Here is a 57,671-nt window from a genome sequence, read left to right on the forward strand (position 1 = left end):
GCGGCATACCTCTATCGTTATAATAAATTCCACTGGGTATGCTCAATTCCAGCGTGGTTTATTACAACAGTGTGTGCAACCTACTTAGCTTATAACAAAATTGGTTTTGGTCTTGATTACCAACTCTCAGTTTATATTGGTTTAGCGATTACCGTTGTTTGTATCGTTCTTTTCTTTACCATGCTTAAACCTTTAGGTGAGCGTGATGAAGAGGCTTATGTGAATAGCTAAACACTATTTTCTCAATGAAGCGGAGGATTCCTCCGCTTTTTTATTTCTAAAATCATGCGTAACGTGCTAATATTTACTCATTATTTTTACAGTGTTTTTTATGATTATGTTTGAAACTTATTGGCACTATATTGTCATTGCTTTACTCTTTTTGCTTTCTTTAGTGCTTTTCTTTTTTCAATCTCGAGCGCAGCGAGATGTATTGGAATTACAACAAGATTTAGAAGAGGCTAAAAATACTTCTACTCAATTAACCCAAAAACTTGAACAGCTTTTGGCAGAAAAAAGCCAGTTAGAGCAATGGGCTATTCAATATAAAGTCCAATCGGAAAATGCTCTTGAGCGAATTCGCGAAAAAGAGAGCGAAATTGACCGCTTGCAACAAAAAATAACTTTGGCAGAGCAAGCTGAAAATCAGCTGGAAAATTACATTAGTGAGCTAAAAGAGAGAATTGGATCATCACAGGCAAAAGCGGAAGGTTTAGAAGAGCAGCTTCAAACAATGCAAAATTCGCTGATGAACAAAGAGCGAGAAACTCAATCGTTATTTCTTCAGTTAAGCCAAACACAGAATGATTTAACAGAATTACGAACAACCTTGCATGAAAAACAAGCTAATTTTGAGGCTCAGCAGCGGAATTTTATTGAAGTTAAGCAGCAACTCAATAGTGAGTTTCAGCATTTGGCACAACAAATTTTGGAAGAAAAGAGCCAACTATTTGCACAGAGTAATCAAACGTCCCTTGATGCTTTATTAAAACCGTTTAGAGAGCAAATTGAAGGTTTCCAAAAACGTGTGAATGAAGTTCATAGCGAATCGGTTAAGGGCGCGGCGAATTTAGAAGCAGAGATTAAACGCGTGCTCCAAGTCGGTTTGTCAATGTCTGAAGAAGCTCAGAATTTAGCCACGGCATTAAAAGGTAACAATAAAGTGGCAGGTAACTGGGGCGAGGTTCAATTAGAAAGTGCTTTGCAAGCGGCAGGATTATTAGCAGGTGAGCATTATGTTGCACAAGAAAGTTTCCGTAATGAAGAAGGAAAACGCTTTGCACCTGATTTTGTACTGCATCTACCGGATAATAAGCATTTAATTATTGATAGCAAAGTGTCGCTTGTTGCCTACGATAAAGCAGTTCGAGCGGAAAATATGGCGGAAATCAACCAAGCCTTTGATGAGCATTGTCGTTCACTGAGAGCCCATATTGAAGGTTTATCTAAGAAAAATTATAGTGCTTTATTGGGCGTGAAAAGTCCTGATTTTGTGTTAATGTTTGTACCGATTGAGCCTGCTTATATTGAAGCAATGAAACACGATCCAACCTTGTTTAACTTTGGTTATGAACATAATGTGATTTTGGTTTCTTATACAACGTTAATGCCTATTTTACGTACAGTTGCAAATTTATGGCGAATTGAACGAGGGAATAATGAAGCCCGTGAAATTAGTGAAAAAGCCGGTGAAATTTATAATCAAGTTTGTACCATTGCCGATCGTCTTAGTAAGTTAGGCAACACGCTCAATACTGCCAATAATCAGTATAATCAAACCGTAACGGCTTTAGTTGGGCGACAAGGTTTACTTGGTAAAGTTGAACGTTTCCAACAACTTTCTAGTAAAGCAAGCCAACTTGTTCCACAAGTGGAGCTTTTGACTAGCGATTTGGATACAGCAAAATTAGAAGTATTGGTAGAAAAGGAAATGGAACATGATGACTAAACTATTAATTATCGACAATCACGATTCCTTTACTTTTAATTTAGTCGATTTATTACGCCCAATTTGCCGTACACATCAGATTGATATGCAAATTGTGAAGGCAGAAGACGTGGAATTGGATAAAGTGGCGGAGTTTAGTCATATTTTGATTTCACCGGGGCCAGATGTACCGAGAGCTTATCCAAAGACGTTTCAAATGTTGGCGGATTACCATCAATCTAAATCGATTTTAGGCGTTTGCTTAGGTCATCAGACTATCGCCGAATTTTTCGGGGGAGAACTGTATAATTTAGCGGAGGTAAGGCATGGGCAACAACGCCCGCTTTACCAAATTCAGGATAATCCACTTTTTCATTCTCTGCCGGCTTCGTTTAACATCGGGCTTTATCATTCGTGGGCAATTTCGCAAGATTCTTTAAAAAACACACCGCTTGTTGCAACAGCGGTGTGTGATCAAAATGTCTTGATGGCGTTTAAACATCAAACTTTGCCGATTTATGGTGTTCAATTTCACCCTGAGTCTTTTATTACCGAGTATGGTAGCATGATACTAACGCATTGGCTTGTGAGCTAAAAGTTTGTTGGAAAACGCTTTGGCACAATAAAGATTGCCGGTAGCGCAAAAATTGCCATAGTTAAAAACATCCATGTTGGGCTACTTTGATAAATAATGCCGGAAAGGAATGTAAAAATGGCCATCATTGCACAGCTACCTAATCCAAAATAGAGCCCTTGCAACTTCGCGATTTTGTTTGTTTCTTGGCTAGAAATATAGCGAATCATCGCAAAATGGGCTAAGGCAAAACTCAGTGAATGAAAGAGTTGTGAGAATGCGAGTAGGCTGAAGTCTGTCGTGGTGGCAAGTAATACCCAACGTAAAGCTGTTCCAAGTGTTGAAACGAGGATTAAATACGCAAGTCGAATTCGGGTGAAAAAGCGTTTTGCGACAAAGAATAAACCAATTTCAGCAATGACGGCTAATCCCCATAACAGGCTAATAGCTTGAGTTGAAATGCCTAATGAAGACCAATAAATCGTGCTATAAGTATAGTAAGCCGCATGTGAAGCAAGGATCAAAGAAACCGCCATCAACATTCTGAATGTTGTGGGTTCTTTTAGGATTTGCCAATAGCTAAACGAAGTATTTTCTTCTTGTTTTTGAGGTTGCTGCAAGCTAATCGTTGGCGTACAAAGTTGCCCTAAGCCAAGTAAAAGAAGAAAAGCACCGCAAATCAGCACAATGGATTCTGTACCCAGCCAACCGACTAAATAGCCCGTACTAATCGAGCCAACCACAAAAGCCAGTGAACCAAACAGACGAGCTTTTCCATAATCTAATCCCACTTGCTGTTGCCAAACAGAAGCAATGCTATCTGCAATGGGCATTGCTCCTGCATTGAAGATGTGAAAAAGCATGAGCATCGGGAAGAAGAGCCAAATATTTTCAACCGTGAGAATTAGGCCGACTACAACGGCTAAATTTAACCAGGTAAGCCAACGTGCTGTCGGTAAAAATTGCGAAACTTGCTTTACCCGTTGAGAGCTTAACATGCCACCAAGAAAGCGAAATAAATAGCCAAAGGAAACCAATAAGCCAATCATTTCCGTTTCGTAACCATAATGTTTTAGCCAAACGGGTAAAAAAGGTAAAATTACGCCATAAGCACAGAAGAACCCGAAAAAATTAAAGGAAGACCATTGAAATGGGGTTAATTTCATAGCGATTTCTCCATTTCCTCCGCTCGCTGAATGGCAGCTTGCATGGCTTCATCGATAATTTTAGGGAGTTGATATTGCTCAAATACGGCGAGTGCTTGCGCTGTTGTCCCTCCTTTTGAGGTAACATTTTCTCGTAAGGTGGAAAGGGGCGTTGTTGGATTTTTTACGACTAATTTTGCCGCCCCTAGCGCAGCTTGCTGAACTAAAAAACGTGCATCATCAGCGGAGAACCCCATGGTTTCGGCAGACTGTTGCATTGCTTCCATAAAGCGGAAAAAATAGGCAGGGCTTGAACCTGTAATCGCAATAATTTGATTTATTTGCGCTTCTTGTTCCACCCAGTAGCATTTTCCTACGGCAGCCATAAGCGTTTCAGCAAATTGACAAGCGGTCGGATCGACAGATTTTTCTGCAAAAAGCCCGGTTAGCCCTTCACCAATCAAGGAAGGTGTATTTGGCATGGTTCGAATAATATGTTGAGCGTGAGGGAGAAGTTGTTTTAAGCGGGCAACAGATATACCGGCTGCAATAGAAATGATCCACTTATTAGCAAGATCGATGTCCGCAAATTCCGCACAAACTTCTGCCATCATTTGGGGTTTTACCGCTAAAATAATCACATCAGCCTGTTCTACTGCTTGACGATTGGTAAAATGGGTATGAATTCCAACCGCTTGTAATGCTTCTCGGCGAGCAACATTTGACTTATTACAGGCTATGATCTCGTTAGCATGATAACCGCTTTTCAATAACCCTTGCATGATCGCCCATGCCATATTGCCAGCCCCAATAAAAGCTAATTTTTTCTGCATGATGAATTCCCCTTTATCTCTTTAGTTATAAAAAGACCGACATTGGTGTCGGTCTCTGTGTCTGCCTGCCCGATAAAAGTCATTAACTAGAACGTTTATTCTTCGGCATTGGATCTTCAATCGGTCTAATCTCTTTTTCCGGATTTTCAGGATCTGATTTTGGTTCTGGTTGTTTCTCCATTTCTAATTTAGGAGATTCAGTATTCTCTTGTATTGCGGGTTTTGGTTCTACCCCAGTTTCTGATGTTGTTGGCACTGTTTGAGAAGGTGTTTCAATAGCTTGAACTTTATTTTCTCCAACCGTATTCCCTGATTTTTGTGTAGCGGCATCTTGGGCTGGTGTTGGTTGAGTATTTTCAACAATGGCTTTAGCTGGAACGCCGATTGCAGGATGTTCTAAAACTTTTTCAGAAAATTGTGCTTGTTTTAAAGCAAATGATTGAAAAAGATCTTCAGCAGGCTGATTCTCCTCATTATTCATTTCTGGAACGGTATAAGCAGCAATGTGAACGACTTTTTCATCGTTAATTTTTTTCACAGTAATTTTTTTGCTTAAATCTACTTTTGGATCTAACCATACAGCCACAATAGCATCATTAACGGTTTTATCAAATTCTTCAGGGATAATCTGATCATTTACGATAAAATAACCTTTATCTTCTAAAGCGATATAGCTTAGTAAGTCGCCTGATTTTAAATCCGGTAAGAGCTTTCTTAAGCGCTCAATCACTTTATTTTGTTCAGGCACTTTAATATCTAAACTTGCCCATGAACGTGCAATCGAAATCGCAAAGTCTCGTCCATCAACGGGTTTGTCATATTTGAGGCTTAACATTAAAGGGCGAGTTTGAGGCTGATATTCCCCATTTTCAGTAAATAACGTAATGTTATAAATTTTGAAAGGACCCCACGTATAATCGAGATCATTAATTTTTTCCCAATTCGCGAAGGTCGATTGGCTGAGTACAGAAAATAAAAGAGTAAAGAGAACTTTGTAACGCATTATTATTGCCTCTCAAGAAATTTGTTCGCATTATACCGTGAAAATATAAAATTTCGTAGAATGATTTTTAAGATAAAAATTTTGTGATCTAGTTCAAATTTTTGAGATATTTACCGAGCGATTTATATTAGAAGTGCTACTATGATTATGCTATCCATAACCATTAGAGGAGTATTTTATGTTTCCAGAGTATCGTGATCTTATTTCAAAATTGAAGGTAGAAGATGCTCATTTTGCTCGATTATTTGAAAGACATAATGAGTTGGATCAGAAAATTAAAAATCAAGAAGCGAATATTGAATTAGCAACACATGAGGAAATTGAAAATCTGAAAAAAGAGAAGCTTCACATTAAAGATGAGCTTTATGCTATTTTAAAACAAAAAGCGTAATGAGCTCTAGGAATCCATAAGAAAAGTGCGACATTCAAGTCGCACTTTTTGCTTTAGGCTAATGGTAGATTACCAGTAAGCACGTGCACCGATAACAGTGATGTTATCACGAACACGTTTGGTTTTTTCGCCATTTTCAAAGTGTTTTGCGTGAGTTGTTTGCCACTCAACAAAAGCTTTTAAGTATTTAGGTACGATGTAGTATTCCGTCCCTAACATAAATTGATGACGTCTTACTTTGGTATCGTTACTTCTGGCAATTGCATCTAACTTATTATCTTTGTAAGCATACATTGTATAAGCTCGCCAGTCGTCCGTAATTTTATGGAATAATACTGTACGGATTTCTTTTTCAGTGCGTTTATTACCAACTAATGTTTGGTCATTTGTTTCACGGCGTTCTAAATCTACACCAATAGTTGTTTTGTCATAGGTATAAGCTGTACCAAATGAGAATGCATTGCGATCATAAGCTGGGCGATTTGATTGCTCAAAGCGATCACGAGTAAAGCCGATACCGGTTTTTACGCTTTGTAATTCATCAATTTTATGTTTATAGATTGCTGCCGCACCCCAAACATCTTTTACGTGGTTGGTTAAATCCAAACCGTTTGAACCACGTTGGCTATGGCCAGAGTAAAATGCACCTAATTTTAAGCTTTCAATACCTTGGTAAGTATATTGAACTGCATGACGAGCCGATGCTGTTAGTAAACCATCACTTAAACTTAATGTATTCGGTAAGTCGGTTTGTTTCACTTCATCGGTTACAGTTGTCATATGACCATAGGTTAATTCACCGTATTGTTTATGACCGATACCCGCATAAAGTTGGCGGTCGTAAACGTGGTCAAAGCCGTGTTGAGAACTTGATAAATCTTGGAATCGCCATTCAACACGACCTAATGCATAGAAACCCGCACCAAGTTGTTGGTTTACTTTAAAACCAAAACGTGATCCATTATCACGTACAGCCTGGTTTACGTGATTGCGTGTTGTTGCGCCATTCACATTTGACGTTTTGTTTGCCGTGCTACGCCATTGTAAACGTGCAGAACCAGTAAATTCTACTTTTGTGCCAGTGTCTTGGCTATCGAAAACAGTAATGGCTGATGCTGAGTTTGCCACGAAAGCGGATGCTAACAGGGCTAATGTTGTTTTTTTCATTATAAGATCCCTCGAAAAGAAAAATGAGGTGGCATTCTAACTTATACAATTCTTATCAAGCAATCCTATTTTGTTCGTTTATATTGCGATTAGTTATAATAACCATATAATACGGTTTTATTTTTACCCTTATTTTTACTCTTAGAACATTGAGAGGACATTGAGATGGAACAACAATCTCCGTTAATCGCACTGGTTGCCGGCGAAGTTTCGGGCGATATTTTGGGAGCTGGCTTAATTAACGCCTTAAAGCTTCATTATCCTAATGCCCGTTTTATTGGCGTTGCTGGTGAGAGAATGCAAAAAGCCGGTTGTGAAACCTTATTTGAAATGGAAGAACTCGCCGTGATGGGGTTAGCGGAAGTGGTTAAACATCTTCCTCGCTTACTTAAACGCCGCAAGCAGGTCATAGAAACGATGCTCGCAATGAAACCGGATATTTTTATTGGCATTGATGCACCTGATTTTAATCTTACGGTAGAAGAAAAGCTCAAAGCACAAGGGATTAAAACGATCCACTATGTTAGCCCTTCGGTTTGGGCTTGGCGCCAAAATCGTATTCATAAAATTGCAAGAGCGACAAACTTAGTCTTAGCCTTTTTACCTTTTGAAAAGGCTTTCTACGACCGCTTTAATGTGCCTTGCCGTTTTATTGGGCATACGATGGCAGATGCCATTCCGCTCAAACCTAACCGAACAGAAGCCTGTAATATGTTGGGGATTGATGAGCAACAGCATTATGTCGCTATTCTAGCGGGAAGCCGTGCGAGTGAAATCCACTTTTTAGCAGAGCCATTCCTAAAAACTGCACAAATTTTGCAAGAAAAGCACCCTGATTTACAGTTTTTAGTGCCAATGGTTAATGAAAAACGGCGAGCGCAATTTGAGGCAGTGAAAGCACAAGTTGCCCCAAATCTTCAGATAAACATCATTAACGGTAATGCACGTCAAGCCATGATTGCCGCAGAGTGTACGCTACTGGCTTCAGGTACGGCGGCATTTGAAGGGATGCTTTGTAAATCACCAATGGTCGTCGGGTATAAAATGAAGCCGATGACCTACTGGCTGGCAAAAAAATTGGTTAAAACTGACTATATCTCTTTGCCAAATTTATTGGCAAATGAACCGCTTGTTCCAGAGCTTATTCAAGATGAGTGTAATCCGGAAAATTTAGCGTGGTATTTAAATCGCTATTTAAGCGATGATGCCGATAGCCAAAAGCAAAAAAATGAACTGAAACAACGTTTTACGGAGTTACATAAACTTATTCAATGTGATGCCGATAGCCAAGCCGCACAAGCAGTGGTGGAATTATTAAATCATACGCCTGAAGCGAAATAATGTGCTAACAAGCAGTTAAATTATTCTTATTTTTTACAAAAGGACATTTATCAATGTGGAAAGAAATTCTCCTTAATTATGGGATATTTTTACTCGAACTTTTAACTATCTTTGGCATTATCGCCGTTGTCGTGATGTTGATTTTAGAAGCCAAAAAGCAACCTGAAGATGGCGCGATCTCAATCACCAATTTCTCTAAAAAATACCAAGAACAACAAACTTCGCTTAATCATTTCTTTTTAAGTGAGGAAGAGCTTAAACAACAAGATAAAGCGGAAAAAGAAGCAGAGAAAGCAAAGGCGAAAGCGGAGAAAAAACGCTTAAAAGAGGGGAAAGAGAAGCCCGAAGAAGAGCAAAAGTCCCGTTTATTTGTTTTAGATTTCAATGGCGATGTTCACGCAAATGCAGTAAATGCATTACGTAAAGAAATTACCGCCCTTTTATCTATTGCTAAACCGAATGATGAAGTGTTGTTAAAATTAGAAAGCCCTGGTGGTGTGGTGCACGGCTATGGTTTAGCTGCTTCGCAATTACAGCGTTTGAAAGCCAAAAACATACCGCTTACCGTGGCGGTCGATAAAGTGGCGGCAAGTGGTGGCTATATGATGGCGTGTGTTGCCGATAAAATTGTTTCAGCACCTTTTGCAGTTATTGGATCTATCGGTGTTGTGGCTCAAGTGCCGAATATCCACCGCTTATTGAAAAAGCACGATATTGACGTAGATGTCATGACGGCAGGGGAATACAAGCGTACAGTAACCTTAGTTGGCGAAAATACCGAAAAAGGTAAACAAAAATTCCAACAAGAGTTAGAAGAAACGCACGATTTGTTTAAGCAGTTTGTTACCCAACACCGTCCTCAATTAGAGATTGACAAAATTGCAACCGGCGAGCATTGGTTTGGGCAACAAGCTTTGGCATTAAATTTAGTTGATGAAATTGCAACGAGCGATGATCTGTTAGTGAAGGCGGTTGAAGATAAAGAGATTATTGAGCTGAAATACAAGGAAAAGAAAAACTTAACTCAACGTATAGGATTACAAATGGAACAATCTGTTGAAAATCTGCTTGGGAAAATTCTTAATAAGAGAACTTCAATAATGTAAATGAAAGGCTGAAACCTACGTGGTTCAGCCTTTCTTTTATTCTAATACCATCAATCTTGGTAACGTTGCAAAACTTTGTGATTTTACGGTGGAGTGGAAATCATTGAGGTAAGCAAGATGACGATCTCCCTCTCGGAACGCACCGTAGAGATTACTATATAAGCCGTTATCGGTAATTTTCTTCGCAACCACATAGCCTCTATCTAAATAAGGTTTGACTGCCCAATAAGGCAACGTTGCAATACCTCGTTTGCTGGCGACTAACTGAATAATCGCAATGGTTAATTCGCTGGTTCGGCGTGTTGGGGTAATGCCGGCTGGGCGGAGTACTTTACGCAATAAGTCCAACATATCGTCAGGCACAGGATAAGTAATCCACGTTTCATCAATAAAATCTTCGGCTTGCCAGACATCTTTATGGGCTAAGGGATGATCTTTGGCACAAATCCCAACCATTTCATAAGAAAAAAGCGGAAGGTACTCAATCCCTTCAGTGGGTTCTGCTTCTGAAACAACCGCCCAATCTGCACGATGACTGAGTAATAGCCCCACGGTATCGGTATGGAACCCCGAGACAATGTCTAACTCAACTAAAGGCCAACTCTGGCGGAACGAATCCATTGCCGGCATTAACCAATCAAAGCAAGTATGACATTCAACCGCAATTCGCAATTCACCTAATTCGCCTTGTTTCACTCGAGCTAAGTCTAGCTCTGCTTCCACCACTTTAGGCAGGATTTCATAGGCGAGTTTTACTAAACGTTCCCCAGCCGGTGTAAAGCGTAGCGGTTGGGTTTTGCGTTCAAACAGCGTTAATTCATATTGATCTTCTAGCAACTTTAATTGATGGGAAAGTGCTGACTGTGTGAGATGAACACGTTTAGCTGCAAGTGAAACACTCCCACTTTCTTTTAAAGCTAAGAGTGTTTTGAGGTGACGGAGTTCAAGGAAAACGGGTTTCATAAAGATCTCTACCTAGATAAAAAAACTGCATCTTCGTGAAGATGCAGCCGATAAGAATGTACGTTAGAGCTTATCTCGCACGGAAGATAATACGTGCTTTACTTAAATCGTATGGTGTCATTTCTACCGTTACTTTATCGCCGGTTAAAATGCGGATATAGTTTTTACGCATTTTTCCTGAAATGTGAGCCGTAACAACGTGCCCGTTTTCTAATTCCACACGAAACATTGTGTTTGGTAAGGTTTCTAAAATCGTACCTTGCATTTCAATGCAATCTTCTTTAGCCATTGATTCCTCTTTAATTAGGGGTTATTCATAAAAATGTGCGTTATTATACTCTTATACGCTTAAATTACAATCATTTAAGCCATTACTTACGGCGGAAAATCCGGCGGCGAGAATGAAAACGCTGTGTTTGTGTTTTACTCTGAATCGTTGTTGTTTTATTTGGCGTATGAATGTGAACCACTTTACGGCGTAAGTAATAGTGAATACTGCTTGCGATCAAACCACCGACTAAAACTAGAATGATCAATTCGCCATATAATTGATTAAACAGTTGATTTACTTTGCTCTGCGTGGTTTGTCCATATTGCGCATCAAAGGTGACACGTAAAAAACCTACCAAATCTTCTTTCGCAAAAATCGGTTCAACAATTTGTTGGGTGGCATTAGGCGAATTAAAGCGTGCCTTGAATGTCATCGCATTTTGACTTTGAGCAATCAATACACCTGAAGATGAGTATAAATTGGCATCCAGTACAAAATCCTCTTTCGCAAAGCGATCTAATGTTTCAACCAAGTCTTCCGTTTTGGCATTTTTAATCAACATCAAAGAGAGAAGGTTTGCTTGCTGACGAACTAAAACGTGCGACAGGTTAGACACTTGGTTAATACTTGCTAGTTGCGAGCCTACTTTAAACTGGTTGATGCCACTTAGAATGACACTTACAACAGCAACGCTGACAGCAAGAATGCCGGCAAGTACGAGGCTTTTTGTCAATTTTTCACGAGAAATATACATAAAATCGATAAAATGATGGACAATAAACAATTCTTTCGTATTATCTCCCATAAATGACTTATTAAAAAGAGAAACCTATGGCAAACACCTTTTTTATTTATTCAAAAACCTTGAACGAAAGCCAAATCGCACAATTTAGCCAACAAACTCAGGCTAAATTATTAAAACAAGCGGTCTATTTAGGCTATCAAATTGCATTTTTTTCAGCAAATACGACCGCTTGCCAATTAAGAGAGCAAGCTAAACAGCTTGAATGTGATATTGCCGATCTAAATGTGGTGCCAACCCTTGAACAGCAAGGGCTGTTAGTGATGGATATGGATTCTACGGCGATTAAAATTGAATGTATTGATGAAATTGCCAAACTTGCTGGCACGGGGGAAATGGTTTCGGCAATTACTGCCAGCGCAATGCGCGGTGAGCTGGATTTTGAACAGAGTTTGCGTAAACGTGTTGGCACACTGGCAAATGCGCCGGAAAGTATTTTGCAAAAAGTGCGAGAAAATCTACCGCTTATGGACGGCTTTGAACAGATGGTTCAAATGCTCAAATCACATGACTGGAAATTGGCGATTGCTTCCGGTGGCTTCGATTATTTTGCCGATTATCTGAAAGAAACCTACGGTTTAGATTATGCGGTATCTAACCAACTTGAGATCGTAGAAGGAAAACTGACAGGGCAAGTGCTAGGAAAAGTCGTTGATGCACAATATAAAGCGGAAACCTTAAAATCGTTAGCCGAACGTTTTGCGATCCCATCTTCTCAATGGGGTGCGGTAGGCGATGGAGCAAATGATCTGTCGATGCTAAAAACTGCTAGCCTTGGTGTTGCCTTGCACGCAAAACCAAAAGTACAAGAACAGGCAGAATTTGTGGTAAACTTTGGGGATTTAACGGCGTTGGTTCTATTACTTAATGCCAAAACAATTTTTAATGAATAAGGGGAATAAAAATGCCATCTTTTGATATTGTTTCAGAAATTACCATGCACGAAGTGCGCAATGCAGTTGAAAATGCGAACCGTGTATTAAGCACTCGCTACGACTTCCGTGGTGTAGAAGCGGTGATTGAGCTTAATGAGAAAAATGAGAGTATTAAATTAACAACCGAGTCGGATTTCCAACTTGAGCAGTTGATTGAAATTTTAATCGGTTCTTGTGTAAAACGTGGCATCGAACACAGCTCGCTAGATATTCCGACTGAAAGTGAGCATCACGGTAAACTTTACAGCAAAGAGATCAAACTTAAACAAGGAATTGAATCAGATATGGCGAAGAAAATCACGAAGCTGATTAAAGATTCCAAAATCAAAGTGCAAACCCAAATTCAAGGGGATTCTGTGCGTGTAACGGGTAAATCTCGTGATGATTTACAAGCAACCATTCAACTGGTCAAAACAGCAGAGTTAGGACAACCGTTCCAATTCAATAACTTCCGTGATTAGTGGATATTCAAGCGGTTAATTTTAACCAGTTTTTTGCAAATTTATGTAGTAGTTGCACAAAACGACTTGTAGGGGCAAATCATATTTGCCCCCAAAACATTGTGGAATGTATAAGGGCGAATATGATTCGCCCCTACAAAACCTCTTACAATTCAACTTTGGAGAAACCCATGACAGAACAAAAAAGTTGGTTTAAAAAAGCCTTAGAAAAATACGACAAATTCTGTGAGGAACTTGGTGTAAATCAAGGGGCTTGTCGAGGCTGTGTTCCTGTTGTGAAATTTGATCCTGAACCAGAGGAAAAAGAAAAACAGCCTAAAGATAAACCCGAACAAAGCTAACTTGATATATCCATTCCTTGTAAATGAGGATGGCGGAATTGAAAACCACTTTCTAATAAACGTTTAGGGATCAAAGGTTGGTTATCTAGCAACAATGCCGCACGTTCGCCTAAAACGCTTTTTAAAACGCACACAGGTGTTGCAATATTTGCAATGCGTTGAGCCAATGCTCTTTTTGCCAGCATTTTTGAGGTGGCAAAATGCATAGGGTGGAGTGTTTCTGCTAACCATTGTGTAAAAAATGCGTTAGTCACAGGATAAGGCGCCACAAGGTTATAAGCGCCTTGGCAATGGTCATTTTTAAGTAAAAACAACACGGCATTTAAATAATCTTCTAAGGAAATCCACGCCCAATGCTGTTTGCCATTTCCTAATTTTCCTGCCAATCCTTTTTCGAATAAGGGTAACATTCGCTTTAATGCGCCACCTTGAGCAGAAAGTACCATACCGGTTCGCAGCAAGCAGATTCGGGTTTTATGTACCATTTTTAATGCCTCATTTTCCCAATTTTGGCACAATAAGGACGTAAATTGGTTACCAGCAGGGGTAAGCTCATCGTACTGAGCCTGATTGTAAGGAAGATCGCCGTAATAGCCGGTCGCAGATCCTGACAGAAACGAGTGTGGTGGATTGCTACTTTTTTCAATCAGCTCAACCAATTGACGAGTGATGCTTAAACGGCTCTCTTGTAAAATTCGCTTTTGTTTTTCTGTCCAACGCTTATCAAAAATCGGTTCGCCCGCTAAATTGATAACAGCATCAAAGTCCTTTAAATCCTGAAAATGTGTAAGATTTTGGCAAAAAGAGACCGCTTGAAATGGTGAGATTGGCTTTTCTTGACGGGTAAGAATAGTCATTTGATGACCTTCTTGCGCTAAACGTGCGACAAGTGGTGTACCAATAAAGCCTGTACCACCTGTAATTAAAATGTTCATTAAAGTGAATTCTCAAAAAGTTCAGAAACGGTATGCATGAGCGTTTCAATCGGGGTAGATTTTGTCGGTGTAATGAAAATCGTATCATCGCCGGCAATCGTCCCTAAAATTCCTTCGCTTTTCCCCATGGAGTCTAAAAGACGTGCGATAAGTTGCGCCGCACCTGGGCTGGTTTTTACGACAATAAGTAAATCATTGTGATCAATATCAACCACTAAATTGCGCAAAGGGCTTGAGGTCGTAGGAACCCCTAACTCGGTAGGCAACTGATATACCATCTCCATTTTGGTATTTCGCGTTCTAACCGCACCAAATTTAGATAACATTCGCGAGACTTTAGATTGGTTGATGTTATCAAAACCTAATTCTTGTAATGCACTTACTATCTCACTTTGTGAGCTAAATTTTTCTTCTTTTAATAATGATTTAAACGCTTCAGAAAGTTTGTCCATGACATTCTCCTTTTAAAAATATTCAAGTTATATGCAGAATTTTTGCGTATTCATGCAAAAAAAGCAATCTATTAGCCATTTTATTTGCAGATATTTATTTTTGTATAGGAAAATTTTTTCCCTCTATATTAAAAAGTTTGATAAACTTTGCGCAGATATTTTTAACTCTTTATGATTAGGTGGTTCTTATGAAACTTACACTTTTAGGCGCAGCCGGCGGCATTGGTCAAACATTAGCATTATTGCTGAAACTAAGACTTCCGGTTGGCACAGAATTAGCGCTTTATGATATTTCTCCTGTCACCCCAGGGATCGCAGTAGATATTAGCCATGTTCCGACTTCGGTAAAAGCCGTGGGTTATTCTGGTGAAGATCCAACAGAAGCACTTAAAAACTCAGATATGGTGTTAATTACGGCTGGTGTAGCACGTAAACCAGGCATGACTCGTGCGGATTTATTCAATATTAACGCCGGTATTATCAAAAACTTAGTTGAGAAAGTGGCTGATGTTTGCCCGAAAGCGTGTATCGGGATTGTGACAAACCCAGTAAATACTTTAGTGCCAATCGCTGCTGAAGTTTTACGTAAAAAAGGCGTGTACGATAAACGTAAGTTATTTGGTGTAACGACATTAGACGTAGTACGTGCTAAAACCTTTATGTCTGAATTAAAAGACAAACACGTTGAAACCGTTCGTGTACCGGTTATTGGCGGTCACTCAGGCCCAACAATTTTACCTTTATTATCTCAAGCTCTTTCTGAAGGCCGTAAAGTTGAATTAACCCAAGAAGAAATTGAGAAATTAACTTACCGTATTCAAAATGCCGGTACGGAAGTGGTTGAAGCAAAAGCAGGTGGTGGTTCAGCAACTCTGTCTATGGCTGAATCTGGAGCACGTTTTGCCGTTGCAGTTTTTGAAGCATTATTAGGTGACGGCTGTGTGCGTTATGCTTACGTTGAAAGTAAAGAAGGCAGCGGTTATCCGGAATTCTTTGCTCAGCCAGTTCGCTTTGGTTTAGAAGGGGTAGAAGAAATTTTACCAATCGGCGAGTTAAGCCAATATGAAAAAGAACAATTAGCTGAAATGGTCAAAATCTTAGAAAATGATATTAAAATTGGTAAAGATTTTGTAAATCAAGCATAAAACTAAAATAGAAAGGGTTGAGTTATTCAACCCTTTTTGTATACTAAAAATACAGTTATTTATTACAAAAAGGAAGTGATTATGCATAAAAAAGGTCTATTAGCGGCTTTCTTGTTGAGTTCTCTTTTAATTGCTTGCTCAAATGGCGATAAAGTTGCCGTAGTGGATACAATTGGTGTGAATCAAGTCGGCGCAACCAATACCCATTTACAAGATCAACAGATCCATTTTAGTGAGGGAAATGTTACGGGGAAAACGACTTATCAATCATCAACACCAGTTGTAGAAACTAAAAATAGTACGCCTAGTACTATTCCTGAAAAAGCAACAGCTATTTGTAATGATGGGACTTTCTCGATGTCATTACTTAACGAAGCTTGTTTAAATAACGGTGGGGTGAAGACAGCCATTTCTCGTTATCAATCCAATTAATTGAAATTTGAGATCGCTTGTCTTGCAAGCGGTCTTTTTTATATAAGGAATGTAAAATGAAAGTGACTAGTAAAGCTATTGTGAATGGTGCGTTTGAAGATCAGTATGGTAAAAGAGGTATGCAATTTAGTCCAAATGGTATGCCAACGTACTCTATTCCTTTTGAAATTAGTGATGTTCCGGAAGGTACAAAATCTTTTGCTGTGGTGCTTGAGGATAAAGATGCTATTACGGCAAGTGGATTTGTTTGGATTCACTGGCTTATCGGCGATCTTGAGCGAACTTCTGTAAAAGAGAATGAGAGTATAACTGCGACCGATTTTACTCAGGGGGCAAACAGTTGGGCGAGTAAATTAGGTAATTTTTCTATTGAAGAAGCCTCGTATTATGGCGGTATGGCACCACCGAATTGCAAACACCGTTATGAATTGATTGTTTATGCGTTAGATTGCAAATTGAACTTAGCTTCAGGATTCCGTTTTAATGATTTACATTTTGCGATGCAAGATCATATCTTAGCAACGGCAAGTGTCATGGGAACATATGACGTATAAATTTGATGGTTATTTGAATGAACCGCTTTGTTAAGCGGTTTATTTTTTGCTTTTTTTTATAAATTTATCAAAATTCTCTTGCATACTTATGCAAAAATTCATAATATTCATTCAGTTTTCAAAAATATAGGATTTTCACGAATGGCAATTCGTATTCATCATGTCAATTTTTTTTATGGCAGTAACCAAGCCTTATTTGATATTAACTTAGAAATTGAAAAAGGCGATGTTGTTGTTTTACTTGGGCCTTCAGGCGCAGGGAAAAGTACCTTAATTCGTACATTAAACTTATTAGAAGTCCCGCAATCAGGTACGCTTGAAATTGCAAATCATCACTTTGATTTATCGGCTAAAACAGATAATAAGCAGATTGCATTACTTCGCCGTGAAGTGGGCATGGTTTTCCAACAATATCATTTATGGAATCACTTAACGGTTATTGAAAACTTGATTGAAGCGCCAATGAAAGTGCTAGGCTTATCAAAAGAAGAGGCAACAAAACAAGCACTCGCACATTTGGATCGTTTACGTTTAGCAGAATTTGCAGAGCGTTTCCCTTTACAGCTTTCAGGCGGACAACAACAACGTGTGGCGATTGCACGAGCATTAATGATGCAACCTCAAGTGCTTTTATTTGATGAACCAACCGCAGCGCTAGATCCTGAAATTACCGCACAAGTGGTGGATATCATTAAAGAACTGAAAGAAACCGGTATCACACAAGTGATTGTTACGCATGAAGTGGGCGTAGCTCGTAAAGTCGCGACAAAAGTTGTTTATATGGAAAAAGGTAAAATTATTGAACAAGGGGATTCACGCTGTTTTGAATCGCCAAAAACCGCAGAATTTGCAAATTACCTTTCTCATTCTGAGTAAATAAGCAAATTTATCTGATAATTAAACCGCTTGTTAAACAAGCAATATGATTTATTACGCAAACCACGATAAGGACTTAAAAATGAAAAAATTACTTCTTGTTTCAGCAATGGCTTTTGCAGCATGCTCTGTACAAGCGAAAGAAATTACTTTTGCAATGGAACCAAGCTATCCTCCTTTTGAAACAACAAATGAAAAAGGCGATATTATTGGTTTTGATGTGGATGTGGCAAACGCAATTTGTAAAGAAATCCAAGCAACCTGTTCATTTAAAGGGTTAGCATTTGATGGCTTAATTCAAGCGCTTAAACAAAAACGCGTTGATGCTGCAATCTCTGCAATCGATATTACAGAAAAACGTAGTAAACAAGTGCTTTTCTCTGAACCGTATTATGACAGTTCGGCAAGTTTCATTGCAGTAAAAGGCAAAGCAGATTTAACGACTGCAAAAAATGTAGGTGTACAAAACGGAACAACGTTTAAAGAGTATGTCATTGCAGAAGCAAAACAGTATGCACCTAAATCTTACGACTCATTACAAAGCTCAATCTTAGATTTAAAAAATGGACGTATTGATTTAATTTTTGGTGATACTGCCGTTTTAGCGGATATGTTGAAAAAAGAACCGGAATTAGCCTTTGTTGGCGATAAAGTAACAAACAAAACTTACTTTGGTAACGGTTTAGGTATCGCTGTAAACAAAAGCAACACTGAATTGGCAAATGACTTAAATAAAGGTCTGGCGGCAATTAAAGCTAATGGCGAATACCAAAAAATTTATGATAAATGGATGACTAATAAGTAATCTATGTTTACGGAATATCTCCCTTTAATTTACAGTGCAACCCTAATGACCTTAGGGCTTGCACTTGCTTCGCTTATTGTTGGGTTATTACTCTCTATTTTATTTGTGAGTTTAGAGACAAGTAAGTTGAGCGTGATAAGTAAACCGACCACTGTTTTTTTAGCATTATTACGAGGGCTCCCTGAAATTTTGGTAGTTCTCTTGATTTATTTTGGCTCGACAGAGTTAATTGAGAAACTCACAGGCGAGTATATTGAGTTTAGTGCTTTTAATTGTGGTGTGCTGGCATTAAGTTTAATTTTTGCCGCTTATGCTTCGCAATCATTACGAGGGGCAATTCAAGCTGTCCCTATTGGTCAATGGGAAAGTGGCATAGCATTAGGACTAAGCCGAGGCTATACTTTCATTCACATTATTATGCCGCAAGTATGGCGACATGCTTTACCGGGGCTAAGTAATCAATGGCTGGTGCTTTTAAAGGATACGGCATTGGTATCGCTTATCGGTGTTCATGACTTAATGCGTCAATCAGAGTTAATCAATACAAATGAACATCAACCTTTTACTTGGTTTGGTTTAGCCGCGTTGATTTACTTGGCGATTACGTTAGTGAGCCAAGTTATTATTCGTTATTTAGAATTACGTTTCACACGTTTTGAACGAGGGGGCAAATAATGATGGATTATCTTTCTTTTATTGCCCAAGGGATCCCAACCAGTTTAGGCTTAATGGCGACTTCGTTAGTGATTGCGTTTGTGATTGCTGTTTTCTTCACTTTCTTACTTTCTATGGAGAATAAGATCGTTAAAGGATTCGTGAACGGTTATCTCATGCTCTTTACCGGAACACCGCTTCTTGTTCAATTTTTCCTGATTTACAGTGGGCCTGGACAATTCCAATGGTTGATCGACAGCCCGCTTTGGATCTTATTTTCAGATGCGTGGTTTTGTGCTGTATTGGCGTTAGCATTAAATAGTGCGGCGTATTCAACCCAACTATTCCACGGCGCAGTGAAAGCAATTCCAAAAGGACAATGGGAGACTTGTGCCGCATTAGGATTAAGTCGTTTAGATACATTAAAGATCCTGATTCCTTATGCTTTAAAACGAGCATTACCTTCGTACAGTAATGAAATTATTTTAGTGTTTAAAGGAACCTCTTTAGCTTCTACGATTACGATCCTAGATATTATGGGCTATGCACGTCAGCTTTATGGTACAGAATATGATGCGATAGGCATTTATAGTATGGCAGGGCTTATTTATCTGGTGATCACAGGCATCATGACGATTCTCTTGCGTAAATTAGAGCATAAAGTACTTGCTTTTGAACGGGTAGACGCTAAATAATTTTAGGTAAAAAGAAAAGGCATCATTATGATGCCTTTATTATTTTTTAATTCTTATAATTAAATTTTTTTCACATTCGCAGCAGAAGCACCACGATCTGACGCTTGTACTTCAAATTCTACTTTTGCGCCTTCTTCCAAAGTGCGGTATCCACCATTGCTTTCAATCGCAGAGAAGTGTACAAAAATATCTTCGCCACCTTGATCTGGAGCGATAAAACCAAATCCTTTCGTTGCGTTAAACCATTTTACTGTGCCTGTTACTTTAGACATAAAAAATCCTTCTAAAAAATAAATACAAATTGCTTAAAGAGAGATGATGGGAATCGTAAAACACTCTCAATTATTTTAGAGAAGAACTAGATCACACATTAAGTCACAAAAGCGAAACGATTAGACCATTTATTCATCATGAAAGCAAACATTATTTTGATAAATTTGGAATAAGGGAACTTTTTAATGAAAGTATTTGCCTTATTTCTAGAAAAGTAACTCGAAATAGTGGACGAAAAAGGGTAAATAAAATATAGTTACGCTTTTAGTCTTAGGCTATTCTTTTACCAGATTTTTTAGTAAAAAAACGGAAGATACTATGTCAGAACAACAATTAGATGCACAAATTGAAACAAGTGAAGCATCAACTCAGTCCTCAGCAAATAAAGTGAATCCCCCTATTAAAGAGGTTATTGCTTATTTAGCAGAAAAATTCCCACTCTGTTTTATTACAGAAGGCGAGGTAAAACCATTAAAAATTGGTCTTTTCCAAGATTTAGCTGAAGCATTAGCTGATGATGAGAACGTCAGTAAAACGCAATTACGTCAAGTTTTACGTGCTTACACAATGAGCTGGCGCTATTTAGCAAGTTGTAAACCGAATGCTGTGCGTGTAGGGTTACAAGGTGAAGAGGCTGGTATTGTTGATGAGCAACAAGCAGAACATGCAGCGATTGCTTTAGCACAAGCAAAAGAGGCTTTTGAAGCGCGTAAAGCAGAGCAACGTAAGGCACAACGTAAAGAATTTTTCAAAAAACAACGTGAAGAAGGTAAATCGGCTCCTCAACATAAAGCGAAAAAAGCTTTTGTGAAGAGAAAAGCGGCGGATGCACCTAAAGCAACAGCAGAAAGTTTAGCGGCTTTAGCCAATAAGTTTAGTCGATAATCTTTTTATGCAAAAACAAGCGGTAGGTTTTTTTCAAGTTTTGCAAAAGTTTGAAAAATACTACCGCTTGAGTGCATTTAGTTTTTAATTTAGTTTTGAGTGAGCTGAATAAGGTAGATATGAAACTGAATAAAATAAATCGATTTGTTACATGCGTGGTAATGAGTCTTTTCGTTGGGCAGAGTTTTGCCATCGAGCCACAAATTAAAGCAGACGCTTTAGTGACACCAAAACCAACAGAGCAACATTCGCTTTCAACCAAGCGAGTCACAGCACGTTTAACGCAGTCACATTATCATAAATTCAAATTAGATGATGAGTTTGCGGGTAAAATTTTTAACCGTTATATGGATTGGTTAGATCCAGCGCATAATACTTTTTTACAATCTGATGTTGATGAGATGCGTAAAAAATATGCTTCAACTTTAGATGATGAATTATACGAAGGTAAATTAGATTCTGCGTTTGCTATGTATGATTTAATGTCTAAACGCCGCTATGAGCGCTATCAATACGCTTTATCTCTATTAGACAAAGAGCCAAATTTAAAGGCTGATGATGTTATTGAGAATGATCGCGAAAAGGCACCGTTCCCAACAACAGTAGAAAATGCCGATAAATTATGGGAACAGCGTGTCAAAAATGACATTATCAGCTTGTATTTAAAAGACAAAAAATGGCCGGAAATTAAGAAAACATTAGCTAAACGTTATAATTTAGCGATTAAACGCCTAACACAAGTAAAAGCAGATGATATTTTACAAACGTATTTAAATTCTTTTGCTCGTGAGATTGATCCGCATACAAGTTATTTATCGCCTCGTGCGGCAAAAGCATTCCAAGAGAGTATGAACCTTTCTCTTGAAGGGATTGGTGCAACACTTTCAATGGAAGATGATGTTACAACAATCAAATCGCTCGTACCTGGCGCACCAGCGGCTCGTAGCAAGAAACTAGCTGTAGGCGATAAAATTGTGGGTGTAGGGCAAGGCGACAAAGGAGAAATTGAAGACGTCATTGGCTGGCGTTTAGATGATGTTGTCGATAAGATCAAAGGGAAAAAAGGTTCTAAGGTTCGTTTAGAGATTGAACCTGAAAAAGGCGGCAAAACGAAAATTATTACCTTAATCCGCGATAAAGTCCGTATTGAAGATAGTGCTGCTAAATTGACTATCGATAAGATTGATGGGAAAAACATTGCGGTTATTAAGATCCCGACTTTCTATATTGGTTTAACAAAAGATGTTCGTAAATTATTAGACCAAATGAAAGAGAAAAAAGCAGAAGGTCTGATTATTGATTTACGTGAGAATGGCGGTGGTTCACTGACAGAAGTGATTGAACTATCAGGCTTATTTATTAAAGAAGGTCCGGTTGTTCAAGTACGAGATGCATTTAATCGCATTAAAGTACACGAAGATCCTGAAGCGGATAAGTCGGTTTATGATGGTAATTTAATGGTAATGATCAATCGCCATAGTGCTTCTGCTTCAGAAATTTTCGCAGCGGCAATGCAAGATTACAATCGTGCGATTATTGTTGGACAACAAACCTTTGGTAAAGGTACGGTTCAACAAAGCCGTTCGTTAAATTTTGTGTATGATTTAGATCAGGAGCCACTTGGCTATATTCAATATACGATTCAAAAATTCTATCGTATTAACGGCGGTAGTACCCAATTAAAAGGGGTTGAAGCGGATATTAAGTTCCCAGAAATTATCAATGCAGCAAAAACAGGAGAAAGCTTCGAAGATAATGCGCTTCCTTGGGATAAAATTCCGGCAGCTTCTTACCAATTAGCCGGTTCTGCTCGTAATGCTGTAGAAGAATTAACGAAGAAACATGAAGAGCGTATCGCAAAAGATCCTGAATTTATCGCATTAAATGAGGATATTGCACTACGTAAAGAGCGTGATGATCGTAAATTTACTTCATTAAATTTAGCTGAGCGTCAGAAAGAAAACGATGAAGATGAAGCTAGACGATTGGCAAATCTCAACGAACGTTTCAAACGTGAAGGCAAAAAAGCGTTAAAAAATATTGATGCTCTACCAAAAGACTACGAAGCACCGGACTTTTTCTTGAAAGAAACGGAGAAAATGATGGTCGATTGGTTAGAAATTGATAAAAAGTAACAAAATCGTATATAATGTAACAATCCTTAAGCCGCTTATCGAAGAATGTGTTGGACAAGCGGCTTAATTTTTTTATTTTATGCAAAATAAAGAGTAAGAACTTACGATGAATAAAATTAAATTATTACCATTGATGATGGCTCTTTCTAGCGTAGCAATTGCTGAAACATCATCACAAACAAATATGTCTGCGGAGCAAACATCCACTGCGGTTGTTAATGTACCGACTGTACCACAAACAGCGCCTGTTTCTCAGCCGATTCACGATGGTGTTTTACCTCAACTTAGTTTTGAAGCTCAACAAGCTAGAGCTGCAGAGTTATCAAAACGAGCAGACTATGCTTATGAGCAAGAGCAAATTCGTCAAGAACAAGCTCGAAAATTAGCTGCTGCGGAGCAAAAAGTAAAACAAACAGTAGGTAATAATGATTTATTATTAAGTTCAACCACATCAAAAGTTTATTTAGACAATGATTTTTCGCCAATGTGGAATGATAAGTCAGCTACTCGTCAATTTTTAAAAGAATATGCTGCGTTTGCAGCAAGTGGTGTTTCGCCTAAATCAGCAAAAGCATTACAGCAAATCTTAAATCAACCAGAAGGATTGGCGCGTGATATGTTATTAACGGATAGTTTTTTAGACTATCTTTATTACAATAAAAATGTATATCGTAATGCAAATAACTGGTTATATAACTTAGGATCATATTCTCCTAAGGCTCCATCGGGAGAGCAGATTGCGAGCTGGGTTAAATCTGTAAAAAGTGGTAGTTCAGGTCAGTTTGTTGCGAATTTAGTACCACGTAACCATATTTATCAAGAAACAGTACAACGCTTGTTTGTAATGTCTCCTGGTGCTTCAACATCTACTAAGAAAGCTACTAAAGGCAAATCTAAAAATGTAGCAGCCACACCTGTTGATGAAGTCGCGGCAACGGGATCAAGCTCTTTCTATAAATTGGCATTAAATGCTCAGCGTTTACGTATTATTCCAAGTTTTAATAATGGTATCTTTGTAAATATTCCAAGCTACCAATTATACTATTTCCGCGATGGTCAATTAGCGTTACAGTCAAAAGTAATTGTTGGACGTGAAGATCGCCGTACACCGGTAATGTATAGCAAACTTAGTAATGTAGTGGTAAATCCGCCATGGAATGTACCAACAAGTATTTTAACAAAAGATATCGTACCAAAATTGGCAAGAAATCCAGGGATTGCAGATAGTTTAAGTTACGAAATTTTGGATGGTAGCGGTAATAAAGTAAATCCTCGCAGTGTGAATTGGTCGCAGTATTTGAATGCGAAAAGTATACCTTACCGCATTCGTCAAAAAGCGGGTGATGATAGTGCTTTAGGACGTTATAAATTCAACATGCCAAGTTCAGATGCAATTTATTTACACGATACACCAAATCATGGATTATTTAGTCGTACAGATCGTGCTTTAAGTTCGGGATGTGTGCGTGTAGCAAAATCAAGTGAATTGGCAAGCATCTTATTAAAAGAAGCTGGTTGGTCTGCCGAGAAACAGCAAAGTGTCTTAGCGAGTAAAAAAACCACTTCAGCTAATATTCGTTCAGATAACCCTGTTTATCTATACTACGTGACCTCATGGGTTGAAGGTGGCAAGGTTTATACTTTACCGGATATTTATAAATTAGATAACAGTATTCCAAAAACATCAATTAGTTGGAATAAAGTAAAAAATGTGATCTAGTTCTCAAAAATGAAAAATTCCGAGAAGATTTTACCGCTTCTCGGAACTTTTTCTTTTATTATTACCCTAAAAATTGCATCATAGTAATAAAACATGATAGATAGCAAATGGCTAAAGGGCTTTAACTATTTTCTATCTGTCATACTCAGCAGCAAAGTGAGGAAAAATGAACCAAATTAATATCCAACGCCGAAAATGGCTATCTCTAGGCGGGCTTGTATTAGGAGCAAGTCTTTTGCCTAATCAAGTGATGGCAAGTTTATCAACGGTGGCACCACTTGCATTACGTTTTCGTAATGTGAATACTGGCGATACCCATGCCGTTAAATTTAGTGGTGGCGGGTTGGCTTCAGCAGATTTAAGCCAACTTAATTATTTAATGCGTGACCGCCATACCGGACAAGTAAAACGTATTGATCCGAATTTATTTGTTAAATTAAATCAGTTACAACAACGTTTAGGTTTTCGTAATGCTGAAATCTTAGTATTAAGTGGCTATCGTTCAGCGAAAACAAACGCCGCATTACGCCGTAATCATAGAGGTGTTGCGAGCAATAGTTTCCATATTCGTGGGCAAGCAATAGATTTTCAGGTTTCTGGTGTTCCATTAAGCAAAGTTAAAGCCGCAGCAGAAAGTTTACATAATGGTGGTGTTGGCTATTATCCACGTAGTAACTTTGTTCATGTGGACACAGGTCCGGTCAGAACATGGCGTGGAGTATAAATAGCTGTTATGTTTAATTTACAGATTATTCCCGTTAGTCCTTTTCAACAAAATTGTTCTGTCATTTGGGATGATAATAAAAATGCAGCGATTATTGATGCGGGCGATAATGCAGAGCGAATCATTCAATTTGTGGAACAGCAAGAACTTAACGTTGAAAAATTATTAATTACGCATGCCCATCTTGATCATATTATGGCAGTAGAAAGCGTGCGTGATCATTTTGGTGTACCGGTTTATGGCTCTCATCTTGCGGATAAACCACTTTTTGAGCAGCTTCCGCAAATGTGCGAAAAATTTGGCTTACCTCCTGTAAAAGGCTTTTTACCTGATCATTGGCTCAAGGAAGGTGATGAAGTTACGGTTGGTGCTTTAAAATTCAATATCCGCCATTTACCGGGGCATGCACCAGGACATATCGGCTTTTTTGATTTAGAGAACAAAGTTGCATTTAGTGGCGATGTATTGTTTAAAGACAGTATCGGGCGTACTGATCTCTATTTAGGGAATTTTGAGCAACTGATTGACACAATCAAAACAAAAATGTTTGATTTGGAAGATGATTTTATTATTATCCCAGGACATGGTGCTCATACTACCATAGGTAGAGAAAAGGTTCACAATCCATTTTTAAAATAAGATGTGTTTTTTAAGCGGTTGGTTTTTGTAAAAAATTTGCAAAAATCAACCGCTTTACTTTTTACTTTCATAAAAATCCAATTTAATTATAAATAATTATTGAATAATTTTGCATATTTATGCAAAATAGGCACATCATTTTTAAGTACTCTTAAATAGAAAGAAAGGAATAACATTATGGCACTTTGGGGTGGACGTTTCACACAAGAAGCAGACCAAAAATTCAAATTTTTTAATGACTCTCTACGTTTCGATTATCGTCTGGCATTACAAGATATTGATGGTTCAATCGGTTGGGCAAAAGCGATTACATCTGTTGGTATTTTAACAGAAGAAGAGCATCAGCAGCTTGTAGCGGCATTAAAAGCACTACGTGCAGAAATTGAACCTAAAATTGAAATTATTTTAAAAGACGATGCAGAAGATATCCATAGCTGGGTTGAATCGAAGCTTATTGAAAAAGTTGGGGATTTAGGTAAAAAGCTCCATACAGGACGTAGCCGTAATGATCAGGTTGCGGTAGATATGAAAATGTGGTGTAAAGCACAAGTTGTTGTGCTTCAAGAACGTATCCGTAACCTACAAGAAAAATTAGTTTTAACGGCAGAAGCAAATCAACAAGCTGTTATGCCAGGTTATACTCATTTACAACGTGCACAGCCAATCACTTTTGCACATTGGTGTATGGCATATTTTGAAATGTTAGAGCGTGATTACAGCCGTTTAGCCGATGCTTATAAGCGTATGCATACGTGCCCATTAGGCTCAGGTGCATTAGCCGGAACTGCTTATGCTATTGATCGCGACCAACTTGCTCAAGATCTCGGTTTTAGCATTGGTACGCGTAATAGCTTGGACAGCGTATCGGATCGTGATCATGTGTTAGAGCTTCTTTCAAATGCTTCCATTAGTATGGTGCATTTATCTCGTTTTGCAGAAGATCTAATTTTCTTTAATAGCGGTGAATCTGCATTCTTAGAGCTTTCTGATCGTGTTACGTCTGGTTCATCGCTTATGCCACAAAAGAAAAACCCGGATGCGTGTGAGTTAATTCGTGGAAAATCCGGACGTGTATTTGGCGCTTTAACTGGCTTACTCACAACCTTAAAAGGATTGCCATTAGCTTACAACAAAGATATGCAAGAAGATAAAGAAGGCATTTTTGATGCGATGGAAACATGGCAAGCTTGCTTAGAAATTGGTGCCTTAGTACTTGAAGATATCAATGTGAATGTTGAGCGTACACGTGAAGCCGCACAGCAAGGTTACTCTAATGCAACAGAATTGGCTGATTATTTAGTGGCGAAAGGTATTCCATTCCGTGAGGCTCATCATATTGTTGGAGAAGCGGTAGTTTATGCGATCAGTAAGCGTGAACCTTTAGAAGCATTATCTGTTTCAGAGTTCAAGCAGTTCCATAGTGTGATTGATGAGGATGTTTATCCGATTCTGTCCTTAGAGTCTTGTTTAGAGAAGCGTTGTGCGAAAGGTGGGGTAAATCCTGAGCGCGTATCAGAAGCCATTTCTGCTGCAAAAATATTATTAAGTATCTAAGAGTATTAGAATAGAAACAATTTATTTTGGATACGTATTAGAGAAAGAAAGTCGGGAATTCCCGACTTTTTCTTTTACTTTTTCCACCCTTTCAACGCATCTGCAAATGCATTATTCGTAAATTGATTACGTTGAGGTTTCGATGATTGATTTTGTAAGCGGTCTGATTTTTCAGTCATTTTGCGATTTTCGTTGTGTTCAGATTTCTTCTCTCCTGCAGAGTCATCTAAGCGCATTGTTAAAGCAATACGTTTACGAGCAACATCTACTTCAAGCACTTTAACCTTAACTACATCGCCTGCTTTTACCACGGTATGCGGATCATCAACAAAGCGATTAGAAAGCATTGAAATATGCACTAATCCGTCTTGATGTACACCAATATCAACGAAAGCACCAAAGTTAGCAACGTTGGTTACCGTACCTTCTAAGATCATTCCCACTTTAAGATCCTTGATCTCTTCAACGCCTTCCATAAAAGTAGCTGTTTTGAATTCGCCACGTGGATCTCGCCCCGGTTTTTCAAGCTCTTTGAGAATATCCGTTACGGTTGGTAAACCAAATTGTTCATCAACAAAATCTTTTGCATTGAGCTGATGAATTTTAGTCGCATTTCCCATTAAATCCGCAAGGGTTGCCGTAGTGGCTTGTAGAATTTTCTCAACTACCGGGTAAGCTTCCGGGTGAACACTTGAGGCATCAAGCGGATTTTTTCCATTTAAAATTCGCATAAAGCCGGCACATTGCTCAAAGGCTTTTGGCCCTAAGCGTGGTACTTTTTTCAAATCGGAGCGACTGTTAAATCGTCCATTTTCATCACGGAATGCCACAATATTTTGTGCAAGCGTTTTTGTCATACCGGCAACACGTGCGAGAAGTGGAGCTGAAGCGGTATTTAAATCAACACCTACCGCATTTACGCAATCTTCTACCACGGCATCTAATTTTCGGGCAAGTTGAGATTGGTTCACATCGTGTTGATATTGCCCTACGCCAATGGCTTTCGGTTCAATTTTAACTAATTCCGCAAGTGGGTCTTGTAAACGGCGGGCAATAGATACCGCACCACGTAAAGAAACATCTAAATCAGGGAATTCATTTGCCGCTAATTCTGATGCAGAGTACACCGAAGCGCCGGCTTCGCTGACCACTACGGTTTGCGGGATCAACATATCCGATTTGCTTTCTTTAATCTGTTTAAGCACATCTTTGGCAAAACGTTCTGTTTCACGAGAAGCTGTACCATTACCAATCGCAATCAATTCAACATTGTGTTGCTTGATCAATTTATAAAGTGAAACTTCTGCAGCCGCTTTACCGGTCGTATGTGGATAAATAGTCTCTGTAGCTAATAATTTTCCAGTGTTATCCACAACCGCTACTTTAACCCCTGTTCTTAAACCCGGGTCTAGCCCCATCGTATTTCTTGCCCCTGCAGGTGCAGCCATCAATAACGCAGAAAGATTACGGGCAAAAACATCAATGGCTTCTTCTTCCGCTTTTTCACGTAAGGTTGCCATCAATTCGGTTTCAAGATGAAGAAGGACTTTAATTTTCCACGTCCAAGCAATCACTTGCTCCCGCCATTTATCCGCCGGTTGTTGATTGAAAATGACACCAAGATGCTGACGAATAATCTCTTCACAAGGGCTTGTTGATTTAGTTTCCTCATTTTCCGGCTCCGGATTGAGTGAAAGCGATAATATACCTTCATTACGTCCACGGAACATCGCTAACGCACGATGAGAAGGCACGGTTTTGAATGGCTCACTGTGAGTAAAGTAATCACGGAATTTTTCGCCTTCTTCCTCTTTACCTTCAATAACTTTTGCTTCAAAAGCGGCATAAGCGGTCAAATATTGGCGAAGTTTTGCAAGTAAATCCGCATCTTCTGAAAAACGCTCCATCAGAATATATCTTGCACCGTCTAAAGCCGCTTTTGTATCTGCTACGCCTTTCTCTACACTCACAAACGCTTCTGCCGCATTTTCAGGTTGTTGCGAAGGATCTGACCATAATAATTCCGCAAGAGGCTCAAGCCCTGCTTCAATCGCAATTTGTCCACGTGTACGGCGTTTAGGTTTATAAGGTAAATAAAGATCTTCTAATTCGGTTTTACTTTCTACGCTAAGAATTTTGGTTTGAAGCTCCTCGGTTAATTTACCTTGCTCTTCAATAGATTTTAAAATTGTTTGGCGGCGATCATCTAATTCGCGTAAATAAATTAAGCGAGTTTCAAAATGACGAAGCTGAGTGTCGTCTAATCCTCCCGTTACCTCTTTACGATAACGAGCGATAAAAGGAATGGTATTACCTTCATCAAGAAGGGTCATTGCCGCTAAAATTTGGTGTGCGCCAACATTAAGTTCTGTGGCGATAATTTGGCTAATTTGTTGATTTAAATTTGACATTGAAGTTCCTAATTTAACGAAGTTGGTTCGCTCTGACCTTATCTAATTTTTCCAGTTGATTTATTGCTTCCTGTACTTTCGCAAGATTGGATTCAGATTTAGCACAAAGAATAATATTTTCGAGGCTATCTGCTTGATGATAATAAGGCTGTTCGCTACTTACTGCTTTTTCAAATTGTTGATATGCCTGCTGAAATTGACCTTGTTTACACAAAAAAGTGCCGTAATTATTGAGTACATCAGGACGATTATGGCTTAAGGTTAAAGCATCAAGGTAAGCTTTTTCAGCCTGTTGAGGTTCGCCTGTTTGTTGATAATAGTAGGCGAGAACAGAGTAAGGAAGGTAGTCTTTCGGATCGTGGCTTAACGCACGGTCAATATTCTCTTTGGCTTTAGGGAAATCGTGGTGATCAAGATAAGCTAAAGCGAGGTTGATCCTCGCTTTAACCGCTTCTGAACGGTTAAATTCAGAAATTGGCTCTACCGTAGAAGAACAGCCGACAAGAAACAAGACTAAACAAGCGGTAAAAAAATTGAATAATTTTGCAAATGGCATTGATGTTCTCCTACTGATGCATGATTAGTGGTTCTTAACCTCAATTCCTTGACCGAATTTACGTTTTTCAAGCGTACGTTTGGTACGGTCGATTACATCGCCAGCAAGCTGTCCACAAGCCGCATCAATATCATCGCCACGTGTTTTACGAATGGTTACCGTAAAACCGTACTCCATTAACGCTTTTTGGAAACGGTCAATACGAGAATTTGAACTCTTCGCATAAGGTGCTTCCGGGAACGGGTTCCAAGGAATTAAGTTAATTTTACACGGTGTATTCTTTAAGACTTTCGCTAATTGGTGTGCGTGATCAACTTCATCGTTGATATGATCTAACATCACGTACTCAATCGTGACTTTTCCGTGGTTCGCATTAGAGACTTCTAAATACTTATTCACGGAGTTAATTAACATTTCAATGTTATATTTTTTGTTAATCGGTACAATTTCATCACGGATTTCATCATTTGGTGCGTGTAATGAAATCGCCAATGCCACATCAATTTTTTCACGTAATCCATCTAATGCCGGTACAACGCCAGAGGTTGAAAGCGTCACACGGCGTTTAGATAAACCATAGGCGAAGTCATCTAACATAATTTCCATTGCCGGAACAACGTTATTCACGTTCAATAATGGCTCGCCCATCCCCATCATCACCACATTAGTAATCGGGCGAACGCCAGTAACACCAAAGTTACCGATAATTTTAGACGCACGCCAAACTTGCCCGATAATTTCTGCGACATTTAAATTGCGGTTAAAACCCTGTTGTGCGGTTGAACAGAATGTACAAGCTAAGGCACAACCTACTTGGGAAGAAACACATAGCGTAGCACGGTCTGCTTCCGGAATATAAACGGTTTCAATTTGCTGTTCGCCTACTTGCATTGCCCATTTGATCGTACCATCGGCAGAACGTTGTTCTACGGCAACTTCAGGCGCTTTGATTTCAGCAACTTGTTTGAGCTTTTCACGCAATACCTTGTTGATATTGCTCATATTATCGAAATTATCTTCTCCGAAGTGATAAATCCATTTCATTAGCTGATCGGCACGGAAAGGTTTTTCGCCTAAACTCGCTAAAAATTCACGCATTTGTGGGCGTGTCATATTCATAAGATTAACTTTTTCGGATTTCGGGTGTGCAACGGCAATGTTCGTTGCTTGAATTTGATCTGACATTAAATGAGCCTCGTTATTACACGGTGTTTCAATCGAAACAATTATGGCAAAAGGATTAGTTTTGCGGATATAAATAATAAAGAAGCGAATTGTACTGATCTCTAAGCAATAAGGCTAGTCATTTTTACAAGATTTGAAAAGTTGAAAATGTAAATTTTTCGAGCAAGATCGCAAAATTAATTGAAGGGGACTTTAATAAGGCTGTCGAAAGGAAAAGCGGTTAAATTTACCCAAAATCACACAAGAAAGATCAGGGCGAATATAATTCGCCCCTACATATTTTCAACAGGCATTTATCGAGTATAAACGAACTCTACGCCTTCTTCATCTTCTTCAGACCAATCATCATCAAAATCGTCCCAATCCTCTTCTTCAATTGGATTTTGCATAGCTTGTTGATGATAATCGTCCCATTTGAATTTCACTTCTTCCGCTTCTTTATTTTCTTCTTCAAGCTCACGAGGGTTTGCTTCAATGAAGTCCATAATATCACGGGTTAGCTGTTGGACATTTTGACCTGTTGCCGCAGAAATCAGGTAGTAATCGCCTTCCCAGCCAATCTGCTCGGCAATCTCTTTCGCACGTTCTTTCGCTTCTTCTTCGCCGATAGTATCAATTTTATTGAAAACTAACCAGGTCGGTTTTTCTGACAGTTTTTCGCTATATTGATACAACTCGCTTTCAATCACAGAAATGTTATGCGCCGGATCACTTTCATCAATCGGCATAATATCCACTAAATGGATCAACACTCGGCAACGTTCTAAGTGTTTTAAGAAACGAATACCTAAGCCCGCACCTTCTGCAGCACCTTCAATCAGCCCCGGAATATCTGCCACCACAAAGCTACGATCTGCACCAACACGAGCCACACCTAAACTTGGTACTAAGGTGGTAAACGGATAATCAGCTACTTTCGGTTTTGCCGCAGAAACACTACGGATAAAGGTTGATTTACCGGCATTTGGTAAACCTAGCATACCGACATCGGCAAGTAACATTAATTCAAGTAACAAATCACGTTTTTCGCCCGGTGTGCCGTTGGTTTTTTGACGCGGCGCACGGTTTACTGATGATTTGAAACGGGTATTACCTAAGCCGTGATACCCACCTTTTGCCACCAGCATTTTCATACCGTGTTTGGTTAAGTCGCCAATCACTTCTTGGGTGTCGTTATCAATTGCACGGGTTCCCACCGGCACACGTAAGGTAATATCGTTACCACGATGTCCGGTACACCCTGCACTGCGACCATTCTCGCCACGCCCTGCGGCATAGCGTTTCTCAAAACGGTAGTCGATTAAGGTATTTAGGTTTTCATCGGCAATTAAATAAACATCGCCACCATCGCCACCATCGCCACCGTCAGGCCCCCCTTTCGGGATATATTTTTCACGGCGGAAGCTTACACAGCCATTACCGCCATCGCCTGCTTCGACACGAATCAGGGCTTCATCAATAAATTTCATCTGTTTTTTCCTTTTTTCACTCTCCCCCTTTATGGAGGAGAGACAGGCAGACGTGCGTTTAGCACGGCTGGCAGAGAGAGGGTAAGCGGTTAAAATTTTAATTTTTTTGCAAATTAGTCTTTAACCCCTCTCTCTGATAAATGCAAAGCCGCTACTTTGCATTTATCTGTCTCTCTCCCACAAGGGGCGAGAGTTATTAAATGATTACATTTTCTCTACAGTTTTAATTCCTAAAAGATCTAAACCTTGTTTTAACGTTTTCGCTGTTAATGCTGCTAAACGTAAACGGCTATTTTTCACAGCTTCTTCTGCATTTAGAATTGGGCAAGCCTCATAGAAACTTGAGAACGTACCGGCTAACTCATATAAGTATTGGCAAAGAATATGCGGCATTCCTTCTTTTGCTACACCGTTTAACGCTTCTTCAAATTGCAGTAATTTAACCGCTAATGCACGTTCTTTATCTTCAGTTAAATGAATCTCGCCAGTGAGTTCGTTTGCATCAATACCGGCACGAGCAAAAATCGAACGGATACGTGTGTAAGCATATTGCATATAAGGTGCTGTGTTGCCCTCAAATGTGAGCATATTATCCCAATCAAACACATAATCCGTTGTACGGTTTTTGCTAAGATCCGAATACTTCACCGAACCAATTGCAACCGCCTCAACCACTGCTGCTTTTTCTTCCGCAGTTAAGTCTGTTGAACGTGCGGAAATAAGTTTGTCTGCGCGTTCTACCGCTTCATCAAGAAGATCCTTTAATTTAACCGTTCCGCCTGAACGGGTTTTAAACGGCTTGCCATCTTTACCTAACATCATACCGAAGAACGGGTGTTCAAGGCTGAAGGAATCCGGTACATAGCCTGCTTTACGGGTAATTAACCACGCTTGTTGCATATGTTGTGCTTGGCGAGAGTCGGAGAAAACTAAGGCACGGTCAGCTTTTAGTGTTTCATAACGGTATTTTGCCGCTGCAACATCGGTAGTTGTGTAAAGGAAGCCACCATCTTTCTTCTGAACAATAACCCCCATTGGGTCGCCGTCTTTATTTTTGAACTCATCTAAGAAAACAACTAATGCGCCTTCATCTTCAACGGCAAGTCCTTTCGCTTTAAGATCGGCAACAATTTCAGGCAACATCGGGTTGTAAAGGCTTTCGCCCATTACATCTTTTTCCGTTAGCGTAACATTCAAGCGGTCATAATTTTCTTGGTTGTGGTGCATTGTAATATCCACCAGTTTTTTCCACATCGTACGACAATATTCATCGCCACTTTGTAGCTTAACCACGTAGTTACGCGCTTTTTCGGCAAAAGCTTCATCACTGTCGTAATGTTCTTTTGCCGCACGGTAGAAGGCTTCTAAATCGCTTAATTCCATTTGGCTGGCGTGCTCATTTTCCATTTTTTCAAGGTAAGCAATCAGCATACCGAACTGTGTTCCCCAGTCGCCAACGTGATTTGCACGAATGACGTTATTCCCTAAGAACTCAAGTGTACGCACAACCGCATCACCGATAATGGTAGAACGCAAATGTCCTACGTGCATCTCTTTTGCCACATTTGGCGAAGAGTAATCCACCACAATCGTTTGTGGATTTGCAGTTTGAATACCAAAATTAACCGCTTGCAATGCTTGATTTGCATTCTCCGCTAACCACGCTTTATTTAAGAAAATATTGATAAAGCCCGGACCGGCAATTTCTAATTTATCTACAATCCCGTCTAAATTCGCATTATCTAAAATTTTCTGAGCAAACTCACGTGGGTTCATGCCTAATTTTTTTGCTGCCCCCATAGCACCGTTTGCTTGATAATCGCCAAATTCAGGTTTGCCTGATTGACGAACAAGCGGTTCAACATTTGAATCCGCACCCGCACTTATCATTGCTTGCTTGATTTTTTCCGATAAAATATGCTGAATATTCACTTTTAATAACCTATCAATTCTGTTTACAAAAAAATGGACAAAATTATATCAGAAACTGCAAAATTTTTCGAGGAAATGACAGCTTGTTTTGGTGATTTATCGCAATTTGAGCAAAATATTTTACAAATGGCCCAATTAGCCAAGATTGATTTAGCTAAATTGGAGATTGATCATGTTGCAGTACGAATGAATAGCATTGAAAAAGCTGAAAAATGGCGAACATTTTTGTTAAGAAATGCAAAGTTACTTAAAGAAAGTAAAGTAAACGGTCGTCCCATAGGGCTTTTTTTATTGCCTTATTCATTAAATTTATGTGGCCAGCTTGTTCCCATTTTAGAGCTTCCCTTTCCGAAAGGAAAAGCCTATCCGCAAGAAGGTTGGGAGCACGTTGAAGCGGTATTTCCAATGCTAGAAACGGAAAATACCTCCCAATGGATTGCACGAACATTAGCGACATTTAACTTAACGGAACATCCCGATTTAGCATTAAAAATAAGTCAGCCTGAAGTGGAAGGGGAACGTTTGCCCAACCCAACAATTGCAATAACTGTCAAGAATGCAACTTTTTGCAATCATTCTTGTCTTAAGTTACACCCTTATGGTATAAATGACGTTATCCGTTCAGAAAGTGATTTCTGAATTTTCTTTATTGGAGTAAAATATGAAAAAATTTGGATTAGCTGCGGCTTTATTATCTAGCTTTGTGATGGTTGGCTGTGCCAATACAGATATTTATAGCGGTAGTGTTTATTCTAGCGACCAAGCTAAGGAAGCACGCTCAATTAGCTATGGTACTATTGTATCGGTACGTGATGTTAAAATCCAAGCAGATAACCAAGGCGTAATCGGCACCATTGGTGGTGGTGTATTAGGTGGTTTAGCTGGTTCAACAATTGGCGGTGGTAGCGGTCAAGCTGTGGCAAGTGCCGTAGGAGCAATTGCAGGTGCAATGATTGGTAGCACAGTTGAAGAAAAAGCGAGTCAAGTTTCTTCTTTAGAAATGGTGATTCGCAAAGATGATGGCAAAGAAATCGTCGTCGTTCAGAAGAAAGAAGATGGTTTTGTTGCCGGTAAACGTGTAAGAATCGTTGGTTCTAATGCAGATTTAAACGTTTCTTTACTTTAAATTCTCGTTCTTTTAAGGATACATAATGAAAAAATTTTCTCTCGCTGTACTTGTAAGTATGGTTTTAGCGGCTTGTACTGCTGAGGTTTACTCGGATAAAGGTAACGCAACAGTATTAAGTAGCAAAGACTTATCAAAAGATGTTGTTGAATTAACAGTTCAAAAAGATAATGGTGAAGTTGTTACGATGACTCGCCAATATGATGCGCATGCGGCAGTTGGCGCACGTGTTAATGTAACTGATAATTACGAACACAAAGACGCAGATTTAAAAACAATTACGCGTTACGAATTCAAATAATTATTCTAAAAAACCGATGTTTCTCATCGGTTTTTTTATAGGAATAAATAATGTTAAAAAGCCTACCAAAAATTTGGTAGGCTTTTTTTCGATAAGATTAATTAGTCAGTTAATTTTGTACCGTATAAATAGGTGTAACCAAACGGGCTTTGTTTGTAGTCTTGCACACGTTTACTTGTCGGCGCAAAGTTAATAGAGTGTGCTACGTTAACCCACGGTGCTTGCTCACGTAATAATACTTGCGCTTGCTCATAAAGTTTCGTGCGTTCCGCTTTATCGGATAAACCAATCGCTTTATCTAATAAGGCATCTAACTCTGGGTTATTGAAACGAGCATAGTTGCTGTTACCAATGTTGCTTGAACCGAATAATGGCGATAAGAAGTTATCCGGATCACCATTGTCGCCAGACCAACCATAAGTCCCTGCAGTTAATTCGCCTGCTTTAGTACGTTTAATATAGTCGCCCCATTCATAGGTAACTAATTTTGCTTTCACGCCAAGTTTTGCCCAGTCTGCTTGGATAATTTCAGACATACGGCGAGGGTTCGGGTTAGAAGCTCGCACAACCGGTTGAACCCATAATTCTGTTTCAAAACCATTTGGATAACCCGCTTCTGCTAACAACTGTTTTGCTTTCTCAATGTTATATTCTGAATCTGGCAAGCTGTTGTTATAGCCCCAAATTGTTGGCGGTAAAGGGGTTTTCGCGGCTACGCCTGCACCTTGATACACGATATCAATGATTGCTTTTTTATCTACGGCAAGATTTAACGCTTGACGAACTTTCACATTATCGAAAGGGGCTTTTTCGGTATTAAAGGCAACATAAGCAATGTTTAAACCCGGATTTGAAAGTAAATTCACTTTCGGATCGGTTTTCATTTTCTCAATGTCTGTTGCATTTGGGAAATCGATTAAATCACATTGTCCTGCTTGTAATTTCGCATAGCGAGTTGTTGCATCCGGCACAATTTCAAAGATCAAGCGGTCGAAATCTGCTTTACCGTTCCAATAATCTTTATGTGCAACATAACGGCTTGCTTGATCTAACACATAGCCTGTAAACGCAAATGGACCTGTACCGATAGGCGTGCTATCAATCGTTTCAGGTTTACCTGCTTTTAGCATCGCATCGGCATATTCAGCAGAGTAGATTGACGTAAAATCCATACCTAAACTTGAAAGGAAGGTAGCATCTTTCTTGTTAAGGGTAAATTTCACCGTATTCTCATCAACTTTTTCTACCGATTTTAATAAAGCAGGGAATTTCATCGCTTTAAAGTACGGATAGGTCGCTTTTGATACGTTGTGATACGGGTGATTTGGGTCTAACTGACGGTTAAATGAAAAGACCACATCATCAGCATTTAAATCGCGTGTTGGCGTGAATTCTTTATTTGAGTGGAATTTAACCCCTTTACGTAAATGGAAAGTATAGGTTAAACCATCTTCAGAAATCTCCCAACTTTCTGCTAAAGCCGGCTCGATTTCGGTTGAACCACGTTTGAATTCCACTAAACGGTTGTAAACTTGTTGTGAACTCGCATTATATGAAATACCGTCCATTGCTAAAGCTGGGCTGAAATATTGTGGCGAACGGCTTACACAGTTCACAAACGTTTTTTCACCGGCAGGTTTTGCTACGGTTTTGTTTTCAGTATTTTTATCATCGCAAGCGGTTAATGCAAAGGCTGCGACTAAACCGGCTGCAACGGCAGTTAATTTATTTAATTTCATAAGAACCTCAAATAAAGGAAAATTCAATATTATGTAGTTATTGCACAAAAGATAGGTAGGGATGCTACGCTGGCGTCCCTACTATGTTACTTTTAGCAAATTAAAAGTTTTGTACATTTACTACAAATGCGCTAAGAGATTACCTTTTATTAACATTTGAGTAAAGAAGAAAAGGTATTTATTTATAACAAAACGCTATAAAAAAGCGGTTAAATTTTTGAAAATTTTGCATTTGCAAAACGTTCTTCAAATTTAACCGCTTATTACGCACTTGTTATACTTGGTGCGTTAAATTATTTTGGATTACCCACCGGTAATACTTCACGACCAAAGCTATCATTGATGATATCAGCTGCCGCAAGATAGAATGCTAATAATGCTGTTAATAAACCAAAGTTACCACCAATGTGTGTTAAAGTGTGGTTACCTGTAAAGTCGCCAGCAGCTAATAAGTAGAAAGTAATGGTTAAAGCAAGGAAAATCGCTTGTAATGCACGCGCTTTTGCTAATGTACCGATAAACATCATTAACGTGAACGTACCCCAAACCACTAAGTACCAACCAACGAATTCAGGCGAAACAGTTGCACCGAAGAAAACTTTTAATAATGCGAATGACCACCAGAACGCACCGTAGCTTGTAAATGCGGTGAAACCAAAAGTATTACCTTTTGAGAATTCAAACATACCAGCAATCATCTGTGCTGTACCACCGAAAGCAAAGCCCATTGCAAGCACTAAGCCAACATTTTCGCCACCGAAAGTACCATTGTTGATTAAGCTAAGTAACCAAGTTGTTAATGCAAAACCACATAAACCAAGTGGAGCCGGGTTTGCTGTTAAAGAGTTATGATTTGACATTGAAGACCTCATATAAATGTCGATTTAAAAACACCGGTATGATGTAGCAAATGCACAAACCTTTAATTTTGTAGGGTGGACGTAAGTCCACGCTTAGAATAACGATCTTCATGCGTGGACTTACGTCCACCCTACATCTAAGAGCATTTCGTAGGGGCGGGGTTTATCCCCGCCCATAAGCAATCATTGATATTCGGGTGGGGATAAACCCCACCCCTACGAAAAGATATTAAATGTTTGTGCAACTGTTAAATCATATCGAATTTTACTTACTGCCTGTTTTTAACAAGTTCCAGTATTTTTCATAAATTTCTACCGCAGAACCTACATCTGCTTGTAGAACGCCTTTCTCAATTTCCGCTTTAGGTGGGAAAATCAAAGGATCATTTACCGTTTCTGTCGGTAGCAACGCTTTCACGCCTTCATTTGGCATTGAAAAGCCCATGGTTTCGATTACTTCCTTCGCACTTTCAGGACGAAGTAGGAAATCAATAAATTTATGTGCCGCCTCTTTATTTACCGCACCTTTCGGGATCACGTAGTTATCCATCCACAATACCGCGCCTTCTTTCGGGAAAATAAATTGTAAATCTTTATTTTCATTTTTCGCACGATAAGCCGAACCCGACCACTGCATACCTACCGATACTTCGCCTTGTAAATAAGGCATTTCAGGCGAATCTGAGTTAAACACTAACACGTTTGGAATGAGTTTTTTCAAACGCTCATAAGCGGATTTAATCTCTTGCTCATTTTCACTATTTGGCGATTTGCCATCTAATAAAAGTGCAATATGGAAAACTTCACGAGGGTCATTCATCAGCAATAATTTGCCTTTGTATTCCTCACGCCATAAATCGCCCCAGCTTGAAAGCGCGTTAGGATCGATTTCTGAAGCATTTACCCCAATGCCCGTTAAACCGTAAACATAAGGTAACGAGTATTTATTTTCAGGGTCGAACGGTTTTGCCATCAATTCCTGCGACACATTTTTCAAATTTGTCAGTTTCGATTTATCCAATTCCGCTAACATCCCTTCTTTTGCCATCTTGCCCACATAGTAGCTTGACGGAAAAACAATATCGTAGCCCTTTGAATTTGATAATTTTAACTTAGAGTACATCTCTTCATTACTTTCGAAAGTGGAATAAATCACTTCGATGCCCGTTTCTTTGGTAAAACGTTCTAATAAAGAAGAAGGAACGTATTCTGTCCAGTTATACACATAAAGTTTTTCAGCGGCATGAGTTGCCATTGCTGAGAATGCCACAGCAATTGCTGTGAATTTCGCCAACATTTTATTCAATTTTTTATCCCCATAAGATAAACAAGGTAAAAAAGACAACGAGAGAAATTACCCCTCGCCCAAAAAGCGTGCAATTATAGCGACTTCATTTCTGTTTTTCTATAAGAAAAGCTATTTTTTAGCAAAATGAAGAGAAATTTGATAAAAATAGATTTTAAATGCGAAGTGTTTTTAATTAGAATAAGCGCCCTAAAAAGTAAAATAGGTATTAGATATTTACACATGTAATTTGTTCAACCGCAGAACGTAAATTTCTGCTCCGATATGTCTAATTATTAATTATGGATATTCTATTAGACGTGGATATTACGTGGAGTAAATACTGATATTTTATGGATGTTTTTAGGACAGTGGCATCACTTGTGTTATCTTAGAACTAAAAAAACAAAATAAAAGGAGACAATAATGTTCAATATGGTAAAGGCTTCATTTGAAAAACCTAACCGAACATTACTTAGCGATATTTCATTATCGTTTGGACAAAGGAATGTATATAGCCTTATAGGGCATAATGGTTCTGGTAAATTTACGCTCATCAAGCTACTCGCAAAAAAATACACATTCATCAGGAAATATTACCTTTGATAATATCGCACTAAATGAGTGGGCGGCACATATATGTATATGCTCAGTAAGTAGCTTTACTGCCTCGGCATTTACGCCAAACAGCAGATCTGACTGCTGAAAGCTAATTGCAATGGGGCGTTATATAACACAATTTGTAGTATTAAATGACATGTTATTAAACATCTTGCTACAAAAACGGTGAGTTTCTATTGATGAAAAAATCCATTTCTTACTTATACAATATCCTTTTACGCCGTTTACAAGCGGTTATTTTTTTCAGTTTTTTTGTATTATCTGCGTATGCAGGGGAGCCAGAGGAAGTTTTTGTAACACTAGATTGGACGGTCGCAGAAACATTAATCGCATTAGGTGAAAATCCTATAACAATGGGCGACGCAAAAAATTATAACCGCTGGAATCCAGTATTACCTGAACCGATGCAAGATTTAGGTATTCGATTACAACCTAATCCAGAACAAATAGCCCAGCCTCCTCTCCATTTAGAGCCTGCCTCTTTAACTTTTATTAATAGTAATTTTTATAGGCAGGCAACATCACAACTTAAAAAACATGCTAAGAATGTTGAAGTCATCGACTTTTACCAAGAAGGTGACGCATGGGTAAATGTAATAAATGCAACAAAGCGAATTGCCGAGCTCATTAATAAGCCAGATGCTTTTGAACTCTTATTAAATCAATATTCGTATACGATTAATACAATTGCACCGCTTGTCAAACCTTATTTAGATCGCCCTATCGCTTTGGTTCAATTTATTGATTCACGCCATTTACGTATTTATGCACAAAATAGCCCTTGCGGACATGTATTGGGGCAACTGGGTTTTAAAAATGCTTGGCAAGGTACACATAATTATTGGGGATTTGAAACCATTGAAGTGACGCAATTATCCCAATTACCTAAAAATAGCCGATTTGTCGTTATAAAGCCTCTCCCAACAAATGTTGCTTTGGCGATTAAATACAATGTCCTTTGGAAAAAGCTCGATATGGCGAGAGACCCGGTTATATTACCGGCGCTTTGGACTTTCGGTGGGATTCCTTCCGCCCAACGTTTTGCAGAGGCACTTGCAAACGGTTTAATCCACGGAGGAGAGGGATAAAAACCACACAAGGGACGCCAGCGTGGCGTCCCTACGCTTTTATTATTTATACATCGCCATGTTATCAAATGAAGGAATAGTGCATTTGTTACATGATAGCGGACATTATGCATATTTTTTTATTGTGCATCTATTAATCAAAAATGGATGTTGTATAATCAGCGCCTGCGATGCAGGATTACTCATCTTTACAATAAGTTTAAAGAATGAAAATATTAAAATCAATGTAAAGCTTAGGGATGGGTTATTGATATTAATCAAATTCAGAGTAATATGCTAAGTATTTACTGGGGTCATTAGGCAGCGTTATCGCTTAATGAAACTAGAAAATCCTACATTAACATAATGTCATTTAATATGAGGTTAATCATACATGAATAAAATTTTCAAAGTCATTTGGAATCACGCAACGCAAAGTTTTGTCGTGGTATCAGAATTAACAAGAACAAAAGGTAAGTCCGCTTCAACAACGGATAACCGTGTAGAGCCAAGCAAAGCATTATTAGCTTTAGGTGTGGCGGGTGCTGCATTAATTGGTGGCAATGCTCAGGCAGTAACACTTGGTACATCAGTGAGCGATGGTTCATATACTAGAACAAATGACGGTAGTGTGGCGATTGGTTACAATGCGGTTACGCAAAATCACTCGAGTGTTGCAATTGGTACAAATGTTGCAGCAGCAGCTGATTCAAGTGTCGCAATTGGTTTAAACGCTAGAACCCTTCAAGAGAATGGTGTGGCTGTTGGTGCAGATGCTAAAGCATATAGCCAATCTTCAACAGCGATTAGTATGAAAGCTCAAGCTTTTGGTAATAATACACTTGCTGCTGGTTTTGATGCCTATGCGAACACTGTGGAAAGTAATAGCGCAACAGATACTGCAGTAGATGGTCAGTTGACCGCAGATGGTGTTGAGGTTTGGTATGACTCTCAAGGTAATACTCGTTATTCAAATGTGCCAGCGTTAGCATTAGGTGCTGAATCGTCTGCAACTAACCGTAATGCAATTGCAATTGGTACACTTTCTAATGCTTCTGGTAACCGTGCGATGGCAATGGGTGCTGGTGCAAATGCAAGTGGTATGCGTGCTATTGCAAACGGCTGGCGTTCAAATGCAAGTGGCGAGAGAGCGCTTGCAATTGGTCCGGAATCAAAATCTTCAGCTAAAGATGCGATTGCTATTGGTAATACGACCAATGTATCTGGCAATTACTCAGTTGCTTTAGGTGCGAATGCGAATGTGAAAAACCAAAATACATTTGTATTTGGTAGTAACTTAACCACAACTCAAGATAACAGTGTGGTTTTAGGTCAAGGTTCAACAGACCGTGCTGCAACAACTGAAACTTCAACAACGTTATTAGGCGTAACTTATGGCACATTTGCGGGTCAAGGTTCTGCTGCAAATGGTATTGTTTCTGTTGGTGCTGTAGGTAAAGAGCGTCAAATTATTAATGTTGCAGCAGGTAATATTTCTGCAACTTCTACAGATGCAATTAACGGTTCACAGCTTTATTTAGTTGCAGTTGAAGCTGCGAAGAAAGCTGTTGTAACTTCAAAAGATAATACTGTAAATGTTACAGTGACTACTGATGCAACAACAGGCGTTACAACTTATGATTTAAGCGTGCCTGCAAGTACAGCAACAGGCGGTACTACAGATACTTCAACGTATTTCCATGTGAATAATGGTTCAAATACGGGTAAAGGTGATGCAACAACTAACTTAGGCGATATTACTTCTGCTGCAGGTGCAACAGGAACAGCAGCATTAGCTGCGGGTGAAAATACGACTGCGAAAGGCAATTACGCATCTGCTGTTGGTTATAATACTACAGCAAGTGGTGATGCATCTGTTGCGATGGGTAACTCAACATCTATTACTAATGCTACGAACAGTGTTGCAATTGGTAACGCAAGTGTTATTGCTAATGGTACGGATTCAATTGCAATTGGTAACAATGCAACTATTGGTGCTGGTACAACTGTAGACTATGCTATTGCTATTGGTACAAATACAACAGCAGGTACTAAATCTATCTCAATGGGGCTAAATGCAACATCTACAACAGAAGCTGTAGCTATTGGTCCTGAAACTAAAGCATATGCGTGTGCCACTGTAATCGGTTATAACTCGACTTCACAAACTCGTGGTGTTGCTATTGGTATGGATTCTGTTGCATGTGCAACTTCTGTAGCAATTGGTTATTCAACAGAAACTAGAGAAGGGAGTACAGCTATTGGTTTTGATGCTTCTGCTATAGGCCAATCATCTGTTGCTATAGGTTATACTGTATCGGCAAATGGTAGTGAGTCTGTTGCAGTAGGTAATGCAAGTAGTTCTAATGGCGGTCTTGCAACGGCTTTAGGTAGTTATTCTAACGCTACTGCGAATGAATCAGTTGCTATTGGTGCCCGTTCTAATGCGAGCTCAAATGCGGCTAATTCTGTGGCAATCGGTCCATATGCAACAACAAATGCGTCTATGGCTATAGCTATTGGTCAGCAAGCAAAAGGTTTAGCTGCTAATGCAACAGCGATTGGTCAAGGTGCCGCAGCTAATGCATCAGATGCTATTTCAATTGGTACAAATGCTGGTATTTTACCAGGTACTGGGGCTGTAAGTGGAGACTCTTCCATTGCTGTAGGTCGTTCTTCTTTAGCACAAGGAGAACGTGCTGTTGCACTTGGTCGTACTGCGACAGCTAACGGAACGCGTTCTTCTGCATTAGGTGCGGGTGCGGTCACAGAAGCAGACTATGGTGTAGCTTTAGGTAACCGTGCGCAAGTTAATACAGGTGCAACAAATGGCGTTGCATTAGGTAATACCTCAATTACGTCAGCTGAAAATGCAACTTCAATTGGTGCAGCGGCAACAGCTTCACACGCAGGTGCTGTGGCATTAGGTAATGGTTCAACCACTCGTGCGGCAACATCTGAAAATAGCGCAACGGTAGGTCCATTAACTTATAGTGGTTTTGCAGGTACTTCACCGGCTTCAGTGGTATCTGTTGGTTCTGCTGGTGCTGAACGTCAATTAGTGAATGTGGCAGCAGGTAACATTTCTGCAACTTCAACTGATGCTATCAATGGTTCACAGCTTTACGCTGTAGCGGCAGAAGTGGCTAAAGGCTATAACGTTACATCAAACGGTGGTACAAATGTAACATTATTACCAGGTGCTCAGACTAACTTCTTAGCAGAAGGTTTAGCAACGGTTTCTCATAAAGCAAATACAACCACAGGTGGCGTAGATGTAACTTATAACGTTGCTAAAGGTTCATTTGATACTACAACTGATGGTACGGTTGTTCCTAATACGACAACCCCTGGTGTTGTAACGGCAGACGATGTTGCAAAAGCAGTAAATTCAGGTTTCTGGAAAGTGGGTAATGGCGCAGTTGTAAATAACGTTACATTCGGTGATGAAGTTCACTTTATTGCAGGTGCAAATACCACTGTTACTGTAACTAAGGTTGATGATAACAATACCACGATTGCTTACGATGTAGATTTATCTAAAGTAAATCTTCCGGATGTGTCTAACACGACATTAACAATGGCAGATAACGGTACTGTAGCCGCGCCGACAGACGGAGATAAATTAGTTAATGCAACAACTGTTGCTAATGCAATTAACAATGCAGCGTTTAATGTAACGATTGCAAGTGATGCAACTGAATTTACCGATCAAGATGGTAAAGCAAATGCTTCAGTAAAAGCGGGTAGCGAGCTTGTATTAAAATCAGGTAAAAACTTGATTGCAAAACAAGAAGGTACAAACATCACGTTTGCAACAAAAGAAGAAGTTGATTTCAACAAAGTTACATTATCAAATGGCACTACAGGTGGCGTTAATTTAGTGAACGAAGCGGCTCAGCCTGCAACAAATAATGCAGATGCGCCAACAAGTGCATTAAATATTACAAGTACAGATGGTAAACCAACACAAATTACAGGTGTAGGTTCAACCTTAAATACGACAACTGTAGCGACTGCGCCAAATGGTTCAGCAGATGGTACAAAACCAAATACAGTAAATTTAGTTGATTTAGCGAATGCAACAAATCCAAACTCAGCGGCAACAGTCGGTGATTTACAAAATATGGGTTGGGTTGTTTCTGCAGCAGGTAACAACTATACAGACGCAGTAAAAAATGCGAATGAAGTGAAATTTGTAGGTAAAGATGGTGTAACGGTAACGGGTAACACAGACGGTAATGTTCGTGAAATTACTGTTGCAGTAAATAAAGCACCAATCCAAGCAAATGGTACTAACATTACAACTTATGCTGCAGGAGATGTTGTAAATTACGCAAATGGTAACGGCACAACAGCACAAGTAACGCCAATTACTGATGCGAATGGCAATACAACAGGTTATAACGTAACATTTGATGTGAATACAACGACATTAGGTGACAACACAACACCAAATGGCGTGAACGCAAATGGTACAGTAGCAGCACCAGCAAATGGCGACAGCTTCTTAAATGCTTCAACGGTTGTGAATGCAATTAACAATGCAGCGTTTAACGTAACAATTGAAGCAGATAAAACAACATTTGCAGATCTTGCTGGTAAAGATAATGCGCAAGTGAAAGCGGGTAGCGAGCTTGTATTAAAATCAGGTAAGAACTTAGTTGTAAAACAAGACAATACTAACATTACATTTGCAACTGCAGATGATGTAACGTTTAACAACGTAACATCAAACAACCTAACGTTAAATAACGGTGGTACAAATGCAGTGAATTTAACGAATGAGAAAGGTGTTGCTGCAAACAATACGGCAACTGGTAATCCGATTGATAACCAATCAGCGTTAAATATCACAGATACAGCAGGTAACCCAACGCAAATTACAGGTGTAGGTTCAAGCTTAAATACAACAACAGTAGATACAGCACCAACCGGAACTGGTTCAGCAAACTCTACGACGTTTATTGATTTAGCATTAACACCGAATGGAACAACAACATTACCTGATAATATTTTAAATTCAGCTGCAACTGTTCGTGATTTAGCGAACATGGGATGGATTGTAAGTGCTGCTGGTAATAGTTATAAAGATGGCGTTAAAAATGCAAATGAAGTGAAATTCATTGGCGATGGCGTTAATGTAACAGGTGAGACGAAAGATGGCGTACGTGAAATTACAATCGCTGTTAATAAAGGTTCTGTAGAGTCAAATACAACAACTGGTCTTGCAAACGGTACAACTAACTTTGTAACAGGTGATCAAGTTGCTAATGCAATTAATAACTCAGGTTGGACAACAACACCAACAACAGTAATTGATGCAGATGGTAATAAAGTTGAAAACCCAACAGCAGAAGTGATCAACCCAGGTGATGCAGTTAACTATGTAAATGGTAACGGTACAACAGCGAACGTAACGGTAGTGAAAGGTAAAGATGGTCAACCAGATACCTTTAACGTAAGTTATGATGTAAATACAACGACATTAGGTGATGACACAACACCAAATGGCGTGAACGCAAACGGTACAGTAGCAGCACCAGTAGATGGCGACAGCTTCTTAAATGCTTCAACAGTTGTGAATGCAATTAACAATGCAGCGTTTAACGTAACAATTGCATCAGATAAAACAGCATTTACAGATCAAGATGGTAAAGAAGATGCACAAGTGAAAGCGGGTAGCGAGCTTGTATTAAAATCAGGTAAAAACTTGATTGCGAAACAAGAAGGTACAAACATCACATTTGCAACAGCAGATGATGTAACGTTTAACAACGTAACATCAAACAACCTGACGTTAAATAACGGTGGTACAAATGCAGTGAATTTAACGAATGAGAAAGGTATTGCAGCGAACAACACAGCAAGCGGCAGCCCGATTGATAACCAATCAGCGTTAAATATCACAGATACAGCAGGTAACCCAACGCAAATTACGGGCGTAGGTTCAAGCTTAAATACAACGACAGTAACGACAGCACCGGAAGGTACGGGAAGTACGGGTAGTGATAAGCTAGTGGACTTAGGTTCGAAAGATGCACCGTTAGCAGAAAACGTATTAAATTCAGCGGCAACCGTACGTGACTTAGCGAACATGGGTTGGGTAGTAGGTGTTCAAGATAACGAGTATGTAGATACAGTTAAGAATGCAAACAAAGTTGAATTTATTGGTGGTAACGGCGTTGATATCGCAGGTAAAACGAATGCAACAACAGGTGTTCGTGAAATCACTATTGCTGTTGAAACAGGTAATGTAACAAGTAACAGCACTACAGGTTCTGCAACAGGTTCTGGTAACTTTGTAACGGGTGGACAAGTTGCTGATGCAATTAATAACTCAGGTTGGACAACAACACCAACAACAGTAATTGATGCAGATGGTAATAAAGTTGAAAACCCAACAGCAGAAGTGATCAACCCAGGTGATGCAGTTAACTATGTAAATGGTAACGGTACAACAGCGAACGTAACGGTAGTGAAAGGTAAAGATGGTCAACCAGATACCTTTAACGTAAGTTATGATGTAAATACAACGACATTAGGTGATGACACAACACCAAATGGCGTGAATGCAAACGGTACAGTAGCAGCACCAGTAGATGGCGACAGCTTCTTAAATGCTTCAACAGTTGTGAATGCAATTAACAATGCAGCGTTTAATGTAACGATTGGAAGCGACACTGCAACATTTGCAGATCAAGATGGTAAAGCGAATGCACAAGTGAAAGCGGGTAGCGAGCTTGTATTAAAATCAGGTAAAAACTTGATTGCAAAACAAGAAGGTACAAACATCACATTTGCAACAGCAGATGATGTAACGTTCAACAACGTAACATCGAACAACCTGACGTTAAATAACGGTGGTACAAATGCAGTGAATTTAACGAATGAGAAAGGTATTGCAGCGAACAACACAGCAAGCGGCAGCCCGATCGATAACCAATCAGCGTTAAATATCACAGATACAGCAGGTAACCCAACGCAAATTACGGGCGTAGGTTCAAGCTTAAATACAACGACAGTAACGACAGCACCGGAAGGTACGGGAAGTACGGGTAGTGATAAGCTAGTGGACTTAGGTTCGAAAGATGCACCGTTAGCAGAAAACGTATTAAATTCAGCGGCAACCGTACGTGACTTAGCGAACATGGGTTGGGTAGTAGGTGTTCAAGATAACGAGTATGTAGATACAGTTAAGAATGCAAACAAAGTTGAATTTATTGGTGGTAACGGCATTGATATCGCAGGTAAAACGAATGCAACAACAGGTGTTCGTGAGATCTCTGTTGAAATCGATAAAGGTAGCGTAAAAGCGAATACCACAACGGGTGTTGCTGAAGGCGATATCGCACCGAATAAAGTTGCAACAACTGCTGATGTTATCAATACAATCAATAATACGGGTTGGACAACAACACCAACAACAGTAATTGATGCAAATGGTAATAAAGTTGAAAACCCAACGGCAGAAGTGATCAACCCAGGTGATACGGTTAATTACGTGAACGGTAACGGTACAACAGCGAACGTAACAGTTGTGAAAGGTAAAGATGGTCAACCAGATACCTTTAACGTAAGTTATGATGTTAATACTGCGAACCCAACTGTAGCTAATAGTAATGGCAGCATTGCAGCGCCTACAGGTACAGACGGTGCAAATTACGTGAATGCAACAACGCTTGTTGATACTGTAAATAAAGCAAGCTGGAACGTGAATGCAAGTAAAGTTGAAGGCTCAACAGGTCAATCTACTTATGAAGCAGGCGATAAAGTGAAAGCAGGTGATACAGTCACTATCAATGCGGGTAACAATATCGTTGTGAGTGGTTCAGGTAAAACGATCAATGTAGCAACGTCAATGACACCAACATTTGAAACTGTTCAAGTAGGTGGAAGCACTGGTCCAGTTATCAGCGGTGATACAAATGGTGATGTAAAAGTTGCGAAGAAAGATGGTTCTGCAGCGAAAATCACTAACGTAGCAGCGGGTACTGCGGATACAGATGCAGTGAATTATAGCCAATTAAAACAAGCGGCTGGCGATATTCACAACAAGATCAACCGTAACAACAAAGACTTACGTGCAGGTATCGCAGGTGCGAACGCAGCAGCAGGTTTACCACAAGTTTATATCCCAGGTAAATCAATGGTTGCAGCGGCAGCAGGTACCTTCAAAGGTCAATCAGCTGTGGCAGTGGGTTACTCACGTGCATCTGATAACGGTAAGCTAATCCTTAAATTACAAGGTAATGCGAATACCCGTGGTGATATCGGTGGTTCTGTGGGTGTAGGTTACCAATGGTAATCCGCTAATCTAGCGAATCAAAAATAATAAATGCGACTCGAAAGGGTCGCATTTTTTTTATGTTTAATTTTTATATTGCCAATGAAGGTTATTTTGTGTGATGTGATACATCAAAACAGGCGCCAGCGTGGCGCCCCTACAGGATATTTAAACATCACGAAATTTGATGTGAAACATGTGAATCCTCTATAATATCCCCACTCTTTCATGCCTTAAGGAATAATCATGTTAAATGTCATTTATCTTATTTCCGGGTTGATTTTATTAGTTTGGAGCGCTGATAAATTTGTAAGCGGAGCCTCGCAAACTGCACGTTATTTGGGGATGTCGCCACTGTTAATCGGCATGGTCATTGTTGGCTTTGGGACTTCTGCCCCTGAAATGTTAGTGTCGGCATCTTCCGCCTTAAATGGGGCTTCGGGGATTGCGTTGGGGAATGCCTATGGTTCGAACATTGCGAATATCGCATTGATTTTAGGGCTTACGGCGTTACTTCGTCCGATTCACGTTGCAAAAGCTGTGGTTTGGCGAGAGTTACCGATTTTATTAGGGGTTACGGCGTTATCTGCTTATTTTATGATGGATGCGATTGTAAGCCGTGTAGAAGCGGTCATTTTATTGGTGCTTTTTGCTCTTTATATGATTTGGAGCCTTTGGCTAGGCAAAGCAGAAAGCCCTACTGAAGTAGAAGAATTGCCTAGTGAAACCATGTCTCGCAAACAAGCCTTTTTCTGGTTGGTGGTGGGATTGTTGGTCTTGATGGTGAGTGCAAGATTGCTGGTTATTGGTGCGGTGGAGATTGCAAAATCGCTTGGGATCAGTGATTTAGTCATTGGCTTAACTATTGTTGCGGTGGCCACGTCTTTACCTGAATTAGCCTCTTCACTGGTTGCGGCTCGCCGAGGGGAATCTGATTTAGCCTTAGGGAATATCGTGGGCTCAAATTTATTTAACTCTCTGGCGGTGGTGGGGATTGCTGGTGCAATTCAGCCTATGCAGGTGGAATCGGCTATTTTCAGCCGTGATATGTTGGCAATGTCGGGGCTCACGCTGCTCCTTTGGATTTTTAGTTGGAAAATGGGTAAAAAAAGACGTGAAATTAACCGCTTGGAGGGATGTCTTTTTTTAGCCTGTTTTGTAGGATATTCCCTTTATTTATTACAAACGGCGATATGATGTTTAGTATAAAGATAAAACGTGTTTGGGCGGTGCTTTTTATGCTTTGGGTGGGTGCTTCTGCTCATGCAGGCATTTTTGATCGCAAACCGCAGTTTTTAACTTCTCAAGAAGCATTTGCCTTTTCTTCCCAACAAAAAAATGGGGTATTGGCATTAAATTGGCAGATTGCAGAAGGATATTATCTCTATCAAAAAGAGATCTCACTCACGCCACAAAATGCGATCTTGGGGCAATGGCAATTTCCGCAAGCGGAGCGTTATCACGATGAATTTTTTGGCGATGTAGATATTTTCCGCCAACAGTTATCCTTAAATGTGCCGATTCAGCAAGCCGAAAACGGGACGGTTGAGGTGCGTTATCAAGGCTGTACGAAAGGCTTTTGTTATCCGCCTGAAACCGTTAGCGTAACTTTAGATAAAGCGTTGTTAAATGCGCAAGCGGTCGAATCGACAGAAACATTTGCAAAAAATACCGAAAATACAACCGCTTCTCCTGTGAGCGAACAAGATCAACTAGCAAAACAACTTTCTACGAATGTGTTTTCGGTTTTCTGGTTTTTCATTTTAGGATTAGGCTTAGCCTTTACGCCTTGCGTCTTGCCGATGTTGCCTTTACTCTCTGCCATTGTGATGGGCAATAAGACACGCCCAACCCGATTACGTGCGGCATTGTTGAGTTTTAGCTACGTGCAAGGCATGGCTTTAACTTATACGTTGCTAGGGTTAGCCGTTTCGGCGATTGGCTTACCCTTTCAAGTGGCATTGCAGAGTCCGCCTGTGTTAATTGGTTTATCGGTATTGTTTATTTTGCTCGCAGCTTCCATGTTCGGGCTGTTTGAAATCCGTTTACCCAATGCATGGCAACAGAAATTAAACCAAATGAGCCAACAGCAACAAGGCGGTGCAGTTGGTAGTGTGTTTGTGATGGGAATGATTGCTGGGCTGATTGCCTCGCCTTGTACCTCGGCGCCACTCTCCGGTGCATTACTTTATGTTGCTCAATCGGGTGACCTGTTTATTGGCGCATTAGCCTTATATTTGTTGGCGTTGGGTATGGGGTTACCTTTAATGCTGATTACCTTATTTGGGCATCAAGTATTGCCAAAATCCGGCGAGTGGTTGCTACACGTCAAAACCGCTTTTGGCTTTGTGATGCTGGCGTTACCGGTGTTCTTATTAGCACGGGTTTTACCGGCAAATGCGGAGCCTTTGATGTGGTCGGCATTAGCAATGGCATTTTTAGCGTGGCTGATTTCGCTGACGTCAGGTAAGGGACTTTTCAAATTAGCTTTACGGCTCGGTTTATTGGGTTTATTCGGTTTAAGTGCATATCCATGGGTAAATTGGGTGTGGCAGCCTGAAAAAGCTGCTTTACAACAGCCTCAATTGGCTTTGACCCGTATTCACTCTTTGGCTGAATTAGAAACGCAATTACAAGCCGCACAAGGCAAAAAAGTGATGTTAGATTTATATGCGGATTGGTGTGTGGCGTGTAAGGAATTTGAAAAATATACCTTTAGCGATCCTATGGTGCAGCAAAAGCTCTCTGAAATGGTCGTACTACAAATTGATATGACTCACAATTCGCCTGAAAATAGTGCGTTAATGAAACATTTTCAGGTGTTAGGTTTACCGACTATTCTGTTTTTTGACGAGCAAGGACGTGAACTGACACAATCCAGAGTTACCGGATTTTTAGCCGCACAGCCTTTTTTAGATTGGCTTAATTCTTTAAATAAGGAACAACATGAATCAAGATAATCATAAAATTGAAGATATTATTCACATTTTTAACCACTGTTTTGCAGAGGAATACAATACTCGCTTAGAAAAGGGGGAAGATTATCCCATTTATTTACCCGCTTTTTTAAATGAAGGGGGAGAGCCTTCAGAACGTCCATACCACGTCATTTTATTTGCGCATGGTTATTACAGCAGCGCATTGCACGAAATTTCTCACTGGCTCGTGGCAGGAGAAGCACGCCGTCAATTGGAGGATTTCGGTTATTGGTATGAGCCTGATGGTCGCTCGGCTGAACGCCAGCGTGAGTTTGAATCGGTAGAAGTGAAACCACAAGCCATTGAGTGGGTATTAGCCAATGCGGCAGGCTTCCGTTATTTTGCCAGTGCGGATAATCTTTCGGGGAACCCGGGGGATAACTCTGCCTTTAAGCAAGCGGTGTATGACCAAGTAAAAATCTATGCGGAGCGTGGTTATTTACCCAAACGCGCGGAAATTTTACGTAAAGCCTTAGCTGAATTTTATGGCACGCCGGATAAAATTGATTTAAATCAGTTTGATTTGGCGAGGATTTAGGGTATTTGAGGTATGTGTGTCACACACCGAAACGGGCGCCACGCTGGCGTCCGTATCATCAAGCTTTACGCCACTTTCCCATAAACTCTTGCCCCAAAAATCGCCGTACCAATTCTTACCATGGTCGAGCCACATTCAATGGCACTTTGCATATCATCTGACATTCCCATAGAAAGCGTATCTATACCGCTAAAGGTTTGCTGCAAGCGGTGGAAAAGTTGCTCCATTTTACGCAAAGCAACTTTTTGCTGTTCAGGATCGCTTTCGGGTTTTGGAATTGCCATTAACCCTCTTAAACGGAGGTTGGGTAAAGAAGCGATTTGCTGTGCCAATTCGAGCATTTCTTCAGGGGCAATACCGGATTTTGAGCTTTCATCGCTGATATTGATTTGAATCAGTACATTTAAGGGGGCTTTTCCCACTGGTCGTTGCTCATTGAGGCGTTCGGCAATCTTGAGACGATCTACGGTTTGGATCCAGTCAAAATGCTCAGCAACGAGGCGGGTTTTGTTTGATTGGAGTGGACCGATAAAATGCCATTCAACTTCTTTGTTTTCTTTAAAGTAGTGAATTTTTTCTACACCTTCTTGTACGTAATTCTCGCCAAAAGCTTTTTGTCCGGCTTGGATCGCCTCTTCAATAGCTTGTACAGGTTTCGTTTTCGAAACTGCCAGCAGGCGGATATCTGAACGTTGGCATTGATGAGCAATCTGTTGAATACGTTGTTGAATTTGAGATAAGTTTTGAGAAATCGACATCTTTCACTCCAAAAAAGCTATAATGCGAAGATCATAACACATTGAAGGATAAAAACATGGATTTGACCAAGATAAAGTTAGTGATTACGGATGTGGACGGCGTTTTGACCGATGGTGGCTTGTATTACACCGCAGAAGGCGAGGTGATGAAACGTTTTCACGTTCACGATGGGTTAGGGGTAAAAATGTTACAAACTTGTGGTATTCAAGTGGCTGTCATTTCCGGTGGTGATCATCCCTTATTGCGTAAACGTTTAGAGGTTCTCAAAATTCAGCTTGCCCATTTAGGCAAAATGGAAAAGCGTTCAGCTTGTTTTGATATTATGAAGCAAGCAGGCGTTACACCTGAACAAACTGCATTTATCGGTGATGACACTTTAGATTTACCGGCATTTGAGGTTTGTGGTTTAGCGATTGCGACACGTAACGCTCATGATTATGTCAAGGCAAAAGCTGATTGGATACTGGAAAAAGCCGGGGGAGAAGGGGCTTTTCGTGAGGTGTCAGATAAAATTCTAGAAGCGCAAGGTTTTGGGGATATTTTCCGTACGGCCGATGGTTTTTTAACGGTAGCGGAGAAGATGGCGCAATAAGAAAAAGCGGTTGGATTTTGTAAACAAAATTCAACCGCTTGTATATGGGGATATAATCTAGAATCGATATCCTACGTTAGCCGTAAAATCATTACCTTTTAATTTTGTACCGCTACGTTTTAAGTTGTTACGTGTATATTCTGCACCAACTTCAACATTGCTTGATACAGCATATTTTGCGCCGGCACCATAGCCAAAGCCACGGTAAGTTTCATCGCCTACTTTACTTGAGCTCGCATCCACTTTTACATAAGGTAGTAAATCTGAACCTACACGGTAGCCTTGTTGGTAAGCAACGGTGTATTTATTTTTCTGTTTTACATCGTTAAAAACTTTCGTACTACCTACTTTTGCTTTACCTTGAACGATACCAACAAAGTTGTTACCGTAGTCCATACCATAATCTACAACAAGTGCCGGGCCGGTGGATTGTTTACCTTTTACGCCATCAACTTTATATTTTGCGGTAGTTAAATCAACACCTACGCCTAAGCCTGTAAAAGTTTCACCTACCGGTGCAGCAAAAGCAGAGGCAGAAAATAGACCTGCTAATGTAAGTACTGCCATTTTTTTCATAATCGAATCCTTATTGATATCTTAAAAAGAATAGTAAGCCCTGTGGGCTTAATAAAATAGACAAAGCTGTCTTATTCAAGTTCACCGCAAAAACGATAACCTTCGCCATGTACGGTAATAATGATCTCTGGCGTATTCGGATGATCTTCAAAATGTTTGCGAATTCGGCGAATTGTCACATCAACTGTGCGATCGTGCGGTTTTAATTCACGCCCGGTCATTTTTAGTAAAAGATCTTCACGGGTTTGAATTTTTCCTGGATTTTCACAAAAGTGGAGTAATGCTCTAAATTCACTACGTGGTAATTTATTTTCTTCGCCTTCAGGGCTAATTAGACTACGACTGTTAATATCTAATGTCCAACCATTAAAGTGATACTGTTCAATGTTTTGAGGTTGATGATGTTTGTCTTTATCCTCACTCATTGTTCTGCTAAGCAGGTTTCTTGCTCTAATCGTGAGCTCCCGAGGGTTAAAGGGTTTAGTGATATAGTCATCAGCCCCAATTTCTAAGCCTAAAATTTTATCGATTTCATTATCTCGCCCTGTGAGAAACATTAAGGCAACTTCGGTTGTCTCTCTCAATTCACGAGCTAACATGAGTCCATTTTTTCCGGGTAAATTGATATCCATAATCACTAAGTGAATTGTCTGCTTTGCAAGAATTTCATGCATTTGCGTGCCGTCAATTGCTTCAAATACATTGTAGCCTTCAGCTTCAAAGATATTTTTTAATGTATTACGTGTGACAGCTTCATCTTCAACAATTAAGACCTGTGGATTATTCTGCATAATAGAGATTCCTCAATTTTTTGAAATGACGTAATAGTAACATTTCAATAATGTTGCGAAATTGTATCATTGTACCTGATGGTAACGGTTACTCAAAAAAGTTATTTACCGTTTTTTTACGCTTAATCAAATTTTTAACAAATTTGATTATTTTATGATGTTTTATCCCGATCATCGATGCCAAAAATCAAATAATTTCCGTTTATATCGGCAAGGCTTCGAAAGCCAATATTAAACATCTCACAATGTTTATTACGGTTAATAGAGCTGTAATCAAAATTATCATGGTGATGTCCATGAAATATTTTGCGTACCCCCATTTTTTTCGCTAACTGATTGATGACAGCGAATCCCTGGGGATGAGGTCTTGGCGCTTCATGAGTAATTAAAATATCCGCTTTTTGTGTTTCTAAGGTTTCCACATCCGAAGGGAAAATAGAAGTCCGATGTCTAAGTGGTAAACCGCCGCGCCAAATCTTTTCTTGCGGCATATACTGGCAGTAGTGAATCGGATCAAAAAACATTGGTCGGTTAGGAGGCATCCAAATATGCCCTCTAAAAACACCACCTAGTCCAGCGATTTTGACCCCTTGAATATCTGCTACTTTGCCATGTAAATTACGCGTTTTCCATTCACTTCCCCAAAGGGCATCAAAAGCGGCAACTGTTTTACTATCGTGATTTCCGTGAATAAACCAAATATCACAATATTGTGCTAATTTATCGAGATCATGCGGCGTAGTCAGTTGTAAATCACCTAAAATAACCAATGCAACATTTTGCTGAGATTTCACAATAGGGTAGAGGTGTTCGTAGCTGCCATGCGGATCTCCGGCAAATAGAATCATGTGTTACCTTCC

55 protein-coding genes (2 of these 55 cut by a window edge) are annotated in these 57,671 nt (G+C 39.6%); 32 read left to right on the plus strand and 23 right to left on the minus strand.

Annotated features, from left to right (window positions below; all coding sequences use genetic code 11):
* The 3 genes from DDU33_RS04945 to DDU33_RS04955 all read left to right on the plus strand — a co-directional run.
* Positions 1-231, plus strand: the 3' portion of a protein-coding gene (locus DDU33_RS04945; protein ID WP_108923477.1) for a carbon starvation CstA family protein. It extends 1,356 nt beyond the left edge of the window; only the last 231 of its 1,587 coding nucleotides appear in the window; its start codon lies beyond the left edge, outside the window; the stop codon is at positions 229-231.
* Positions 232-331: 100 nt separating this feature from the next.
* Positions 332-1,948, plus strand: coding sequence for a DNA recombination protein RmuC (locus tag DDU33_RS04950; protein WP_108923479.1), 1,617 nt, complete (start codon positions 332-334; stop codon positions 1,946-1,948).
* Entirely contained in the window at positions 1,938-2,522 is a 585-nt protein-coding gene (locus DDU33_RS04955) for an anthranilate synthase component II (RefSeq protein WP_108923481.1), read from the plus strand. The genes DDU33_RS04950 and DDU33_RS04955 overlap by 11 nt, the downstream gene beginning before the upstream one ends.
* Here the strand turns inward: DDU33_RS04955 and DDU33_RS04960 are convergent.
* From DDU33_RS04960 to DDU33_RS04970, 3 genes are all read right to left on the minus strand, one after another.
* A complete protein-coding gene (locus tag DDU33_RS04960) occupies positions 2,519-3,667 on the minus strand; it encodes a 3-phenylpropionate MFS transporter (protein ID WP_108923483.1) in 1,149 nt (382 codons plus the stop codon). The genes DDU33_RS04955 and DDU33_RS04960 overlap by 4 nt on opposite strands.
* Positions 3,664-4,482 (minus strand): pyrroline-5-carboxylate reductase, encoded by an 819-nt coding sequence (gene proC / locus DDU33_RS04965; RefSeq protein ID WP_208620308.1) that lies wholly within the window; start codon positions 4,480-4,482, stop codon positions 3,664-3,666. The genes DDU33_RS04960 and proC overlap by 4 nt, the downstream gene beginning before the upstream one ends.
* Positions 4,483-4,561: 79 nt before the next feature.
* Positions 4,562-5,482, minus strand: a complete 921-nt coding sequence (locus tag DDU33_RS04970; RefSeq protein WP_108923487.1) for a hypothetical protein — start codon at positions 5,480-5,482, stop codon at positions 4,562-4,564.
* Between the two features lie 178 nt (positions 5,483-5,660).
* Between DDU33_RS04970 and DDU33_RS04975 the strand changes: the two genes are divergently transcribed.
* Positions 5,661-5,873 carry an HP1242/YdcH family protein gene (locus tag DDU33_RS04975; protein WP_005820069.1) on the plus strand — a complete coding sequence of 71 codons (213 nt, stop codon included), beginning with the start codon at positions 5,661-5,663 and terminating at the stop codon, positions 5,871-5,873.
* Positions 5,874-5,942: 69 nt separating this feature from the next.
* Here DDU33_RS04975 and DDU33_RS04980 read toward each other — a convergent pair whose 3' ends face one another.
* Complete coding sequence (locus tag DDU33_RS04980; protein ID WP_108923489.1) at positions 5,943-7,040, minus strand: porin; 1,098 nt, start codon at positions 7,038-7,040, stop codon at positions 5,943-5,945.
* A gap of 165 nt (positions 7,041-7,205) precedes the next feature.
* Here DDU33_RS04980 and lpxB point away from each other — a divergent pair, with 165 nt between their 5' ends.
* Both lpxB and sohB read left to right on the plus strand, forming a co-directional pair.
* A complete protein-coding gene (gene lpxB / locus DDU33_RS04985; protein WP_108923491.1) occupies positions 7,206-8,381 on the plus strand; it encodes a lipid-A-disaccharide synthase in 1,176 nt (391 codons plus the stop codon).
* A 53-nt stretch (positions 8,382-8,434) separates the two neighbouring features.
* The gene (gene sohB, locus DDU33_RS04990; RefSeq protein WP_108923493.1) at positions 8,435-9,487 is read left to right on the plus strand and encodes a protease SohB; all 1,053 of its coding nucleotides are present in this window, start codon (positions 8,435-8,437) and stop codon (positions 9,485-9,487) included.
* Between the two features lie 36 nt (positions 9,488-9,523).
* On the opposite strand, the gene DDU33_RS04995 is transcribed toward sohB, so the two are convergent.
* The 3 genes from DDU33_RS04995 to DDU33_RS05005 form a co-directional block, all read right to left on the minus strand.
* The gene (locus tag DDU33_RS04995) at positions 9,524-10,450 is read right to left on the minus strand and encodes a LysR family transcriptional regulator (RefSeq protein ID WP_005821737.1); all 927 of its coding nucleotides are present in this window, start codon (positions 10,448-10,450) and stop codon (positions 9,524-9,526) included.
* Positions 10,451-10,520: 70 nt separating this feature from the next.
* A complete protein-coding gene (gene infA, locus DDU33_RS05000; protein WP_005598198.1) occupies positions 10,521-10,739 on the minus strand; it encodes a translation initiation factor IF-1 in 219 nt (72 codons plus the stop codon).
* An 82-nt stretch (positions 10,740-10,821) separates the two neighbouring features.
* Positions 10,822-11,475, minus strand: a complete 654-nt coding sequence (locus DDU33_RS05005) for a YtjB family periplasmic protein (protein ID WP_108925250.1) — start codon at positions 11,473-11,475, stop codon at positions 10,822-10,824.
* Between the two features lie 77 nt (positions 11,476-11,552).
* Here DDU33_RS05005 and serB point away from each other — a divergent pair, with 77 nt between their 5' ends.
* From serB to DDU33_RS10870, 3 genes are all read left to right on the plus strand, one after another.
* Entirely contained in the window at positions 11,553-12,416 is an 864-nt protein-coding gene (serB, locus tag DDU33_RS05010) for a phosphoserine phosphatase SerB (RefSeq protein WP_108923495.1), read from the plus strand.
* An 11-nt stretch (positions 12,417-12,427) separates the two neighbouring features.
* A complete protein-coding gene (locus DDU33_RS05015; RefSeq protein ID WP_108923497.1) occupies positions 12,428-12,919 on the plus strand; it encodes a YajQ family cyclic di-GMP-binding protein in 492 nt (163 codons plus the stop codon).
* 170 nt (positions 12,920-13,089) lie between these two features.
* Complete coding sequence (locus DDU33_RS10870) at positions 13,090-13,260, plus strand: DUF5363 domain-containing protein (protein WP_005820337.1); 171 nt, start codon at positions 13,090-13,092, stop codon at positions 13,258-13,260.
* On the opposite strand, the gene DDU33_RS05020 is transcribed toward DDU33_RS10870, so the two are convergent.
* Both DDU33_RS05020 and argR read right to left on the minus strand, forming a co-directional pair.
* The gene (locus tag DDU33_RS05020; RefSeq protein WP_108923499.1) at positions 13,257-14,195 is read right to left on the minus strand and encodes a TIGR01777 family oxidoreductase; all 939 of its coding nucleotides are present in this window, start codon (positions 14,193-14,195) and stop codon (positions 13,257-13,259) included. The genes DDU33_RS10870 and DDU33_RS05020 overlap by 4 nt on opposite strands.
* Positions 14,195-14,647, minus strand: coding sequence for a transcriptional regulator ArgR (argR, locus tag DDU33_RS05025; RefSeq protein WP_005820333.1), 453 nt, complete (start codon positions 14,645-14,647; stop codon positions 14,195-14,197). Before argR ends, DDU33_RS05020 begins: the two co-directional genes overlap by 1 nt.
* 188 nt (positions 14,648-14,835) lie before the next feature.
* On the opposite strand from argR, the gene mdh reads away from it, so the two are divergent.
* The 7 genes from mdh to artM all read left to right on the plus strand — a co-directional run bounded on the left by mdh (position 14,836) and on the right by artM (position 19,808).
* The gene (gene mdh / locus DDU33_RS05030; protein WP_005820331.1) at positions 14,836-15,792 is read left to right on the plus strand and encodes a malate dehydrogenase; all 957 of its coding nucleotides are present in this window, start codon (positions 14,836-14,838) and stop codon (positions 15,790-15,792) included.
* An 81-nt stretch (positions 15,793-15,873) separates the two neighbouring features.
* Entirely contained in the window at positions 15,874-16,224 is a 351-nt protein-coding gene (locus tag DDU33_RS05035; protein ID WP_108923501.1) for a hypothetical protein, read from the plus strand.
* 56 nt (positions 16,225-16,280) lie between these two features.
* Complete coding sequence (locus DDU33_RS05040) at positions 16,281-16,778, plus strand: YbhB/YbcL family Raf kinase inhibitor-like protein (RefSeq protein ID WP_108923503.1); 498 nt, start codon at positions 16,281-16,283, stop codon at positions 16,776-16,778.
* A gap of 141 nt (positions 16,779-16,919) precedes the next feature.
* On the plus strand, positions 16,920-17,654 hold the full coding sequence (gene artP, locus DDU33_RS05045) for an arginine ABC transporter ATP-binding protein ArtP (RefSeq protein ID WP_005820325.1): 735 nt from the start codon (positions 16,920-16,922) through the stop codon (positions 17,652-17,654).
* A gap of 82 nt (positions 17,655-17,736) precedes the next feature.
* Positions 17,737-18,459, plus strand: coding sequence for a lysine/arginine/ornithine ABC transporter substrate-binding protein (locus tag DDU33_RS05050; protein WP_108923505.1), 723 nt, complete (start codon positions 17,737-17,739; stop codon positions 18,457-18,459).
* A 3-nt stretch (positions 18,460-18,462) separates the two neighbouring features.
* A complete protein-coding gene (artQ, locus tag DDU33_RS05055; RefSeq protein WP_108923507.1) occupies positions 18,463-19,134 on the plus strand; it encodes an arginine ABC transporter permease ArtQ in 672 nt (223 codons plus the stop codon).
* Positions 19,131-19,808, plus strand: coding sequence for an arginine ABC transporter permease ArtM (gene artM / locus DDU33_RS05060; protein ID WP_192805812.1), 678 nt, complete (start codon positions 19,131-19,133; stop codon positions 19,806-19,808). The genes artQ and artM overlap by 4 nt, the downstream gene beginning before the upstream one ends.
* 59 nt (positions 19,809-19,867) lie before the next feature.
* On the opposite strand, the gene DDU33_RS05065 is transcribed toward artM, so the two are convergent.
* Complete coding sequence (locus DDU33_RS05065; RefSeq protein ID WP_005820317.1) at positions 19,868-20,080, minus strand: cold-shock protein; 213 nt, start codon at positions 20,078-20,080, stop codon at positions 19,868-19,870.
* A 319-nt stretch (positions 20,081-20,399) separates the two neighbouring features.
* On the opposite strand from DDU33_RS05065, the gene proQ reads away from it, so the two are divergent.
* The 6 genes from proQ to argH all read left to right on the plus strand — a co-directional run bounded on the left by proQ (position 20,400) and on the right by argH (position 27,738).
* On the plus strand, positions 20,400-20,966 hold the full coding sequence (gene proQ / locus DDU33_RS05070) for an RNA chaperone ProQ (RefSeq protein WP_005820316.1): 567 nt from the start codon (positions 20,400-20,402) through the stop codon (positions 20,964-20,966).
* 119 nt (positions 20,967-21,085) lie between these two features.
* Entirely contained in the window at positions 21,086-23,101 is a 2,016-nt protein-coding gene (gene prc / locus DDU33_RS05075) for a carboxy terminal-processing peptidase (protein WP_108923509.1), read from the plus strand.
* A gap of 106 nt (positions 23,102-23,207) precedes the next feature.
* On the plus strand, positions 23,208-24,821 hold the full coding sequence (locus DDU33_RS05080) for a L,D-transpeptidase family protein (protein ID WP_108923511.1): 1,614 nt from the start codon (positions 23,208-23,210) through the stop codon (positions 24,819-24,821).
* Between the two features lie 166 nt (positions 24,822-24,987).
* Complete coding sequence (gene mepK / locus DDU33_RS05085; RefSeq protein WP_005820310.1) at positions 24,988-25,545, plus strand: peptidoglycan L,D-endopeptidase MepK; 558 nt, start codon at positions 24,988-24,990, stop codon at positions 25,543-25,545.
* Between the two features lie 9 nt (positions 25,546-25,554).
* Positions 25,555-26,184 (plus strand): MBL fold metallo-hydrolase, encoded by a 630-nt coding sequence (locus DDU33_RS05090; RefSeq protein ID WP_108923513.1) that lies wholly within the window; start codon positions 25,555-25,557, stop codon positions 26,182-26,184.
* Positions 26,185-26,361: 177 nt separating this feature from the next.
* Positions 26,362-27,738: an argininosuccinate lyase gene (gene argH / locus DDU33_RS05095; protein WP_005820308.1), complete on the plus strand. Its 1,377-nt coding sequence runs from the start codon at positions 26,362-26,364 to the stop codon at positions 27,736-27,738.
* A gap of 74 nt (positions 27,739-27,812) precedes the next feature.
* Here argH and DDU33_RS05100 read toward each other — a convergent pair whose 3' ends face one another.
* From DDU33_RS05100 to argS, 5 genes are all read right to left on the minus strand, one after another.
* Positions 27,813-30,149 (minus strand): Tex family protein, encoded by a 2,337-nt coding sequence (locus DDU33_RS05100; RefSeq protein ID WP_108923515.1) that lies wholly within the window; start codon positions 30,147-30,149, stop codon positions 27,813-27,815.
* A 13-nt stretch (positions 30,150-30,162) separates the two neighbouring features.
* Entirely contained in the window at positions 30,163-30,705 is a 543-nt protein-coding gene (gene pilW / locus DDU33_RS05105; protein ID WP_108923517.1) for a type IV pilus biogenesis/stability protein PilW, read from the minus strand.
* 24 nt (positions 30,706-30,729) lie between these two features.
* Positions 30,730-31,890, minus strand: coding sequence for a dual-specificity RNA methyltransferase RlmN (gene rlmN / locus DDU33_RS05110; protein ID WP_005820305.1), 1,161 nt, complete (start codon positions 31,888-31,890; stop codon positions 30,730-30,732).
* Positions 31,891-32,183: 293 nt separating this feature from the next.
* Positions 32,184-33,359, minus strand: a complete 1,176-nt coding sequence (gene cgtA / locus DDU33_RS05115) for an Obg family GTPase CgtA (protein ID WP_005818887.1) — start codon at positions 33,357-33,359, stop codon at positions 32,184-32,186.
* A 204-nt stretch (positions 33,360-33,563) separates the two neighbouring features.
* Positions 33,564-35,291, minus strand: a complete 1,728-nt coding sequence (argS, locus tag DDU33_RS05120; protein ID WP_005818885.1) for an arginine--tRNA ligase — start codon at positions 35,289-35,291, stop codon at positions 33,564-33,566.
* Positions 35,292-35,324: 33 nt separating this feature from the next.
* Here argS and DDU33_RS05125 point away from each other — a divergent pair, with 33 nt between their 5' ends.
* Genes DDU33_RS05125 through DDU33_RS05135 form a run of 3 tightly spaced genes read left to right on the plus strand, consistent with a single transcriptional unit; the run spans position 35,325 to position 36,718 of the window.
* Positions 35,325-35,930, plus strand: a complete 606-nt coding sequence (locus DDU33_RS05125; RefSeq protein ID WP_108923519.1) for a VOC family protein — start codon at positions 35,325-35,327, stop codon at positions 35,928-35,930.
* Positions 35,931-35,952: 22 nt separating this feature from the next.
* Positions 35,953-36,417, plus strand: a complete 465-nt coding sequence (locus DDU33_RS05130; RefSeq protein WP_108923522.1) for an outer membrane lipoprotein — start codon at positions 35,953-35,955, stop codon at positions 36,415-36,417.
* A 25-nt stretch (positions 36,418-36,442) separates the two neighbouring features.
* Complete coding sequence (locus DDU33_RS05135) at positions 36,443-36,718, plus strand: hypothetical protein (RefSeq protein WP_005818879.1); 276 nt, start codon at positions 36,443-36,445, stop codon at positions 36,716-36,718.
* Positions 36,719-36,819: 101 nt separating this feature from the next.
* Here the strand turns inward: DDU33_RS05135 and DDU33_RS05140 are convergent, their stop codons facing one another.
* The 3 genes from DDU33_RS05140 to DDU33_RS05150 form a co-directional block, all read right to left on the minus strand.
* Positions 36,820-38,457 carry an ABC transporter substrate-binding protein gene (locus tag DDU33_RS05140; RefSeq protein WP_108923524.1) on the minus strand — a complete coding sequence of 546 codons (1,638 nt, stop codon included), beginning with the start codon at positions 38,455-38,457 and terminating at the stop codon, positions 36,820-36,822.
* Between the two features lie 293 nt (positions 38,458-38,750).
* The gene (locus tag DDU33_RS05145; protein WP_005825079.1) at positions 38,751-39,317 is read right to left on the minus strand and encodes an acetate uptake transporter; all 567 of its coding nucleotides are present in this window, start codon (positions 39,315-39,317) and stop codon (positions 38,751-38,753) included.
* A gap of 265 nt (positions 39,318-39,582) precedes the next feature.
* Positions 39,583-40,614, minus strand: coding sequence for an extracellular solute-binding protein (locus tag DDU33_RS05150; protein ID WP_108925253.1), 1,032 nt, complete (start codon positions 40,612-40,614; stop codon positions 39,583-39,585).
* A gap of 423 nt (positions 40,615-41,037) precedes the next feature.
* Between DDU33_RS05150 and DDU33_RS10985 the strand changes: the two genes are divergently transcribed.
* The 6 genes from DDU33_RS10985 (at position 41,038) to DDU33_RS05180 (ending at position 54,093) form a co-directional block, all read left to right on the plus strand.
* Positions 41,038-41,208 carry an ATP-binding cassette domain-containing protein gene (locus DDU33_RS10985; RefSeq protein ID WP_237698330.1) on the plus strand — a complete coding sequence of 57 codons (171 nt, stop codon included), beginning with the start codon at positions 41,038-41,040 and terminating at the stop codon, positions 41,206-41,208.
* A gap of 194 nt (positions 41,209-41,402) precedes the next feature.
* A complete protein-coding gene (locus DDU33_RS05160; RefSeq protein WP_108923526.1) occupies positions 41,403-42,311 on the plus strand; it encodes an iron-siderophore ABC transporter substrate-binding protein in 909 nt (302 codons plus the stop codon).
* Between the two features lie 373 nt (positions 42,312-42,684).
* Positions 42,685-50,598, plus strand: a complete 7,914-nt coding sequence (locus DDU33_RS05165; protein ID WP_108923528.1) for a YadA-like family protein — start codon at positions 42,685-42,687, stop codon at positions 50,596-50,598.
* 225 nt (positions 50,599-50,823) lie between these two features.
* Positions 50,824-51,774, plus strand: coding sequence for a calcium/sodium antiporter (locus DDU33_RS05170; RefSeq protein ID WP_108923530.1), 951 nt, complete (start codon positions 50,824-50,826; stop codon positions 51,772-51,774).
* Positions 51,774-53,537 (plus strand): protein-disulfide reductase DsbD, encoded by a 1,764-nt coding sequence (locus DDU33_RS05175; RefSeq protein WP_108923532.1) that lies wholly within the window; start codon positions 51,774-51,776, stop codon positions 53,535-53,537. Before DDU33_RS05170 ends, DDU33_RS05175 begins: the two co-directional genes overlap by 1 nt.
* Complete coding sequence (locus DDU33_RS05180) at positions 53,524-54,093, plus strand: elongation factor P hydroxylase (protein ID WP_108923534.1); 570 nt, start codon at positions 53,524-53,526, stop codon at positions 54,091-54,093. Before DDU33_RS05175 ends, DDU33_RS05180 begins: the two co-directional genes overlap by 14 nt.
* 65 nt (positions 54,094-54,158) lie before the next feature.
* Here DDU33_RS05180 and DDU33_RS05185 read toward each other — a convergent pair whose 3' ends face one another.
* Positions 54,159-54,851: a YggS family pyridoxal phosphate-dependent enzyme gene (locus DDU33_RS05185; protein WP_108923536.1), complete on the minus strand. Its 693-nt coding sequence runs from the start codon at positions 54,849-54,851 to the stop codon at positions 54,159-54,161.
* A 56-nt stretch (positions 54,852-54,907) separates the two neighbouring features.
* Here DDU33_RS05185 and DDU33_RS05190 point away from each other — a divergent pair, with 56 nt between their 5' ends.
* Positions 54,908-55,444 (plus strand): KdsC family phosphatase, encoded by a 537-nt coding sequence (locus DDU33_RS05190; protein WP_108923538.1) that lies wholly within the window; start codon positions 54,908-54,910, stop codon positions 55,442-55,444.
* 57 nt (positions 55,445-55,501) lie between these two features.
* Here DDU33_RS05190 and DDU33_RS05195 read toward each other — a convergent pair whose 3' ends face one another.
* The 4 genes from DDU33_RS05195 to nadR form a co-directional block, all read right to left on the minus strand.
* Positions 55,502-56,020, minus strand: coding sequence for a porin family protein (locus DDU33_RS05195; protein WP_108923540.1), 519 nt, complete (start codon positions 56,018-56,020; stop codon positions 55,502-55,504).
* 71 nt (positions 56,021-56,091) lie between these two features.
* Positions 56,092-56,811, minus strand: coding sequence for a two-component system response regulator ArcA (arcA, locus tag DDU33_RS05200; protein WP_005821635.1), 720 nt, complete (start codon positions 56,809-56,811; stop codon positions 56,092-56,094).
* A gap of 152 nt (positions 56,812-56,963) precedes the next feature.
* Positions 56,964-57,659, minus strand: a complete 696-nt coding sequence (locus DDU33_RS05205; protein ID WP_108923542.1) for a metallophosphoesterase family protein — start codon at positions 57,657-57,659, stop codon at positions 56,964-56,966.
* Positions 57,656-57,671: the 3' portion of a multifunctional transcriptional regulator/nicotinamide-nucleotide adenylyltransferase/ribosylnicotinamide kinase NadR gene (gene nadR / locus DDU33_RS05210; RefSeq protein ID WP_108923544.1), read on the minus strand. It continues 1,280 nt past the right edge of the window; 16 of the gene's 1,296 nt are visible here — the last part of the coding sequence; its start codon lies beyond the right edge, outside the window; the stop codon is at positions 57,656-57,658. The genes DDU33_RS05205 and nadR overlap by 4 nt, the downstream gene beginning before the upstream one ends.

The organism is Actinobacillus porcitonsillarum (genome assembly GCF_003101015.1).
GTDB classification, from domain to species: Bacteria; Pseudomonadota; Gammaproteobacteria; order Enterobacterales; family Pasteurellaceae; genus Haemophilus_A; species Haemophilus_A porcitonsillarum.

Excerpts from the sequence above, each read along its gene's own strand:
- DDU33_RS05015 (WP_108923497.1), top strand. The coding sequence starts at position 12,428 with ATGCCATCTTTTGATATTGTTTCAGAAATTACCATGCACGAAGTGCGC.
- DDU33_RS04975 (WP_005820069.1), top strand. The coding sequence starts at position 5,661 with ATGTTTCCAGAGTATCGTGATCTTATTTCAAAATTGAAGGTAGAAGAT.
- DDU33_RS05145 (WP_005825079.1), bottom strand. The coding sequence starts at position 39,317 with ATGTCAAATCATAACTCTTTAACAGCAAACCCGGCTCCACTTGGTTTA.
- DDU33_RS04980 (WP_108923489.1), bottom strand. The coding sequence starts at position 7,040 with ATGAAAAAAACAACATTAGCCCTGTTAGCATCCGCTTTCGTGGCAAAC.
- lpxB (WP_108923491.1), top strand. The coding sequence starts at position 7,206 with ATGGAACAACAATCTCCGTTAATCGCACTGGTTGCCGGCGAAGTTTCG.
- argR (WP_005820333.1), bottom strand. The coding sequence starts at position 14,647 with ATGGACAAACTTTCTGAAGCGTTTAAATCATTATTAAAAGAAGAAAAA.
- argH (WP_005820308.1), top strand. The coding sequence starts at position 26,362 with ATGGCACTTTGGGGTGGACGTTTCACACAAGAAGCAGACCAAAAATTC.
- DDU33_RS04960 (WP_108923483.1), bottom strand. The coding sequence starts at position 3,667 with ATGAAATTAACCCCATTTCAATGGTCTTCCTTTAATTTTTTCGGGTTC.
- DDU33_RS05185 (WP_108923536.1), bottom strand. The coding sequence starts at position 54,851 with ATGTCGATTTCTCAAAACTTATCTCAAATTCAACAACGTATTCAACAG.
- DDU33_RS05165 (WP_108923528.1), top strand. The coding sequence starts at position 42,685 with ATGAATAAAATTTTCAAAGTCATTTGGAATCACGCAACGCAAAGTTTT.
- artQ (WP_108923507.1), top strand. The coding sequence starts at position 18,463 with ATGTTTACGGAATATCTCCCTTTAATTTACAGTGCAACCCTAATGACC.
- DDU33_RS04970 (WP_108923487.1), bottom strand. The coding sequence starts at position 5,482 with ATGCGTTACAAAGTTCTCTTTACTCTTTTATTTTCTGTACTCAGCCAA.
- pilW (WP_108923517.1), bottom strand. The coding sequence starts at position 30,705 with ATGCCATTTGCAAAATTATTCAATTTTTTTACCGCTTGTTTAGTCTTG.
- DDU33_RS05065 (WP_005820317.1), bottom strand. The coding sequence starts at position 20,080 with ATGTCTAAAGTAACAGGCACAGTAAAATGGTTTAACGCAACGAAAGGA.
- DDU33_RS05005 (WP_108925250.1), bottom strand. The coding sequence starts at position 11,475 with ATGTATATTTCTCGTGAAAAATTGACAAAAAGCCTCGTACTTGCCGGC.
- DDU33_RS10870 (WP_005820337.1), top strand. The coding sequence starts at position 13,090 with ATGACAGAACAAAAAAGTTGGTTTAAAAAAGCCTTAGAAAAATACGAC.
- DDU33_RS05130 (WP_108923522.1), top strand. The coding sequence starts at position 35,953 with ATGAAAAAATTTGGATTAGCTGCGGCTTTATTATCTAGCTTTGTGATG.
- DDU33_RS05150 (WP_108925253.1), bottom strand. The coding sequence starts at position 40,614 with ATGTTGGCGAAATTCACAGCAATTGCTGTGGCATTCTCAGCAATGGCA.
- mdh (WP_005820331.1), top strand. The coding sequence starts at position 14,836 with ATGAAACTTACACTTTTAGGCGCAGCCGGCGGCATTGGTCAAACATTA.
- serB (WP_108923495.1), top strand. The coding sequence starts at position 11,553 with ATGGCAAACACCTTTTTTATTTATTCAAAAACCTTGAACGAAAGCCAA.
- DDU33_RS05170 (WP_108923530.1), top strand. The coding sequence starts at position 50,824 with ATGTTAAATGTCATTTATCTTATTTCCGGGTTGATTTTATTAGTTTGG.
- DDU33_RS05180 (WP_108923534.1), top strand. The coding sequence starts at position 53,524 with ATGAATCAAGATAATCATAAAATTGAAGATATTATTCACATTTTTAAC.
- DDU33_RS05125 (WP_108923519.1), top strand. The coding sequence starts at position 35,325 with ATGGACAAAATTATATCAGAAACTGCAAAATTTTTCGAGGAAATGACA.
- DDU33_RS05090 (WP_108923513.1), top strand. The coding sequence starts at position 25,555 with ATGTTTAATTTACAGATTATTCCCGTTAGTCCTTTTCAACAAAATTGT.
- proQ (WP_005820316.1), top strand. The coding sequence starts at position 20,400 with ATGTCAGAACAACAATTAGATGCACAAATTGAAACAAGTGAAGCATCA.
- arcA (WP_005821635.1), bottom strand. The coding sequence starts at position 56,811 with ATGCAGAATAATCCACAGGTCTTAATTGTTGAAGATGAAGCTGTCACA.
- DDU33_RS05100 (WP_108923515.1), bottom strand. The coding sequence starts at position 30,149 with ATGTCAAATTTAAATCAACAAATTAGCCAAATTATCGCCACAGAACTT.
- mepK (WP_005820310.1), top strand. The coding sequence starts at position 24,988 with ATGAACCAAATTAATATCCAACGCCGAAAATGGCTATCTCTAGGCGGG.
- DDU33_RS05205 (WP_108923542.1), bottom strand. The coding sequence starts at position 57,659 with ATGATTCTATTTGCCGGAGATCCGCATGGCAGCTACGAACACCTCTAC.
- rlmN (WP_005820305.1), bottom strand. The coding sequence starts at position 31,890 with ATGTCAGATCAAATTCAAGCAACGAACATTGCCGTTGCACACCCGAAA.
- DDU33_RS05040 (WP_108923503.1), top strand. The coding sequence starts at position 16,281 with ATGAAAGTGACTAGTAAAGCTATTGTGAATGGTGCGTTTGAAGATCAG.
- DDU33_RS04955 (WP_108923481.1), top strand. The coding sequence starts at position 1,938 with ATGATGACTAAACTATTAATTATCGACAATCACGATTCCTTTACTTTT.
- DDU33_RS05020 (WP_108923499.1), bottom strand. The coding sequence starts at position 14,195 with ATGAACATTTTAATTACAGGTGGTACAGGCTTTATTGGTACACCACTT.
- DDU33_RS04950 (WP_108923479.1), top strand. The coding sequence starts at position 332 with ATGATTATGTTTGAAACTTATTGGCACTATATTGTCATTGCTTTACTC.
- DDU33_RS05175 (WP_108923532.1), top strand. The coding sequence starts at position 51,774 with ATGTTTAGTATAAAGATAAAACGTGTTTGGGCGGTGCTTTTTATGCTT.
- infA (WP_005598198.1), bottom strand. The coding sequence starts at position 10,739 with ATGGCTAAAGAAGATTGCATTGAAATGCAAGGTACGATTTTAGAAACC.
- DDU33_RS04995 (WP_005821737.1), bottom strand. The coding sequence starts at position 10,450 with ATGAAACCCGTTTTCCTTGAACTCCGTCACCTCAAAACACTCTTAGCT.
- prc (WP_108923509.1), top strand. The coding sequence starts at position 21,086 with ATGAAACTGAATAAAATAAATCGATTTGTTACATGCGTGGTAATGAGT.
- DDU33_RS05140 (WP_108923524.1), bottom strand. The coding sequence starts at position 38,457 with ATGAAATTAAATAAATTAACTGCCGTTGCAGCCGGTTTAGTCGCAGCC.
- cgtA (WP_005818887.1), bottom strand. The coding sequence starts at position 33,359 with ATGAAATTTATTGATGAAGCCCTGATTCGTGTCGAAGCAGGCGATGGC.
- DDU33_RS05035 (WP_108923501.1), top strand. The coding sequence starts at position 15,874 with ATGCATAAAAAAGGTCTATTAGCGGCTTTCTTGTTGAGTTCTCTTTTA.
- DDU33_RS05190 (WP_108923538.1), top strand. The coding sequence starts at position 54,908 with ATGGATTTGACCAAGATAAAGTTAGTGATTACGGATGTGGACGGCGTT.
- DDU33_RS05195 (WP_108923540.1), bottom strand. The coding sequence starts at position 56,020 with ATGAAAAAAATGGCAGTACTTACATTAGCAGGTCTATTTTCTGCCTCT.
- DDU33_RS05050 (WP_108923505.1), top strand. The coding sequence starts at position 17,737 with ATGAAAAAATTACTTCTTGTTTCAGCAATGGCTTTTGCAGCATGCTCT.
- DDU33_RS05135 (WP_005818879.1), top strand. The coding sequence starts at position 36,443 with ATGAAAAAATTTTCTCTCGCTGTACTTGTAAGTATGGTTTTAGCGGCT.
- artP (WP_005820325.1), top strand. The coding sequence starts at position 16,920 with ATGGCAATTCGTATTCATCATGTCAATTTTTTTTATGGCAGTAACCAA.
- DDU33_RS05080 (WP_108923511.1), top strand. The coding sequence starts at position 23,208 with ATGAATAAAATTAAATTATTACCATTGATGATGGCTCTTTCTAGCGTA.
- sohB (WP_108923493.1), top strand. The coding sequence starts at position 8,435 with ATGTGGAAAGAAATTCTCCTTAATTATGGGATATTTTTACTCGAACTT.
- DDU33_RS10985 (WP_237698330.1), top strand. The coding sequence starts at position 41,038 with ATGGTAAAGGCTTCATTTGAAAAACCTAACCGAACATTACTTAGCGAT.
- DDU33_RS05160 (WP_108923526.1), top strand. The coding sequence starts at position 41,403 with ATGAAAAAATCCATTTCTTACTTATACAATATCCTTTTACGCCGTTTA.